At 40.1% G+C, this 57,671-nt stretch carries 58 protein-coding genes and 1 pseudogene (1 of these 59 running past the window's edge); 54 read left to right on the top strand and 5 right to left on the bottom strand.

Going from position 1 to position 57,671, the window contains the following annotated elements; translation table 11 throughout:
• The 12 genes and pseudogenes from CXF64_RS07390 to fliD all read left to right on the top strand — a co-directional run.
• Nucleotides 1-564, top strand: partial view of a flagellar basal body rod protein FlgF gene (locus tag CXF64_RS07390; protein ID WP_024589964.1) — the 3' portion only. 180 nt of this gene lie to the left of the window's left edge; the window shows 564 of its 744 coding nt (coding positions 181-744); its start codon lies off the left edge, out of view; it ends in the stop codon at nt 562-564.
• Nucleotides 565-585: 21 nt separating this feature from the next.
• The gene (gene flgG / locus CXF64_RS07385; protein ID WP_002959420.1) at nt 586-1,374 is read left to right on the top strand and encodes a flagellar basal-body rod protein FlgG; all 789 of its coding nucleotides are present in this window, start codon (nt 586-588) and stop codon (nt 1,372-1,374) included.
• A 16-nt stretch (nt 1,375-1,390) separates the two neighbouring features.
• On the top strand, nt 1,391-2,074 hold the full coding sequence (gene flgH / locus CXF64_RS07380; RefSeq protein ID WP_010553251.1) for a flagellar basal body L-ring protein FlgH: 684 nt from the start codon (nt 1,391-1,393) through the stop codon (nt 2,072-2,074).
• 11 nt (nt 2,075-2,085) lie between these two features.
• Entirely contained in the window at nt 2,086-3,180 is a 1,095-nt protein-coding gene (locus CXF64_RS07375; protein ID WP_024592771.1) for a flagellar basal body P-ring protein FlgI, read from the top strand.
• A 166-nt stretch (nt 3,181-3,346) separates the two neighbouring features.
• On the top strand, nt 3,347-4,363 hold the full coding sequence (flgJ, locus tag CXF64_RS07370; protein WP_101216700.1) for a flagellar assembly peptidoglycan hydrolase FlgJ: 1,017 nt from the start codon (nt 3,347-3,349) through the stop codon (nt 4,361-4,363).
• A gap of 1 nt (nt 4,364) precedes the next feature.
• Nucleotides 4,365-6,365, top strand: coding sequence for a flagellar hook-associated protein FlgK (flgK, locus tag CXF64_RS07365; protein WP_101216699.1), 2,001 nt, complete (start codon nt 4,365-4,367; stop codon nt 6,363-6,365).
• Between the two features lie 2 nt (nt 6,366-6,367).
• Nucleotides 6,368-7,621, top strand: coding sequence for a flagellar hook-associated protein FlgL (gene flgL, locus CXF64_RS07360; protein WP_101216698.1), 1,254 nt, complete (start codon nt 6,368-6,370; stop codon nt 7,619-7,621).
• A gap of 250 nt (nt 7,622-7,871) precedes the next feature.
• Entirely contained in the window at nt 7,872-9,254 is a 1,383-nt protein-coding gene (locus tag CXF64_RS07355) for a flagellin (protein ID WP_101216697.1), read from the top strand.
• A gap of 308 nt (nt 9,255-9,562) precedes the next feature.
• Nucleotides 9,563-9,970 (top strand): annotated as a pseudogene (locus CXF64_RS21105) (flagellin N-terminal helical domain-containing protein); the annotation flags it as partial.
• A 303-nt stretch (nt 9,971-10,273) separates the two neighbouring features.
• Nucleotides 10,274-10,942, top strand: a complete 669-nt coding sequence (locus CXF64_RS21100; RefSeq protein WP_442960161.1) for a flagellin — start codon at nt 10,274-10,276, stop codon at nt 10,940-10,942.
• A 154-nt stretch (nt 10,943-11,096) separates the two neighbouring features.
• Entirely contained in the window at nt 11,097-11,522 is a 426-nt protein-coding gene (locus CXF64_RS07345) for a flagellar protein FlaG (RefSeq protein ID WP_101216695.1), read from the top strand.
• A 60-nt stretch (nt 11,523-11,582) separates the two neighbouring features.
• On the top strand, nt 11,583-12,983 hold the full coding sequence (gene fliD, locus CXF64_RS07340; RefSeq protein ID WP_101216694.1) for a flagellar filament capping protein FliD: 1,401 nt from the start codon (nt 11,583-11,585) through the stop codon (nt 12,981-12,983).
• A 146-nt stretch (nt 12,984-13,129) separates the two neighbouring features.
• On the opposite strand, the gene CXF64_RS07335 is transcribed toward fliD, so the two are convergent.
• Both CXF64_RS07335 and fliS read right to left on the bottom strand, forming a co-directional pair.
• Nucleotides 13,130-13,441, bottom strand: a complete 312-nt coding sequence (locus CXF64_RS07335) for a hypothetical protein (protein ID WP_101216693.1) — start codon at nt 13,439-13,441, stop codon at nt 13,130-13,132.
• Nucleotides 13,442-13,449: 8 nt separating this feature from the next.
• The gene (gene fliS / locus CXF64_RS07330) at nt 13,450-13,851 is read right to left on the bottom strand and encodes a flagellar export chaperone FliS (protein ID WP_024608173.1); all 402 of its coding nucleotides are present in this window, start codon (nt 13,849-13,851) and stop codon (nt 13,450-13,452) included.
• Nucleotides 13,852-14,272: 421 nt separating this feature from the next.
• On the opposite strand from fliS, the gene CXF64_RS07325 reads away from it, so the two are divergent.
• Nucleotides 14,273-15,709 carry a sigma-54 dependent transcriptional regulator gene (locus tag CXF64_RS07325; protein WP_101216692.1) on the top strand — a complete coding sequence of 479 codons (1,437 nt, stop codon included), beginning with the start codon at nt 14,273-14,275 and terminating at the stop codon, nt 15,707-15,709.
• Nucleotides 15,710-16,047: 338 nt separating this feature from the next.
• Here the strand turns inward: CXF64_RS07325 and CXF64_RS07320 are convergent, their stop codons facing one another.
• The gene (locus CXF64_RS07320) at nt 16,048-16,641 is read right to left on the bottom strand and encodes a DNA-3-methyladenine glycosylase I (RefSeq protein WP_101216691.1); all 594 of its coding nucleotides are present in this window, start codon (nt 16,639-16,641) and stop codon (nt 16,048-16,050) included.
• 132 nt (nt 16,642-16,773) lie between these two features.
• Here CXF64_RS07320 and CXF64_RS07315 point away from each other — a divergent pair, with 132 nt between their 5' ends.
• The 31 genes from CXF64_RS07315 (at nt 16,774) to CXF64_RS07165 (ending at nt 47,005) form a co-directional block, all read left to right on the top strand.
• The gene (locus CXF64_RS07315) at nt 16,774-17,886 is read left to right on the top strand and encodes a sensor histidine kinase (protein WP_007581877.1); all 1,113 of its coding nucleotides are present in this window, start codon (nt 16,774-16,776) and stop codon (nt 17,884-17,886) included.
• A complete protein-coding gene (locus tag CXF64_RS07310; RefSeq protein ID WP_101216690.1) occupies nt 17,883-19,349 on the top strand; it encodes a sigma-54-dependent transcriptional regulator in 1,467 nt (488 codons plus the stop codon). The genes CXF64_RS07315 and CXF64_RS07310 overlap by 4 nt, the downstream gene beginning before the upstream one ends.
• Before the next feature lie 156 nt (nt 19,350-19,505).
• Complete coding sequence (gene fliE, locus CXF64_RS07305) at nt 19,506-19,838, top strand: flagellar hook-basal body complex protein FliE (protein ID WP_008168784.1); 333 nt, start codon at nt 19,506-19,508, stop codon at nt 19,836-19,838.
• 20 nt (nt 19,839-19,858) lie between these two features.
• Nucleotides 19,859-21,574, top strand: a complete 1,716-nt coding sequence (gene fliF, locus CXF64_RS07300) for a flagellar basal-body MS-ring/collar protein FliF (RefSeq protein WP_007581880.1) — start codon at nt 19,859-19,861, stop codon at nt 21,572-21,574.
• On the top strand, nt 21,567-22,607 hold the full coding sequence (gene fliG / locus CXF64_RS07295) for a flagellar motor switch protein FliG (protein WP_007581881.1): 1,041 nt from the start codon (nt 21,567-21,569) through the stop codon (nt 22,605-22,607). Before fliF ends, fliG begins: the two co-directional genes overlap by 8 nt.
• Nucleotides 22,608-22,610: 3 nt before the next feature.
• A complete protein-coding gene (gene fliH / locus CXF64_RS07290) occupies nt 22,611-23,417 on the top strand; it encodes a flagellar assembly protein FliH (protein WP_024589950.1) in 807 nt (268 codons plus the stop codon).
• Between the two features lie 18 nt (nt 23,418-23,435).
• Nucleotides 23,436-24,770, top strand: coding sequence for a flagellar protein export ATPase FliI (gene fliI, locus CXF64_RS07285; RefSeq protein ID WP_024589949.1), 1,335 nt, complete (start codon nt 23,436-23,438; stop codon nt 24,768-24,770).
• Complete coding sequence (gene fliJ / locus CXF64_RS07280) at nt 24,770-25,216, top strand: flagellar export protein FliJ (protein WP_024589948.1); 447 nt, start codon at nt 24,770-24,772, stop codon at nt 25,214-25,216. Before fliI ends, fliJ begins: the two co-directional genes overlap by 1 nt.
• 89 nt (nt 25,217-25,305) lie before the next feature.
• Nucleotides 25,306-27,360: a flagellar hook-length control protein FliK gene (locus CXF64_RS07275; RefSeq protein WP_101216689.1), complete on the top strand. Its 2,055-nt coding sequence runs from the start codon at nt 25,306-25,308 to the stop codon at nt 27,358-27,360.
• A 57-nt stretch (nt 27,361-27,417) separates the two neighbouring features.
• On the top strand, nt 27,418-27,948 hold the full coding sequence (gene fliL / locus CXF64_RS07270) for a flagellar basal body-associated protein FliL (protein ID WP_007585800.1): 531 nt from the start codon (nt 27,418-27,420) through the stop codon (nt 27,946-27,948).
• 9 nt (nt 27,949-27,957) lie between these two features.
• Nucleotides 27,958-29,049, top strand: coding sequence for a flagellar motor switch protein FliM (fliM, locus tag CXF64_RS07265; RefSeq protein WP_007585802.1), 1,092 nt, complete (start codon nt 27,958-27,960; stop codon nt 29,047-29,049).
• 20 nt (nt 29,050-29,069) lie between these two features.
• Nucleotides 29,070-29,468 (top strand): flagellar motor switch protein FliN, encoded by a 399-nt coding sequence (fliN, locus tag CXF64_RS07260; RefSeq protein WP_007585803.1) that lies wholly within the window; start codon nt 29,070-29,072, stop codon nt 29,466-29,468.
• The gene (fliO, locus tag CXF64_RS07255; protein WP_007377952.1) at nt 29,465-29,848 is read left to right on the top strand and encodes a flagellar biosynthetic protein FliO; all 384 of its coding nucleotides are present in this window, start codon (nt 29,465-29,467) and stop codon (nt 29,846-29,848) included. The genes fliN and fliO overlap by 4 nt, the downstream gene beginning before the upstream one ends.
• 4 nt (nt 29,849-29,852) lie before the next feature.
• Nucleotides 29,853-30,593, top strand: coding sequence for a flagellar type III secretion system pore protein FliP (gene fliP, locus CXF64_RS07250; protein WP_007585804.1), 741 nt, complete (start codon nt 29,853-29,855; stop codon nt 30,591-30,593).
• A 40-nt stretch (nt 30,594-30,633) separates the two neighbouring features.
• A complete protein-coding gene (fliQ, locus tag CXF64_RS07245; protein ID WP_002959325.1) occupies nt 30,634-30,903 on the top strand; it encodes a flagellar biosynthesis protein FliQ in 270 nt (89 codons plus the stop codon).
• A 2-nt stretch (nt 30,904-30,905) separates the two neighbouring features.
• The gene (gene fliR, locus CXF64_RS07240; protein WP_101216688.1) at nt 30,906-31,685 is read left to right on the top strand and encodes a flagellar biosynthetic protein FliR; all 780 of its coding nucleotides are present in this window, start codon (nt 30,906-30,908) and stop codon (nt 31,683-31,685) included.
• Between the two features lie 9 nt (nt 31,686-31,694).
• Nucleotides 31,695-32,825: a flagellar biosynthesis protein FlhB gene (flhB, locus tag CXF64_RS07235; RefSeq protein ID WP_024608165.1), complete on the top strand. Its 1,131-nt coding sequence runs from the start codon at nt 31,695-31,697 to the stop codon at nt 32,823-32,825.
• 72 nt (nt 32,826-32,897) lie between these two features.
• Nucleotides 32,898-35,009, top strand: a complete 2,112-nt coding sequence (flhA, locus tag CXF64_RS07230; protein ID WP_101216687.1) for a flagellar biosynthesis protein FlhA — start codon at nt 32,898-32,900, stop codon at nt 35,007-35,009.
• 21 nt (nt 35,010-35,030) lie between these two features.
• Nucleotides 35,031-36,512, top strand: coding sequence for a flagellar biosynthesis protein FlhF (gene flhF, locus CXF64_RS07225; RefSeq protein ID WP_007585808.1), 1,482 nt, complete (start codon nt 35,031-35,033; stop codon nt 36,510-36,512).
• On the top strand, nt 36,505-37,365 hold the full coding sequence (locus CXF64_RS07220) for a MinD/ParA family ATP-binding protein (RefSeq protein WP_007585809.1): 861 nt from the start codon (nt 36,505-36,507) through the stop codon (nt 37,363-37,365). Before flhF ends, CXF64_RS07220 begins: the two co-directional genes overlap by 8 nt.
• Nucleotides 37,366-37,391: 26 nt before the next feature.
• The gene (locus tag CXF64_RS07215) at nt 37,392-38,102 is read left to right on the top strand and encodes an RNA polymerase sigma factor FliA (protein WP_007585810.1); all 711 of its coding nucleotides are present in this window, start codon (nt 37,392-37,394) and stop codon (nt 38,100-38,102) included.
• Nucleotides 38,103-38,142: 40 nt separating this feature from the next.
• The gene (gene cheY / locus CXF64_RS07210; protein ID WP_008132609.1) at nt 38,143-38,526 is read left to right on the top strand and encodes a chemotaxis response regulator CheY; all 384 of its coding nucleotides are present in this window, start codon (nt 38,143-38,145) and stop codon (nt 38,524-38,526) included.
• A gap of 17 nt (nt 38,527-38,543) precedes the next feature.
• On the top strand, nt 38,544-39,317 hold the full coding sequence (locus CXF64_RS07205; RefSeq protein WP_007585814.1) for a protein phosphatase CheZ: 774 nt from the start codon (nt 38,544-38,546) through the stop codon (nt 39,315-39,317).
• A gap of 15 nt (nt 39,318-39,332) precedes the next feature.
• Complete coding sequence (locus CXF64_RS07200) at nt 39,333-41,540, top strand: chemotaxis protein CheA (protein WP_101163316.1); 2,208 nt, start codon at nt 39,333-39,335, stop codon at nt 41,538-41,540.
• Nucleotides 41,541-41,598: 58 nt separating this feature from the next.
• A complete protein-coding gene (locus tag CXF64_RS07195; RefSeq protein WP_101216686.1) occupies nt 41,599-42,765 on the top strand; it encodes a protein-glutamate methylesterase/protein-glutamine glutaminase in 1,167 nt (388 codons plus the stop codon).
• A complete protein-coding gene (locus tag CXF64_RS07190; RefSeq protein WP_007585825.1) occupies nt 42,758-43,522 on the top strand; it encodes a flagellar motor protein in 765 nt (254 codons plus the stop codon). The genes CXF64_RS07195 and CXF64_RS07190 overlap by 8 nt, the downstream gene beginning before the upstream one ends.
• Before the next feature lies 1 nt (nt 43,523).
• The gene (locus tag CXF64_RS07185) at nt 43,524-44,483 is read left to right on the top strand and encodes a flagellar motor protein MotB (protein WP_007585826.1); all 960 of its coding nucleotides are present in this window, start codon (nt 43,524-43,526) and stop codon (nt 44,481-44,483) included.
• Between the two features lie 12 nt (nt 44,484-44,495).
• Nucleotides 44,496-45,266 carry a ParA family protein gene (locus tag CXF64_RS07180; RefSeq protein ID WP_007585827.1) on the top strand — a complete coding sequence of 257 codons (771 nt, stop codon included), beginning with the start codon at nt 44,496-44,498 and terminating at the stop codon, nt 45,264-45,266.
• Between the two features lie 3 nt (nt 45,267-45,269).
• The gene (locus CXF64_RS07175) at nt 45,270-46,064 is read left to right on the top strand and encodes a chemotaxis protein CheW (RefSeq protein WP_101216685.1); all 795 of its coding nucleotides are present in this window, start codon (nt 45,270-45,272) and stop codon (nt 46,062-46,064) included.
• A 24-nt stretch (nt 46,065-46,088) separates the two neighbouring features.
• Nucleotides 46,089-46,586 carry a chemotaxis protein CheW gene (locus CXF64_RS07170; RefSeq protein ID WP_002959294.1) on the top strand — a complete coding sequence of 166 codons (498 nt, stop codon included), beginning with the start codon at nt 46,089-46,091 and terminating at the stop codon, nt 46,584-46,586.
• Nucleotides 46,587-46,603: 17 nt separating this feature from the next.
• Entirely contained in the window at nt 46,604-47,005 is a 402-nt protein-coding gene (locus CXF64_RS07165) for a DUF2802 domain-containing protein (RefSeq protein WP_007585829.1), read from the top strand.
• A gap of 31 nt (nt 47,006-47,036) precedes the next feature.
• On the opposite strand, the gene CXF64_RS07160 is transcribed toward CXF64_RS07165, so the two are convergent.
• Entirely contained in the window at nt 47,037-47,345 is a 309-nt protein-coding gene (locus CXF64_RS07160) for an EscU/YscU/HrcU family type III secretion system export apparatus switch protein (RefSeq protein WP_024589934.1), read from the bottom strand.
• Between the two features lie 2 nt (nt 47,346-47,347).
• Nucleotides 47,348-49,801 carry a flagellar hook-length control protein FliK gene (gene fliK, locus CXF64_RS07155; protein WP_101216684.1) on the bottom strand — a complete coding sequence of 818 codons (2,454 nt, stop codon included), beginning with the start codon at nt 49,799-49,801 and terminating at the stop codon, nt 47,348-47,350.
• A 113-nt stretch (nt 49,802-49,914) separates the two neighbouring features.
• On the opposite strand from fliK, the gene ccmA reads away from it, so the two are divergent.
• The 10 genes from ccmA to CXF64_RS07105 are packed head-to-tail and all read left to right on the top strand — an operon-like array spanning nt 49,915 to nt 57,635.
• Nucleotides 49,915-50,535 (top strand): cytochrome c biogenesis heme-transporting ATPase CcmA, encoded by a 621-nt coding sequence (gene ccmA / locus CXF64_RS07150; protein ID WP_096058052.1) that lies wholly within the window; start codon nt 49,915-49,917, stop codon nt 50,533-50,535.
• Nucleotides 50,535-51,221, top strand: a complete 687-nt coding sequence (gene ccmB, locus CXF64_RS07145; RefSeq protein WP_002959286.1) for a heme exporter protein CcmB — start codon at nt 50,535-50,537, stop codon at nt 51,219-51,221. The genes ccmA and ccmB overlap by 1 nt, the downstream gene beginning before the upstream one ends.
• Nucleotides 51,221-51,958 (top strand): heme ABC transporter permease, encoded by a 738-nt coding sequence (locus CXF64_RS07140; RefSeq protein ID WP_007585844.1) that lies wholly within the window; start codon nt 51,221-51,223, stop codon nt 51,956-51,958. Before ccmB ends, CXF64_RS07140 begins: the two co-directional genes overlap by 1 nt.
• Nucleotides 51,959-51,960: 2 nt before the next feature.
• Entirely contained in the window at nt 51,961-52,164 is a 204-nt protein-coding gene (gene ccmD / locus CXF64_RS07135; protein WP_007585846.1) for a heme exporter protein CcmD, read from the top strand.
• On the top strand, nt 52,161-52,640 hold the full coding sequence (gene ccmE, locus CXF64_RS07130; RefSeq protein WP_007585848.1) for a cytochrome c maturation protein CcmE: 480 nt from the start codon (nt 52,161-52,163) through the stop codon (nt 52,638-52,640). The genes ccmD and ccmE overlap by 4 nt, the downstream gene beginning before the upstream one ends.
• A gap of 2 nt (nt 52,641-52,642) precedes the next feature.
• Entirely contained in the window at nt 52,643-54,613 is a 1,971-nt protein-coding gene (locus CXF64_RS07125; RefSeq protein WP_024589932.1) for a heme lyase CcmF/NrfE family subunit, read from the top strand.
• Nucleotides 54,610-55,179 carry a redoxin family protein gene (locus CXF64_RS07120; RefSeq protein WP_007585852.1) on the top strand — a complete coding sequence of 190 codons (570 nt, stop codon included), beginning with the start codon at nt 54,610-54,612 and terminating at the stop codon, nt 55,177-55,179. Before CXF64_RS07125 ends, CXF64_RS07120 begins: the two co-directional genes overlap by 4 nt.
• Nucleotides 55,179-55,640: a cytochrome c-type biogenesis protein gene (locus CXF64_RS07115; protein WP_007585854.1), complete on the top strand. Its 462-nt coding sequence runs from the start codon at nt 55,179-55,181 to the stop codon at nt 55,638-55,640. The genes CXF64_RS07120 and CXF64_RS07115 overlap by 1 nt, the downstream gene beginning before the upstream one ends.
• Complete coding sequence (gene ccmI / locus CXF64_RS07110) at nt 55,641-56,894, top strand: c-type cytochrome biogenesis protein CcmI (RefSeq protein ID WP_101216683.1); 1,254 nt, start codon at nt 55,641-55,643, stop codon at nt 56,892-56,894.
• A gap of 9 nt (nt 56,895-56,903) precedes the next feature.
• Entirely contained in the window at nt 56,904-57,635 is a 732-nt protein-coding gene (locus tag CXF64_RS07105; RefSeq protein ID WP_007585858.1) for an MlaA family lipoprotein, read from the top strand.
• Nucleotides 57,636-57,671 lie beyond the last annotated feature (36 nt).

Here is a 57,671-nt window from a genome sequence, read left to right as displayed (position 1 = left end):
CGTCCGGGTTCTAACATGGTATCGGGTGGCATTGTTCAAACCGGGCGAGACTTAGACATCGCAATGAGCGATAACGCATGGCTTGCAGTGCAAGATGCCTCCGGTAATGAAGCTTATACAAAAGTGGGTACGTTAAACATTACTGCTCAAGGCATGCTCGTAACCAGCCACGGTCGTCAAGTTATTGGCGAAGGGGGACCTGTTATTTTACCCGTTCCAGTCGAAAAAATAGGGTTTAGCCAAGATGGCGCTATTCAAGTTCGACCGCAAGGCGCTCCCGCTAACTTTTTAGAAGAAATAGACACGCTTAGAGTGGTAGAAGCAAATAGCTCACAGCTCGAAAAAGGTAACGATGGTTTATTTAGACCAAAAGCAAATGTAACAGTAGATACCTCTGCCAATGTAAAAGTTTTAAGTGGTTCGCTTGAAATGTCGAATGTGAACCCTGTTCACGAAATGGTCGACATGATAAGCCACCAGCGCCAATTTGAATTACAAGTGAAATTAATGAAAACAGCTGAAGAAATTGACGAGCGTCAAGATCAGTTATTACGCATAGTTTAACTTTAAAATGAGGACACGATTATGAATCCAGCATTGTGGATCAGTAAAACTGGGCTAGACGCTCAACAAACCGATATATCGGTTATCTCAAATAACTTAGCGAATGCGAGTACTGTAGGTTACAAAAAAAGCCGCGCTATATTTGAAGATTTACTTTATCAAAATATTAATCAACCAGGTGGTCGTTCATCGCAAGATACCGAAATGCCATCGGGCCTAATGCTAGGTGCGGGTGCTAAAGTTGTAGCTAACCAAAAAGAGTTTACGCAAGGCAACATGTTGACCACCGAAAACTCACTAGATTGGATGATTTCTGGTGAAGGTTTTTTTGAAGTACTGCAACCAGATGGCAATATTGCTTACTCGCGCAACGGTCAGTTTACTACTGATGGCGATGGCCGAATTGTAACATCGGGCGCTGGTTATGTTATTCAGCCAGAAATGAATGTACCTGATGATGCGCAATCAATTACGGTTTCGCAAGACGGCGAAGTATCTGTACGTGTTGCAGGCCAAGCTGATAACGTGGTCATTGGTCAGCTTACTATTAGTGACTTTATTAATCCATCGGGCCTTGAGCCAATTGGTCAAAACCTTTATACCGAAACCGCTGTAAGTGGTGCGCCGGTACAAGGTAATCCTGGTGTTGAAGGGTTAGGTAGCATTATTCAAGGCTCACTCGAAACATCAAACGTAAATGTAACTGAAGAGCTGGTAAATCTAATAGAAACTCAGCGTATTTACGAAATGAACTCAAAAGTAATTTCGGCCGTTGACGAAATGATGAGTTATATCAATCAACAGCTTTAATAGAGTAGGGGGAATTATGCGTAATATTATTTTATTTACAGCGGGCACGTTATTTTTAAGTGGCTGTATGTCTACGCAAAATAGTGAAGTAGTGCAGGACGACCCTTACTACGCACCTATGTACCCCGAGCCTATTTTAGAGCCGCTGGTAGCCACAGGTTCATTGTTTAATACTCATACATCAAACGACTTATATTCTGATAAAAAAGCGCTACGTACTGGCGATATAATTACGGTTAAATTGCAAGAGTCTACTCAAGCAACAAAAGCCGCTAAAACAGAAACAGACAAAGAAACCGACGCAAGCTTAGACCCAGTGATTGGCTTAGGTGGTCTACCTGTAAATATAGGTGGCGATAGTATTCAGTTTGGTATTGGTAGCGATTCGTCGTTTACGGGCGATTCAAAATCAAACCAGTCAAACAGCTTAGTGGGCGATATTTCGGTTAATGTAATGCGCGTTTTACCTAATGGTAATTTAGTTATACGCGGCGAAAAATGGCTAACGCTTAATACCGGCGAAGAGTTTATTCGTTTAGAAGGGCTAGTACGCCCTCAAGACGTAAGCGCCGATAATACGGTTGAATCAAATCGTATTGCTAATGCACGTATTCAATACTCAGGTAAAGGGCAAACGCAAGAAGCGCAAAGTCCTGGTTGGCTTACACGTTTCTTTAGCAGTTCGCTGTTTCCATTTTAGAGGGTAACAACATGAATAGCCTTAAAGCTTTATGTTTAGTTGTGTTATTAGGTTGGCAGTTTACTGCCAGTGCCGAGCGCATAAAAGATGTGTCTATGGTTGAAGGCGTACGCTCTAACCAATTAGTTGGTTATGGCTTAGTGGTTGGTTTACCAGGCACTGGCGAGCAAAACTCATACACACAACAAAGTTTTAGAGGCATGTTGAACAGCTTTGGTATTACGCTACCTTCAACTCAAAGTCCTAAAATTAAAAATGTTGCCGCTGTTGCTGTGCATGCAGAATTACCTGCATTTAGAAAGCCCGGACAAACAATAGATATTACGGTTTCTTCTATTGGTAGTGCAGGCAGTTTACGTGGCGGTACTTTACTACAAACCTTTCTAAAGGGTGTAGACGGTAACGTATACGCTATTGCACAAGGTAGCTTAATTGTCGGTGGCTTAGGCGCACAAGGCCTTGATGGTAGTAAGGTTGTAATTAACACCCCTACAGTTGGTCGTATACCAAATGGCGCAACAGTTGAACGCACTGTAGAAAGCCCATTTATGCAAGGCGATTACATTACCTTCAACCTAAACCGCCCAGACTTTACAACGGCAAAACGCCTAGAAAAAACAATTAATGACCTAGTTGGCCCAAATAGCGCACAAGCAATTGATTCTGTTTCTATCCGTGTTATTGCACCACGCGATGCATCCCAGCGTGTATCGTACTTATCGACACTCGAAAACTTAGAATTTAAGCCAGCTGATATGGCCGCTAAAATTATAGTTAACTCGCGTACCGGTACAATTGTCATTGGCAAAAACGTTAAACTTCAGCCTGCGGCTATAACTCATGGTGGCTTAACAGTAACAATTGCAGAGCAACAAAATGTGTCGCAACCAAACCCGCTAGCAAACGGTGACACCGTTGTTACTCAGCAAAGTATTATTGATGTAAACCAAGACGACTCGCGCGCCTTTGTATTTAATCCAGGTGTAAGCCTTGACGATTTAGTTCGCGCAATTAACGAAGTAGGCGCAGCGCCTGGTGACTTAATGGCTATTTTAGAAGCACTAAAAGAAGCCGGCGCAATTAACGGACAGTTAGTTGTTATATAAATAACCCAAGCCAATAAATAACTTAGTACTTAAGCCCTATATTTTTGAAATTAGGGCTTTTGATTTACAGCAACTTAAGTTTATTATTTTTATCTTCCTCGTTTTATCGGTAGTGGCTCAGTTTTTGCATTTTTAACTGCATTATTCATTTTGTGTCAAAAAGCCGATGGAAACTAATCACCTCGATAAACAAAACTTTTTTGATTTAGGCAACTTAGATTCACTTCGTAAAGAAGCCTTAACGAGTGGTGATGCATCAACTGATGCTTCCAAAGCTGCGCTCAAAAAAGCGGCCGCACAATTTGAAGCTATTTTTACGCAAATGTTGCTCAAAGGAATGCGCAAAGCTAACGAAGCATTTGAAGATAAAGACAGTCCATTTAATTCAAGTGGCGTAAAGTTTTTTGAAGAAATGCACGATCAGCAACTTTCTACAGAGCTTTCATCAAATGGCTCGTTAGGCCTTGCCGATTTAATTGTTCAGCAGTTATCGCCTGAGTCTAAAAACTTTATGCCAGGCTCGGTGCTTAGAACAACCAAAGATATTTTTAGCGATACGCAAGTCGGCTCAGCTCTTCCTCATGAGCAAAAAAACAAGCAACCCGATCTTATCGTCAATAGCACTAAAGCCGATATTGCTGAGCCTAAAGTCGATACTGCAGAGTCTAAAACCGATAGCCCAACATTTAAAAATGCAGAAGAGTTTGTAAGTTCAGTGTGGGAACACGCTAAAACTGCAGCGCAAAAAATTGGTTTAAACCCAGCGGTAATGGTTGCTCAAGCGGCACTTGAAACCGGTTGGGGTAAACACATTATTAATAAAAGTGACGGTGGCAGCTCAAATAACTTATTTAATATTAAGTCAGATAAAAGCTGGGAAGGCGATAAAGCAAGCAAAGTAACGCTTGAGTTTGAGCAAGGTACACCCGTTAAAAAACAAGCCAGCTTTAGAGCCTACGATTCAATTAAAGATAGCGTGAACGACTTCGTTGATTTTTTAACGCAAAACCCACGCTACCAAGAAGCATTACAAAATACAGCAAAACCAAACGACTTTTTAGATTCATTACAAAAAGCAGGTTATGCAACCGATCCAAATTATGCCAGCAAAATAAAAAAAGTGCTCAATAGCAGCCAGCTAAAAGACATTGCGGCAAACGTGATCCGCCAAGGAGTAGAGTAACATGTCGTTTAATTTATTAAACATTGCCAGTTCTGGGGTTAGAGCAAGCTCGGAGCTATTGCAAACGACAAGTAAAAATATTGCCAATGTAAATACCGTAGGCTACGTACGTGAGCGTACTGAATTTACCACTATGGTTGATAACCAAGTAGGGCGAGGCGAAACATACCGATTACTAAACGAGTTTGCTCAGTCACAGCTAAATCGTGACACCTCTAATAAATCGTTTTTCGATCAGTTTATTACTGAGGCTAATCGAGTTGATACTATTTTTTCTGAAGAGTCGAACAACCTTTCGACCGGAATTAACTCTTTATTTAATAACGTGCAAGAAGCGCTAAATCAACCGTCATCTACCGTTGCCCGCTCATTAGTAATAACAGATGCGCAAAGCTTAATTGATCAAATGGATAGGCTTTCAGGCATCGTGCTTGATCAAAAAAGTGTAGTGAACGAGCAGCTCGAAATATTTTCAGATGAAGCAAACTCACTAATTCAAAGTATTAGCACGCTAAATCAAAATATTGCAGCAGTTAATGGCACTAATAACGCCGCAGATGCCAGCTCTACCTATAACGAACGCGATAAAGCAATACGCGACTTATCAGAGCTAATAGACATTGAAACGCTTGATGGTCCAAATGGCGAAAAACTCGTTTTTATGGGCACAGGCGAAGCAGTTGTTATGCAAAATGGCGCATTTAACTTATTTTCGATGACGGGCGACCCCGATCCTAATTTTAAAGAATTCACGCTTGACGTTAATGGTGGCAAAGCAGTGCCGCTTGAAGTTGATGTAAGTAAGCTTAAAGGCAAAATTGGCGGCTTACTTGCTTTTAGAGATGACATATTAGTCCCTGCGCAAAACCAAATTGGCCAAATGGGCTTAGCGATAGCCGATGCATTTAACGAACAAAACAAATTGGGTATGGATGCAACAGGTCAGCTAGGGGGTAATATTTTTAATATTCCTACCGTTGGCGCTTATGCGTATCAAGCTAACACAGGTACTGCCGGTATGACTGCCACGGTAGAGCCTGGTAAAGGTAGTGAACTTCCTGCCAGTGACTTTATTATTACCTATACAGGCAATGCTAATGAAGTAAGTATTCAGCCTATAGATAACAAAGGGGATCCGCTGGGGCAGCCTTCACTTGCTGATATATCGTCAGGTGTTATTGATTCATCGACTACTACCGGAGAATCATTTGGCCTTCAAGTAAATGTATCTGGGGCAGGTGTTGAGGGGGATCAATTTCAAATAAAGCTTAATTCAGATGCTGCTTCAAGTATTACACTTGCAACAGGCCGCGCAGAAGATTTAGCACTAGCATCGCCAATCCGTACTGCTAACGATTTAAATAATATAGGCACCGCTACTATTTCAGCGGGAGAAGTAACAAGTGTTACCTCCGGTGGATTTACTTCAACACCAAGCTTAACGAATGGCGAAATAACGCTTGTTAAAACAGGTAATGCTAACGAATATCAAGTTACTGATAATAGCGGAACGAGTACTTTTACTATTACGCCTCCTGCAAAAGGAATGTTATCGCAAGCGGGTGCACCATTCGATACCTACGGATTCGATTTTGATATAGAAGGTACACCAGCAACAGGCGATACCTTTACACTTGAGTTTAACGAAGGCGGCTTTGATGATAACCGTAATGGTTTAAAATTAGCTGATTTACAAAATGGTGAGTTAGTCCGTTTAAATGTAGAAACAACAGCAACTGCCGACAATCATAAAACGTTCAACCAAGCTTATTCAGGGTTAGTGAGTGATATAGGTGTGATAACTGGCCAAGCAATCACAAGTGGGGCTGCATTTGACGCTCTAGCACAGCAATCTGAGGCATGGTATGAATCACTATCTGGAGTAAACCTAGATGAAGAGGCCGCAAATTTACTGCGTTTTCAGCAATCATACTCAGCATCAGCACAAGTTTTAGCAGCAGCCCAAGAAATTTTTGACACCTTATTAAATGCGGCGAGGTAATTATGCGTTTATCAAATAATTTAATGTACCAAAACAACATAAATAAAATACTCGACAACCAACAAGGTGTTGCAAATGCTCAAGAGCGTGTAACAACAGGTGAAAAGTATTTAACCACCTCAGAAGCGCCAGCTGCTATTTCGCAAGCTATGTTGTATTCAAATAAAATACAAACTAATGAGCAATACACTAAAAATATCGATCAGCTTACCGGCAGGCTAGAAACTGAAGAAAGCGTATTACAAAGCATAAATAGTAATATTCAACAAGCGCAAGAGCTCACTATTCAGGCTGGTAATGGTGTTTATACTAAAGACGATTTAAAGACGTTTGCATCAGAACTTAGTGGCATTCAACAAACGCTAGCTAACTTAATGAACACCCGATCAGAAGACGGAAAATTCATATTTTCAGGATACCAAGACAGCACGCAGCCTTATCAGTTTGATTCTGCAGCGGGTGAGTACACCTATAATGGCGACCAAGGGCAACACCAAATAACTATAGCTGAAGGCGTATCAATTAAAGCGAGTGATAATGGCTTTGACACGTTTGAAAAAACTAACGCGCGATTAAATGTAGAATCTAACACGGCAAGTGTTTCAGGCTCTATTACTGCGGCAAGTGTATATGTTGACGGCCAAGCTGAGTTTGATAAGTTTCATCAAGCAAATTACAACGCAGACCCAACAGCTTCAGCAACAGCAAATACATATAGTGTATTAGTAAGCCCAGGTGCTACAGCAACAGACCCACAAACCTACGAAATATACCGAGATGGCGCAGCACTAATCCCCGCAATAACAGGTGAAGTTAGCGATGATACAATTGAATACGCAGGTATGACGATTGAATTAGAAGGCACAGCACCTGGTCAACTCGATTTCAGCCTTGAAAAACCAGGCAAAGAAAACGTACTTAATACATTGCAAGCACTTATTACTGGCCTTAACGATGGCACACTTGAAGGTGATGACTTTCAGCAAGTGCTTGCTGATGGCCTAGTGCAATTACAGAACTCGAGTGAGCAAGTGGTATTTACCCAATCAAGTTTAGGCGGACGTATGAACGCGCTTGAAAGAGTAAGCGATTCAAACTTAGCACTCGATATTCAAAATAAAAGTAATCGCTCTAACTTAGTTGAAGTTGATATGGCAGAAGCTATTAGCGAACTAACCAAACAAGAAACGGCACTGCAAGCATCGCAAGCCACTTTTGGCCGTTTAACTAACCTCTCGTTATTCGATTACTTATAAGCAGATTATAAGCAGAAATACTTTGCCGCTTTACCCACTTTAAAGCGGCAAAAAATTGTCACTCCTTTCTAAACAACTTCACTCTTTATTTACAATTCAATAAATTATATATTTTCATTTAAAAACAACAGCTTAAAAATAAATTAAAGTTGGCACAGTAAATGCTTTTCTTATTATAAGAAATTATCGAACAGTGGTTCCTGTTAAATCGTGTTGAACCACACTCTGTTTAAACCTAGGAGATGGTAAAATGGCATTAACAGTAAATACTAATGTGTCGTCACTGAACGCACAACGCAACTTAACAAAATCTGGCGAAGGCTTAGCTACTTCAATGGAGCGCTTATCATCGGGCATGCGTATTAATAGCGCAAAAGATGATGCCGCGGGCCTACAAATTTCAAACAGATTGACGTCACAAATTAATGGCCTAGCCGTTGCTCAGCGAAATGCTAATGATGGTATTTCAATGGCGCAAACAGCTGAAGGCGCGATGAGTGAATCGACTAATATTCTTCAGCGCATGCGTGAACTAGCATTGCAGTCTGCTAATGGCTCTAATTCAGATGAAGACAGAGAGTCACTCCAGAAAGAAGTCTCTGCATTGCAAACAGAGTTAACCCGTATAGCTGAAACAACCTCGTTTGGTGGTCAGCAATTATTAAATGGTGACTTTGGTACTAAAGCTTTCCAAGTTGGTGCCAATGCTAATGAAACAATTAATGTATCGTTAGGAAATATTGCTGCAGATAATATAGGTGAAAATGCAATTAAAGGTGGTGGCACTGTATTCAATAATACGGTAGCCGCAGGTACGGCTTTTAGCGACTCTACAGCAGGCTCTAATGCAGTTGTTTTATCTGGTCCAAAAGGTAATACAACTGAAGATTTAAGTCTCATAAATGCACAGGAAACAGCAGACGCAATCAATGCAGCGGCAACTGGTATAAAAGCTCAAACATCAGTGACAGCAACAATTACAGCGCTGTCATCAGCTGATACGGGCACACTGGCTGTTGGTGAGAAAACTTTTGATTTATCATCATATAACGGAAGCGCGTCTGATTTAGCATCTGACCTTGGTAAAGCTGGGATAAACGCAACGTATGACGCTGATGCTGGTAGCATATTAATTGAAGAAACTGACGTAGCAGGCGTATTACTGGTTGGTGATGGTGCAAGTACTGCTGCATTAAACGGTACAGTTGGTAGTGCAACCGGTGCTGTAGTGGATTCTCAGGTTAATCTGACGTCATCAGATAAGTTTACTGTTGGTGCGTCGGCTGAGATAGCAACCGTAGGTAACTCTACATTAGATCAGGTTGCAGAGATAGACATTAAAACAGCTTTAGGTGCACAAAACTCAATTACTGTGATAGATGCTGCATTAGCAAATATTGATGAAAATCGTGCTGATTTGGGTGCTGCTCAAAATCGTTTTGGCCATACAATTAGTAATTTAGCAAATATTGCGGAGAATGTTTCTGCATCACGTAGTCGTATTCAAGATACAGATTTTGCAACTGAAACAGCACAGATGACAAAAAACCAAATATTACAACAAGCGGGTACGTCTATACTTTCGCAAGCGAATCAAATTCCACAAGCAGCAATTAGTTTATTAGGTGGCTAATTATTGGTTTAATGTATAACTGGCTACATAAACGCACTTTAAATTAAGTGCGTTTTTTGTTTTTAGGTGGTTAAAATCACTAAAAGCATAATATTTAAATTGTATTTTAAACTCATTTAAAATAACTAATCTTTTAAAACAGTCGGTTAGGTTTTTTTAAACAGATAAACTAATTTATTTCTAAAATACTTCTAAAGATAATTTACCTCCTGCCGTTAACTTAATCAGTACGGAGCTGAGCATACAATTGTGACAGCTCTTGGTTAAATTAAAATAGCAACATTACGAAAGTAATCAGGAGTTTTATTATGATTTCAGTAAACACAAATGTATCTTCACTAAATGCTCAACGTAACCTATCTCAATCAGGTTCTGACTTAGCTACTTCTATGGAACGTCTATCATCGGGTATGCGTATTAATAGCGCAAAAGATGATGCGGCCGGTCTTCAAATATCAAACCGTTTAACATCACAAGTAAATGGCTTAGCGGTAGCGCAACGTAATGCTAACGATGGTATCTCAATGGCACAGACTGCTGAAGGTGCGATGCAAGAATCGACCAGTATTTTACAACGTATGCGTGAATTAGCACTGCAATCATCGAATGGCTCTAACTCTACTGAAGACAGAGAATCACTTCAAAAAGAAGTATCTGCATTGCAAACAGAGTTAACCCGTATAGCTGAAACAACCTCGTTTGGTGGTCAGCAATTATTAAATGGTGACTTTGGTACTAAAGCTTTCCAAGTTGGTGCCAATGCTAATGAAACAATTAACGTATCATTGAACAACATAGCTGCAGATAATCTAGGTCAGAATGCTATTAAAGGTGGTGGCACTGTATTCAATAATACGGTAGCCGCAGGTACGGCTTTTAGCGACTCTACAGCAGGCTCTGCTGCGGTTGTTTTATCTGGTCCAAAAGGTAATACAACTGAAGATTTAAGTCTCATAAATGCCCAGGAAACAGCAGACGCAATCAATGCAGCGGCAACTGGTATAAAAGCTCAAACATCAGTGACAGCAACAATTACAGCGTTGTCATCAGCTGATACGGGAACACTGACTGTTGGTGAGAAAACTTTTGATTTATCATCATATAACGGAAGCGCGTCTGATTTAGCATCTGACCTTGGTAAAGCTGGGATAAACGCAACGTATGACGCTGATGCTGGCAGCATATTAATTGAAGAAACTGACGTAGCAGGTGTATTACTGGTTGGTGATGGTGCAAGTACTGCTACATTAAACGGTACACTTGGTGATGCAGCTGGTGCTGTAGTAGACTCTCAGGTTAATCTGACGTCATCAGATAAGTTTACTGTTGGTGCTACCGGTGGTGAGATAGCAACCGTAGGTAACTCTACATTAGATGAAGTAGCAAAAATTGATTTAAAAACAGCAGTAGGTTCTCAAGATGCACTTGCAGTTATTGATGCTGCGTTAGCAGATATCGACTCGCAAAGAGCTGACTTAGGTGCTGTTCAAAACCGTTTTGACCACACAATTAGTAACTTGGCTAATATTTCTGAAAATGTATCTGCTTCACGTAGCCGTATTCAAGATACAGACTTTGCAACTGAAACTGCACAAATGACGAAAAACCAAATCTTGCAACAAGCAGGTACGTCAATCTTGTCGCAAGCGAACCAGTTACCACAAACAGCACTTAGCTTATTAGGTTAATAAGTTAGAGTAATAGCTTAATGGTTAGCTAACTAATACATAAAGTCAGTATTAGTATTTTAAAAAAGGAGGTGGCTTTAGCTACCTCCTTTTGTGGTTTAAGAATATAAACTAAGCTATTGTTGGTTTAATTAAGTACAAATAGGAATCTGTTATGAATACAATTACTTCAAACGCAGAAATTACAACATTACCGACTCCCATTGCTGGTGATGATAAGCAAGTAGGGCAAGCCGCTAGTTCTTTAACTGAGCGAGCGGTTGATGATGTAAAGCAAACGGAAGCGCTCAATCAACAAAAGCTACAGCAAAATCAATACAAAAATAATAATCAAGATGAAAAAGCTCAGCCGTTAGAGCGCGAACAGCTAGAACAAATGGCGCAACAATTGCAGGACTTTATGGGCGAAATGAACCGAAGCTTGCAATTTAAAGTTGATGAAGATTCAGGCCGCGATGTGATTAAAGTCCTAGATAAAAACAGTGGCGAAGTTATTAAGCAATACCCTTCTGAGGAAGTATTAAGCCTAGTTTCTAAACTGTCTGAATCTGCTGGAATTTTGATCGACCAAACAGTTTAGTGAGTGGTTTCAATTACTAACACTAAGTTAGTTTATTTTTGAGTATTTAAGAGGTGAAGTATGTCTATTACATTTAATGGGTTAGGTTCTGGATTAGCAGTGTCAGATATTGTTGATGCGCTAGTTAATGCTGAACAAGCACCTGCTGAAGCTCGCTTAAATACTACAGAAAGTAAATTAACTACGGATATTTCTGCTGTTGGAGCGCTAAAGTCAGCGCTTGAAAAAGTACAAACCTCAATGGAAGCATTGGGTGATAGCGACAAATACCAACAACGCAGTACATCAGGTAATGATGATTTTATATCTATAAGTGCGGACCAAGATGCTCAACCAGGTGGTTATGATGTAAAAGTTAACAACTTAGCCACGGAGCATAAAATACTGTCGCAAGCTTTCGATGCTGATACAGCGGTAGGTCAGGGAACAATGACCCTAACCTCTGGTGATGATAGCTTTGATATTGAAGTATCAGATACTGCGACACTTAGTGAGATTCGTGATGCGATAAACGACAGCAACGATAATGACAGCATTAATGCGACTATCATTACTGATGATAGTGGCCAGCATTTGGTTATGTCCGCTAAAAATAGCGGTGCAGAAAATGAAATTAAAATAGAAATTGCTGATATTGATGGTAATAACACAGATGTAAATGGTCTTTCTCGTTTGGCATTTGACTCTGCTGGTGTGCAAAATACGAGTGAAATAATTGCAGCAACTGATGCATCAATTACCATTGATGGCTCGCTAACTGTAAGTAGTTCATCTAATGAATTTGCCGGAGTGATTGACGGTATTACAATAACTGCTAAAAAACCGCACGATACAGATGACGACATAAGCGACATATCAGTTACCGAAAATAATAATAATATAAAAGCTGGTTTAAATAGCTTCATTACTAGTTACAATGAGTTATTAGAGCTTAGTAATAATTTAGGTGCATCTGGTGAAAGTGGAGCCGGAGTAATGGCTGGTGACTCACTACTTCGTGGTGTTATGTCAAAGCTCCGTAGTGAAATAACTGAATCAGTTGATTTAGGCGATGGTAATTCGTTATCGCTTTCGCAATTAGGTGTTGAAACAGACCGCTACGGTGTTTTAACCCTAAATACAGAAACACTAGATGAGCAAATAGACGCTAATGTAAATTTAGTGCAACAGTTTTTTGTAGGTGATGACGATGATGGCTTTGCACAGTCGTTTGATGAGCTAATGAGCTTTTATACAGATTCCGATGGTATTATTCAAAACCGAATAGACAGTAAAACAAATCAGCTAGACGATTTAGATGATGATCGCTTGGACCTTGCCAGTAAAATGGAGTCGCTATCGTCTCGACTATATGCTCAATATAATGCGATGGATTTATTAGTAGCGAGCCTTAATAACACCAGTAGTTATGTTCAAGCTCAATTAGAGAACATGCCAGGCGTAGTTAGGCAATCAAATTAATAACTGGGTTAAAAGTATTACGAGTCAATAAAAAAACCGCTAAGTTTAAATTTAGCGGTTTTTTATTGTGTACTGCTCTTTAATTCAAATAGTAAGCTATAGCCATGTATTTAGTTAAAATGAAGGCCATTTATTAAACCTTTTTACTAGATGGCTTTATAAGCTTTTATCGCCTTTCCTGACTTTTTATGTTTAATAATAGCTTTTGATGATTCGTTTTTTGCACTATTCGCTTTAACTAAAATGGTATTTATACGAAGCTGAATTAATTCTAATTGCTCTGCGCTTGGACCTTCGCTACTTTCGCACCATTGCTTTATTTCAGTATTTAAAGTGTCTAAAAAAGGCTGAGCTTCGTCTGCATTATCATCATTTACTAACACTTCAATTTTACTAAGCAACGTTTGTATGAGCTCAGAGTAGTTCGTTAGTGGCTCTGAGTATGTTGGCGAGTCCATAATTTAAATTAAACCGCAGGGTTTCGTTGATCTAGCGGAATGTTATCCCAGCCTTCTTTAATTTCTTTAACAATACTTGATACTTCAATAATTGCTTCAATATCGTTGTTTATGTTCGCTTGCGTTAAACGGCGTTGGCAGTAATCGTAAAGTGCCAATAAATTGTTAGAAATACTAGGGTCTTGTTCTACTTCTAAATTAAGTGCGTCTTGTAGGGCACCAAATAATAAAACACAGGCTGAAATGTTTTCACCTTTTTTTTGTATTTCTTTGCGCTCAATAAACCCTTTTGTTGCTGCTAAGCGACCGATAATATTACTGAATATAAGGTTTATTTGTTCGTAAGGAGCCATTTCGGCAATACTACTGGCACGAACTTGACCGTATTTTTTTACTGAGACATGAGCCATGGGAAAATCCTAAAATTTAAAACGATAAAATTATGTGAAAGCTAATATAAAAATTTAATAAAGCTTTTATATTTTTATAAGAACAAAGCAATATTAATGCCAAGCATTTTTACTTATCTATATATCGGCATTTGTAACTTCAACTTAAATTTATAATTGAGTTTATTTACTAACAATAGCATTTTTATTGCCGAGTAAATTAATTTTTAGGGCTAAGTTGTATTTAGGTAATCGCTGAGTAATAACTAAGTTAAAACTACAACTCATACTTAATGATTAACTATTAAGTATGATTGACTTAACTAGCCCGCCTGTTTTTTGGCGTTTATGTCAAAAAACTGCCGCTACCACTTGCATCCATGCTGAACTGGCTTACAATTTAACTAATTATACAAATTAGTGAAAGTACGGCTCGCTAAATATGATCTTGATTTTAGATAATAATAACAACCGCGCAATAGGATTAAATGCTTCACTTGGCTTTATTGGTGAAGCTGCTCAACTATTAAGCGAAGACTGCTTTGAACAAGAATGCAAAAAATATCAGCAGCAAGAATGCATGATTATTTTAGGAGCGTTGCAATCACTTGACCACGAAAGCTTAATTAAACGCTATCCAACATTACCGTTTTTATTAATTGGCGAAACGCTAAAACCACTATTAAGTATAGCTAATGTGGTGGGGCTTATTTGCGAGCCATTTAATCACGAAGTGACAACTCAGTTACTTCACGATTGCCAGCAGTATCAGCGTATGCTGCCTAATGAGCATAAGCATACTAAACCGCATAAAATTTTTGATGGGCTAGTTGGTGAAACAGATGCCGTAAAAGATGTTCGCTTTTTAATTGAACAAGTGGCAAAAACCGACGCTAATGTTTTAATTTTAGGCGAATCAGGCACAGGTAAAGAAGTGGTTGCCCGTAATGTACACCTGCTTTCAAAGCGTATTAATGGACCGTTTGTACCAGTTAACTGTGGTGCTATACCGGCAGAACTGCTCGAAAGTGAACTATTTGGCCACGAAAAAGGCGCGTTTACTGGTGCTATATCGGCTCGTAAAGGGCGGTTTGAACTAGCTCAAGGCGGGACGCTATTTTTAGATGAAATAGGCGATATGCCACTGCAAATGCAAGTTAAGTTGCTGCGAGTATTGCAAGAACGCAGCTACGAACGTGTTGGTGGTACAAAGGCTATCCAAGCTGATGTACGCGTTATTGCAGCCACGCATCGTAATTTGGAAACAATGATTGAAGAGGGTAGTTTTAGGGAAGATTTATATTACCGCTTAAATGTATTTCCTATCGAAAACCCATCACTGAGTGAACGTGCTGATGATATTCCGCTGCTTTTAAAGGAGTTAATGCGCCGAGTTAACGACCAAACAGGTTCTACCGCTAAGTTTACAGAACGCGCAGTTGAGAGCTTAAAAGAACATGCTTGGCCTGGTAATATTCGTGAGCTTGCTAATTTGGTGGAGCGTATGGTTATTATGTTTCCTGAAAAAGTGGTCGATATTCCCGATTTACCTAATAAATATCGTTACATTGAAGTTGAAGCCTACGAGCCAGAATATCCTGAAGAGTTAATGGAAAAAGACGCCTTTAACGACATATTTAGCACCGGTTTTAGCGATTACGAAAGTGAGCCTGACGCTGAGTTTAGCCAAACGGGTAGTGGGTTATTGCCAGATGATGGTATTGAACTTAAAGATTATTTAGCCGAGCTCGAAATAAGCTTAATAACCCAAGCGTTAGAGCGCTATGATTACGTTGTAGCTCGCGCAGCCGAAATATTAGGTGTTCGCAGAACAACACTCGTTGAGAAAATGAAAAAGTATAATCTTTCAAGAGATTAAGGTTTAAAAGCAGCTGTCAGTGTTTAGTTATAAATTGGCCAAACACAGTAGATAAATAACCCCTCGTTTTGTAGGTGCGGTTTTATACCGCACTTTACTTAAAAAATATTAGCAAGAGCGCGAAGTAAATTCGCACCTACACGGTTTTTACTTTTGTTGTAGACGCTAGACTTGCTCGCGTGAAAAACGAGACTTTTAATCACTTAAATAAAAAGTTATTTCACAAAGAGAAAAACGAAGGTAAATGAGAAACCATAGTCAACTTACGCGTTACTTCTCTAAAGCGCAGCGTCTCTTAACCTATTTGTGAACAAATCACTTTTATGGTTATAAATCACTTACCCACTAAAAGCCTTAATAATTTCTTCTTTTCTAAAACAATCATTACTGTGATCGTTAACCATACCGCAGGCCTGCATATGAGCGTAAACCGTTGTAGGGCCTAAAAACTTAAAACCCCGTTTTTTTAAATCTTTCGCAAATGCGGTTGATGCTTCTGTAATTGCCGGGTAGTCCTCAGCGTTATTTAAATTACTTATAATCGGTTTATTATCGACAAACTGCCATTGGTAGTTACTAAAACTTTCAAATTCTTCTTGTATTTCTATAAAGCGTTTAGCGTTGTTAACAGTTGCCTCAATTTTTAAGCGATTGCGCACAATCCCCTCATTAAGCATTAATCTCTCAATATCATCTTGTGTGAATTGTGCCACTTTATTTACATCAAAATTAGCAAATGCTTTTTTATAACCGCTGCGTTTTTTTAAAATTGTATACCAGCTTAAACCCGCTTGCGCTGATTCAAGCGTAATAAATTCAAACAGCTTTGTATCATCATAAAGGGGGACGCCCCATTCTTCATCATGGTAAATAACGTAGTCGGGTTTAGTGGTGTCGAGCCACGGGCAACGGCACTTTATTTGCTCACTCATTATTATTCCTTTTTGTGTGCGTCATTTTTATGTCGCTCAAATTATTGATGTAACTTAATGATAAATATGTAAATAAATTTTGGTATGAATCGTGCATTTAGACATGTATCTACATCAATTCGAGATTTGATTATGGCCCTTGCTAGCGTGCTAAAACCACAGTTTTTTTCTGCAAATCAGTATAACCCATGTTTACTTCAAGAGGAGTACATTGGTGAATTAAGCGATCTGCGCAAGCAAGCAAGTTGGCTTTCGCATTTGGTTGATACCATGCCAGCAGGCGTGGTTGTACTTGATGGCAAAGGGTTGATTGCAAAAGCGAATCAAATAGCGATTGATATGCTTGGCGAGCCACTTGAAGGCGAACGCTGGTTTAATGTTATTCAGCGCTCTTTTAGGCCACATCAAGATGATGGCCACGAAGTGTCTTTAAAAGACGGGCGCCTAATAAAGCTTGATATTACTGCTTTAGCACCAGAGCCTGGGCAACTTATTTTAATGACGGATTTGACCGAAACTCGCCGCTTACAAAAACGTGTTGCACATATGCAGCGATTAAGCGCGCTGGGTAAAATGGTTGCGTCACTCGCGCATCAAGTCCGTACGCCGCTCTCAGCCGCTATGCTTTACGCCGCTAATTTAGGATCAAAACGCTTACCCGAAGCATCTCGCGATAACTTTCAAACAAAGTTAATGTCGCGTTTAAAAGATTTAGAAACTCAAGTAAACGACATGCTGTTATTTGCTAAAAGTGGCGATCAGCAAGTTGTTGAGCAAGTTTCAATGCAGCAGCTTTTAACAGAAGTTAAAGCAGGTGCTGATGCGATGGTTGCACTTAATGAAAGTGAGCTGGATGTAAGCTTACCAGAGCCAGATATACAAATAGTCGGTAATAAAACGGCATTGGCCAGTGCTATTCAAAATCTTGTGCACAATAGTATTCAAGTTATTGGCGGCGGTGCAAAAGTAAAAATTAGCGCACAAAGAGATTTAAAAGATTTAGATATGGTTCGTATTAGTGTGAGCGACAATGGCCCAGGTGTTGATTTAAGCCAAAGCGATAAAATTTTTGAACCATTTTTTACTACAAAAAGTCAGGGCACAGGTTTAGGGCTTGCGGTAGTAAGTTCGGTAGCTAGTGCGCACCAAGGTCGTGTTGATGTGACTAATAATACGCAGGGTGGTGCCTGCTTTAGTTTGTTACTGCCTATTAAGGCAACATCTAAACTAGAGGGTTCATTATGAGTAACACTATTTTAGTTGTCGAAGATGACGCAGGGCTTCGTGAAGCCTTAATAGATACCCTTGAAATGTCGGGTATTGAATGTGTTGCAGCGAGCAGTGCTGAGCAAGCAATGTTACTGCTTAAAAAAGATCAATTTTCGCTTGTTGTAAGCGACGTGCAAATGGGCGCAATGAGTGGCCTGGATTTACTACGCAGTATTAAATTAAACCACCCTGATTTACCTGTATTGATGATGACGGCGTACGCCACAATTGACGATGCGGTAGAGGCGATGCGCCTAGGTGCAATTGACTACATGGCTAAACCATTTGCACCTGAAGTGCTGTTAAATATGGTGAGTCGTTATTTGCCTGAAAAAGCAAAAGAAACCGACGGACCTATTGTTGCTGACCCAACTAGTATTCAATTATTGGAGCTTGCGAGTAAAGTAGCACGCTCTGATGCAAGTGTAATGGTACTTGGCCCAAGTGGTTCAGGTAAGGAAGTACTTGCTCGTTATATTCATGATAAGTCAAGCCGTTGTAATGAGCCATTTGTGGCGATTAACTGCGCGGCTATTCCTGAAAATATGCTTGAAGCCACGTTATTTGGTTATGAAAAAGGAGCTTTTACGGGCGCGATTCAAGCATGTCCGGGTAAGTTTGAGCAAGCACAAGGCGGCACTATTTTACTTGATGAAATTACTGAGATGGACTTAGGGCTACAAGCAAAGCTGTTACGCGTACTGCAAGAACGTGAAGTAGAGCGTTTAGGGGGGCGTAAAACAATTCAGCTCGATGTACGTATTTTGGCAACCAGTAATCGTGATTTAAAAGAAGCCGTGTCTGAAAATCAGTTTAGAGAAGATTTATATTACAGGCTTAATGTTTTTCCACTAATGTGGCGACCATTGTGCCAACGCCCTGGCGATATTATTGTATTGGCTAAGCATTTAATTGAGCGCCATATAAGTAAAAGCAAAGAGCCTATGGCATATTTAGATAAAGGTGCCGAGCAAAAGTTATTGGCTCACGCGTGGCCTGGTAATGTGCGCGAGCTTGATAACGTTATACAGCGTGCACTTATACTGCGCACGGGTAACACAATAAATGAGCATGCTATTTTTATTGAAAACTTAGCAGCTAATAACTTTGTTATGGAGCCATCATTGGCGCCGGCGCAAACAGTATCGTCAACAGAATTAGCTCACGCAGATAAAGGCGTTGATAAAAGCACGCTAAGCTCTGCATATTATGATGAAAAATCACATGCCGAGGTTGAACCTAAGCAGGGCTTGCTAGCGGCAGACACCGGTAGCTATAAAGATGAGCTTAAAGACAAAGAGCATCGTATTATTTTAGAAACCCTTGCACGCTGCCAAGGCAAGCGTAAAGACGTTGCCGAAACATTGGGCATAAGCCCACGAACTTTACGTTATAAACTAGCGCAAATGCGCGATTTAGGTATTTCACTTCCAGCATAACCTCCTATAAACCCTAAGTTTGCGCTGCGAACTTAGGGTTGTCAAAACTCTGACTAACACAAATTAAAGTTAACCTATTGTATTTTAATGATTAATTATTTGGCATGCTTTGTGCTTTATTACTTGTAAGAGTTCACTGCGTGTCAGAGATAAATTATGAAAATTCAAAACAGTGCTGTATTTCAAGAAATGCAATCAATGGCTTTAGAAGCCGGCCGTAATAATCAAATAAATAAATTGCCGACTCAAGTTCAGCCTACTTCTACTTCCCAGTTTGGCGACATGCTAAGTGATGCATTAAATACAGTGCACGGTCTACAGCAAGATGCAGGTCAAAAAGTAAAAGCGGTTGAGATGGGGGATCGAAGTGTATCGCTTGCTGAGGCGATGATTGCTTCTCAAAAATCGTCAGTTGCTTTTGAGGCTACAGTACAGGTTCGTAATAAACTTGTTGAAGCTTATAAAGAAATCATGAACATGCCTGTTTAATTAGGTAGTGGAGAATTATTGTGGCGCAATCTAACCAATCTACAGACCTAGCACTTGCTGGTGGCGGTATTGACCAAAGTGGTGGTGATGATCAACAAGAACAAAAGTCAGGCTACTTAAGTGCTTTAAATGGTGTTGATGTATTGCGCCAAGTAACATTGGTTATAGCATTGGCTATTTGTTTAGCTATCGCGATTTTTATTATTATTTGGGCTCGTCAGCCAGATATGCGCCCGTTAGGCAAAATGCAAACTGAAGAGCTTATTCAAACGCTCGACTTTTTAGATGCGCAACAAATTGAATATCAACTAGATGGCAACGTTGTGTCGGTTGATGAAAGCGAATACCAAAATATTAAATTGTTAATGACCCGCGAAGGGTTAGAGCAAGGGCCAGCGTCGGGCTCTGACATAATTATGCAAGATATGGGCTTTGGTGTAAGCCAACGCTTAGAGCGCGAACGCCTAAAACATGGTCGAGAACAGCAGTTAGCACGCACCATTGAAGAACTTAACAACATTACTCGCGCCAAAGTATTGTTAGCCATTCCTAAAGAAAACGTATTTGCCCGCAGAGAAAAAAAACCATCAGCTACAGTTGTATTAACGCTTAAGCGTGGACGCTCACTCGACCGTGAAGAAGTAGATTCTGTTGTTGATATGATTGCTTCGGCAGTACAGGGTTTAGAGCCTATGCGAGTTACTGTTACCGATCAAAATGGTCGATTACTAAATTCAGGTTCGCAAAGCTCATTAGCAGCACGCTCTCGTAAAGAATACGATTTAGAACGTAAGCGCGAACAAGAGTATCTTGAAAAAATAGACAGTATTTTAATACCGGTTGTTGGGCTTGCAAACTATACAGCCCAAGTTGATTTGAGCATGGACTTTAGCTCGATTGAGGAAACTCAAAAGCGTTATAACCCAGACCTACCAGCGGTTAGAAGCGAAACCACATTTGAAGAAAATAACATTGGCGGCCTAGCTGTTGGTATTCCAGGTGCGCTTACAAATCAGCCACCGTTAAATTCGAACATTCCTGAGGTTGCGGGGCAAGGTGGTGCAGGCACAGCTACGTCACCAACACGCAGCCACAAAGAAGCCACACGTAATTATGAACTCGACACTACAATTTCTCATAAGCGCCAGCAAAGTGGTGTAATACGTAGGATAAGCGTATCAGTTGCTGTTGACTACATTGCTAAAGTGGGAGAAAACGGTGAAACAACCATGACTCCACGCTCGGTAGAGGCATTGTCAAATATTCGTCGCTTACTACAAGGTGGTGTAGGTTTTGATATGCAACGTGGTGATGCACTTGAAGTAGTGACAGTGCCGTTTGTACGTGAAGAAACAAATTTAGCAATAGAAGTGCCACTGTGGGAACAAGACTGGTTTATGAAAATAGCCCGCCTTGTATTAGGCGCCTTAGTTATCATTGTATTGATAATGGCAGTAGTAAAACCAATGCTTAAACGCTTAATTTACCCAGACGATACACTAGAAGAATACGACGAAGATGCATTAAGTTCAGGCGTAGATATTGGCGACAACACGCTTGATATGCTAAATAAAGACTTTGATTCTGCTTCGGTTGGTTTCTCAAGTGATGGTACACTGCAGTTACCGGATTTACATGGCGACGAAGATTTACTTAAAGCAATTCGTGCCCTTGTAGCTAACGAACCAGAACTATCATCACAAGTAGTCAAAGCGTGGTTAACAGAAGATGACTGATCAAGAACAAAAACAACTCCCGCCAGCCTTTGATGTTGATAAGCTAGATGGGGTAGATAAAGCCGCTATATTACTTTTGAGTTTATCAGAAGAAGATGCCGCGCAAATCCTTAAACACTTAGAACCTAAACAGGTGCAAAAAGTGGGTATGGCGATGGCTGGGTTACAGGACTTATCACAAGCTAAGATTAGCGCTGTACACAACTTGTTTATAGAACAAATTCAAAGCTTTAGTACCATTGGTTTTCAGTCAGAAGACTTTATTAAAAAAGCGCTTACAGCAGCACTTGGTGAAGACAAAGCCGCTAGCCTTATTGACCAAATTGTTATGGGCTCAGGCGCTAAAGGCTTGGATTCATTAAAATGGATGGACTCTAAGCAGGTAGCAAACATTATTCGTAATGAGCATCCACAAATTCAAACCATTGTATTATCGTACTTAGAGCCAGAGCAGTCTGCTGAGATTATTGCTCAGTTCCCTGAAAAAGTGCGCTTAGATTTAACCATGCGTATTGCAAACCTTGAAGAAGTTCAGCCGGCAGCACTGCAAGAGCTAAACGAAATCATGGAAAAACAATTTGCCGGCCAAGCAGGTGCACAAGCCGCTAAAATGGGTGGCTTAAAAGCCGCTGCAGATATTATGAACTACCTAGATACCAATGTAGAAGGGCAGTTAATGGACTCTATTCGTGAACATGACGAAGAGATGTCGCAGCAGATTCAAGATCTTATGTTTGTGTTTGAAAACTTAATGGATGTTGAAGACCGTGGTATTCAAGCAATCCTACGAGAAGTACAACAAGACGTATTAATGAAAGCAATTAAGGGCACCGACGATGCGCTTAAAGACAAAATACTGGGCAATATGTCTAAGCGTGCAGCCGAAATGCTTGCTGATGATTTAGAAGCTATGGCCCCGGTACGTATAAGCGAAGTAGAAGCGGCGCAAAAAGAGATTTTATCAACAGCGCGTCGTTTATCTGACTCAGGTGAAATTCAGCTGGGCGGCGGCGGTGGCGAGGAGTTCCTGTAAACCATGAGCAAACTAAAAGGACGCACACTTCGGGCTGATGAAGCAGATGAATTATTAAAAAACTGGGCTATTCCGGATGTAGCACCAGATGAGAGCAGCTTTGGCAATCGCTCTACGGCTTACGGCACACCGCTTAGTGAGCTGTACAAAAAAGAATTAGCCGAAGAAATGCCTATTGATGAGCCACAAGAACCAGAACTCCCTGCGCTTACCATGGTTGAGCTTGAACGCATTAGACAAGACGCGTACGAAGAAGGCCTTAAACAAGGTCATGAGCAAGGCTACATAGACGGCTTTGAAAAAGGCGTTGGCGAAGGTAAAGAAGCTGGCTACAAAGAAGGCTTAGAGCAAGGTAAAACACAAGGCCTTGAAGATGTAAAACCATTAATTGAAGAGCAGTTAACAAGTTTAAAAGCCATTTTAGAGGGGCTAACTGCACCGCTAGATAAAGTGGACGAACAAGCTGAGAAGCAATTAGTACAACTTGCTAGCATGTTGGCGGAAGCTGTTATTTATCAAGAAGTAAAAACATCGCCTGATGTGATTTTACATACGTTAAAGCAAAGTATTGATTCACTTAATGCGGAGCAAGAAAAAGTACGAATCCATTTAAACCCCGAAGACTTAGAACTCATAAAAGAGAGCTACGGCGAACAAACCATTATTGATAATAACTGGCAATTAATGGCAGAGCCCACTCTTGAGCGCGGTGGCTGTGAAGTTAAAACAGCGCAATCGTCACTCGACATGACCCTTAAAACACGTGTCAAAGAAACGTTGGATAGTTTTTTGCATAATAGTGGTATCTAACTATTTTATTGGCGTGTTATGTCAACTCAACGTGCACCTTTAAGCGAACGCTTATCTCAATATCAACAACATATTAAAACCCCGGCGCCTGCTGTGGCAGGTATTTTAACGCGTGTTGTTGGCCTTACCCTTGAGGCTAGAGGTTTACGTGCACCCGTTGGTAGCCAATGTAAAATAGAAACTATGAACGGCTTTGTAGACGCCGAAATAGTCGGTTTTAACGATCAAACTTTGTACTTAATGCCTAACGACCACATCTCTGGTGTATTACCTGGTGCGCGTGTTATTCCTCAAGTAAATAATTTAGGTTTACCTGTAGGGATGAGTTTATTAGGCCGCGTGGTGGATGGTTTAGGGCGACCGCTAGATGGCTTAGGTAAAATTAATGCTGAGCATCATTTAAAGTTTGCGCAAAATACTATAAACCCGCTTTCAAGAAGACCAATCACTAAGCCTATGGATGTAGGTGTGCGTGCTATTAACTCGGTTATCACAGTAGGGCAAGGCCAGCGTATGGGCTTGTTTGCAGGCTCTGGTGTGGGTAAATCAGTACTTCTCGGTATGATGACCCGAGGTAGCGAAGCCGATGTAATTGTTGTTGGTTTGGTGGGGGAGCGTGGGCGCGAAGTAAAAGAATTTATTGAAGAAATACTCGGTGTAGAAGGGCGCAAACGTTCAGTTGTTGTCGCAGCGCCTGCTGATTCATCACCACTTATGCGTTTAAAAGGCTGTGAGAGCGCCGTAACTATTGCAGAGTATTTTAGAGATCAGGGTTTAAACGTATTATTGTTACTCGATTCGGTAACGCGTTATGCAATGGCACAACGTGAAATTGCACTTGCTGTTGGCGAGCCGCCCGCTACAAAGGGTTATCCGCCTTCGGTGTTTGCTAAATTACCTGCGCTGGTGGAGCGTGCTGGTAATGGCGGTGAAGGGCAAGGTTCAATTACTGGCTTTTTTACGGTGTTGAGTGAAGGCGATGATATGCAAGACCCTATTGCTGATGCAGCGCGAGCTATATTAGATGGCCACATTGTACTATCGCGTGATTTAGCTGACAGTGGGCACTATCCTGCTATAGATATTGAAAAGTCGATTTCGCGTGTTATGCCTCAAGTTGTTTCTGAGCCGCATATGCAACAAGCCCGAGTGCTTAAACAAGTGTATTCAATGTATCAACAAAACAAAGACATGATTACTTTAGGCGCTTATCAAAAAGGGACCGATCAAATGCTTGACCAAGCTATAAATATGATGCCAAGAGTGAATGCATTTTTACAACAAGGTATGCGAGATGTCATTAGTTACGATGATGGTCTGCAAGGTCTTGCTCAGTTACTAGGACAAGCATAATGGCTAAAAACAAGCTCGATTTATTGCTCAAAATTGAAAATGATAAAGAAGAAAATTTGCGCATGAGTTACTTACAAGCTAATCAAAACTTGCAATCGAATCAACAAAAGCTACAAGGTTTAAACAATTTTAGACTTGAATACTCTCAGCAGTTACACCTAAAAGGTAAGTCGGGTTTATCTAGTGCAGGGTTTGGTCAGTACCATGCTTTTATAGCTAAAATTGAAGAGGCAATTCGCCAACAAGCAAGTACCGTAAATACAGCTAAGCAAGTTGTTACTCAACGTAAAACTCTATGGCTTAAGCAGCAAATTAAAGCTAAAGCAGTTGCCAAACTAATCGAAAATCAAAAACTTAAAGCAAATGCGTTAATGGCTAAAAATGAGCAAAAAATGTTAGATGAATTTTCAGCTAATCAGTTTTTTCAACGTCGTAAAGCTTTGTAATTCAGGCACGTTAATTGCTTTGTTACTTAGTGGGATTCAACTTTTGGCGGTATGCGGTGGCATATTGCCGTAATGGTATTAGGTGATTTATGGCGATGAATAACATTTCGTTTTTAGTTTCTTCTGAAAAAGATTCACTGTTAGCTTTTAAAGACAATAGCTTAGCTAATGGCGGAGAAAATTTAGGCGATGAATTTTTAAGTCAGCTAAACGAAGCGCATAACTCTATGGAGCCTTTGCTTAAAGGCAATAAAAATCCCGATGCCGAAAACTCGATTGCCATACCTAAGCATAAACAGCCAGAAGAAAATGAAAATCTGAGCGTAAAGCTAGATGAAGTAATAACTGACGAAGTTACTTTTGTGTCTGTTGAGATGCTTGATCAAATTAATTCAGCACAAGCAATGAGCACTTCGGTCAATAAGCCGTTCGATGCAACTAACAGTTTAGAATCAGAAAATGCAGAGCTAGAAGCTACACTAGTAGAGAATACAGAATTACAAAGCACACCAATAATTGCATCCACCAATACAAGTGATGAAGTATCGGCTAAAGAAGCGAATACAGCGAGTGTAGTGCAAAATCCAATTGCCACTAATGTAGACTCTAAAACGGCTAAATTAACTGATTCAAAAAGCGATAACTTTAGCTCACCACCTTTGAATTCGTTACCATTAAATGAAGGTAAACATCGTAAAAGTGGTGTTGCTGAAGCTATTGAAGGGCCATTAAATTCTATAAATAAGAAGCCCGATGACAGCATTGGCCCTATATTAGAAAAACCTGAATTTGCATCAACAATGATTTCTAAAGAGCAACTGGGACAAAATAAGTCTGCTGATAAAAATAATATAGTTTTGCCAACACCCACCGACAAAGCGGGCGTTACTCAGTCTTCTTTAGCCGCAACTGAAGCTGATAATAATGCAGCAATAGATACGTTAATGACTAAAGATGAGAGCTTAATTAAAGCTAATGATGTTATTGCTAGTTTAACGCCTGAGCAGCGCTCACAACTTAACGCGCAAGTTAAGGTATTAGAAAATACTGATTCAACAAGTAACGCAACTAGTAGCACTTCAAATCTTAAGCAAATGCTTGCGCAATTTATTACTGATAACGAAAAAACGCAGAGCACGGTAACAAAACACTCTTTTAGCGCAGAAATCAATTCACTTAATACAACTGAAAAACAAAGCTTATTAACGCAATTAAACGCTTATATTAAAACAGAGCAGCCTAAAGGCGAGCAATTAGCAGTGCTTAAGCAAACAGTTAATGAATTAAAAGCTTCAATTGAAATAGGACTTGCCGATACCGCTAAGACAGACTCAAAAACGTTTGTAGCGTCAGAGACTCCTAATACAGTATATAATCCACAAAAGTTAAGCTTAAAGACATCGACAAACGAAGGGGCTGATTTAAATAAAGCCGTAACAACCTCAACTAAGGGTGATGATTTATTAAAATCACTTGAAGAATTACAAAAAGATGGCCTTAAAAAAATAACTGCTGAACAAACTCCTGCACGCGTAGCACAAGTATTTACGCAAATTACAGCAGCTCTAAATACTCAGCAAGTGAGCACATTAAGCCAATACGACTCATTAAGTTACGAGCAGAGCTTACTTGATACCCAAATAATACAAACTCAACAATTACAAAGTACATCGCAAGTTAAGCAAGTAAGTATTGATCCTGGTGTAATGCAGGCAATTAATATTGTTAAAAGTGATGCAGCTAAATTACTGCAAGAGCGCGTTAGCTCAATGCTGAGCATTAATAATAAAGAAGCAGAAATTCGCCTAGATCCTCCCGAAATGGGCAGTATGCAAATACGTATTCGCAGCGATGCAGAACAAGCACATATAAACTTTGTAGTACAAAACCAGCAAGCCAAAGAAGCACTTGAACAATCAATGCCGCGCTTACGTGAAATGTTAGCGCAACAAGGATTAGAGCTTGGTGAAAGTACTATTTCTTATGGGCAATCAGGTGGTGAAACTGCCGAGCAAAGTGAGAGTGGACCTCAAGGTAATTTGGCTAATAATAAGTCAGTTAATGATGAAAACGACGAGCAAGCAAATAACACTGCACAAAGTTCTCGACAACAAACTTCATCATCAATAGATTACTATGCCTAAGTGCTGCTATTATAATAACTAAAACAAGCAAGTACCTTTGCGATTAAAGGAATCATGATGGCTGAAGAAACAAGTTTAGAAATTGAAGAAACCGGTAAAAGCAAAAAGAAACTAATAATAATCATAGTAGCTGTACTACTTATTGTAGGCGGTGCTGCAGGTTACTTTTTTATGTCGGGTTCGGATGCGCCAGTTGAAACCTTAGATGAAGAGACTGCGATGTCAGCAGATGCACCTTCTGCTGCAGTTGGTGATTCAGCTGAAATAGGCAGTGCTTTATATGTGTCAATGCCACGCCCATTTGTATTTAACGTTCCCGGTTCAAGTCGCGACAGAATTGTGCAAATTAAAGTACAGTTACTAGTACGTGGCGAAGTAAATGAAGAAACAGCCAAAAAACACATTCCACTAATAGAAGGGACGCTACTAAGCGTGTTTTCTACTACAACTGCTGATGAGTTAAGTACGAGCTCAGGTAAAGAAACACTTCGTTTTTCTGCACTTGAAAAGGTACAAAAAGCCTTAATGGATGTTGAAGGCAGCAAAGTAATTGAGCGGGTATTGTTTACCGGCTTTGTGATGCAATAAGGGGTTAGCGTGAGCGATTTATTATCCCAAGACGAAATTGATGCGCTATTGCATGGTGTTGATGACGTTGAAGAGGAAGATATACACGAAGGTGAAGATGGCGGGGGAAGTACGCTTCAGTACGATTTTTCTTCGCAAGATCGGATCGTGCGTGGTCGTATGCCGACGCTGGAAATTGTTAATGAACGCTTTGCTCGTCATATGCGAATTAGCCTATTTAACATGATGCGCCGCACCGCAGAGGTGTCTATTAACGGCGTGCAAATGATTAAGTTTGGCGAGTATATTCATACTCTATTTGTTCCAACAAGCTTAAATATGGTGCGTTTTAGACCTTTAAAAGGCACTGGTCTGATTACCATGGAAGCACGACTTGTGTTTATTTTGGTAGATAACTTTTTTGGTGGTGACGGGCGTTATCATGCAAAAATAGAAGGCCGAGAATTTACCCCAACAGAGCGCCGAATTGTACAAATGCTTCTTAAAATAATCTTTGAAGATTATAAAGAAGCTTGGGCACCGGTTATGGATGTATCGTTTGAATATCTCGATTCTGAAGTAAATCCAGCTATGGCTAATATTGTAAGCCCAACTGAGGTTGTGGTTATTAGTTCTTTCCATATAGAGCTCGATGGCGGCGGTGGCGATTTTCATATTGCACTTCCGTATTCAATGCTTGAGCCAATTCGAGAGCTGTTAGATGCGGGTGTTCAGTCTGATACTGAAGATACTGATTTACGTTGGAGCAAAGCGCTTCGCGATGAAATAATGGATGTAGAGGTTGAAATATCAACTCAGTTACTTGAAGTTGATTTAACCTTAAAACAAATTATGGAACTCAAAGCCGGTGATATTATTCCGGTTGAAATGCCTGAGCATATAACCGTATTTGTTGAAGAACTACCTACATTTAGAGCCAAAATGGGTCGCTCTCGCGATAATGTTGCGCTTCAAATTAGTGAAAAAATTAAACGACCTGATTCAGTTAAATCTGAGCTGCATGTATTTACCAAAGGCGGCAAGAAAATTGACTCAGATGCAGAATTAGCAGAACTAGAAGATGATTTACACCTCTCTGACGGTGTAGACTTAGACTGGTAATTGATTAAAAGGTTAAAAGTATGAGCGATGATCAAGACACAATGGATGAATGGGCAGCAGCATTAGCAGAAGCCGAAGCTCCAGATGATAGTAGCGAAGCACATGTTGCGGAGCTTGATGAGTTAAGTGATTCAAAACACGAAATGAGTGGCGATGAAAAACGAAAACTCGACACTATTTTAGATATCCCCGTTACTATTTCAATGGAAGTAGGACGCTCTAAAATTAATATTCGTAACTTATTGCAACTTAACCAAGGCTCTGTTGTTGAGCTTGACCGTGTTGCGGGCGAGCCGCTAGACGTGCTAGTTAACGGTACTTTGATAGCCCATGGTGAAGTAGTTGTAGTAAACGACAAGTTTGGTATTCGCTTAACTGACGTGATAAGCCAAGTAGAGCGGATCAAAAAACTACGATGAGCTTATTAGTTGCTTTAACGAGTTCCGTTTTTTCAAAAGCAGATGTGGCAACACCCACTGGAGATATACTCTCTATGGTGCTGTCGCTTGTAATGGTGCTAGTACTAATTATTGTGCTGGCATTTTTTGTTAAAAAGCTTAATCCAAATTTAGCAAACAGCGATGAATTTAAAGTAGTCAGAAGTCTACCTTTGGGTTCTCGCGAGCGTTTAATGGTTGTTGAGATAGATAATGCTCAGCATTTACTTGGTGTAACCCCCCACAGTATTAATTACTTACACAAGTTAGAAACCCCATTAAGTGAAAAAGAACTACCTGAATTAGCTAAACGATTTGGTAAACTTTTAAACCCGCAATCAAACCAAAATAAAAAGAATTAAACCTATGACAAAGTGGCTGCTTATTATTTTTGCCATGGTGTTTGTACCAAGTGTAAGCGCAGAAGGAATTGATGCGCTTACTATTACAACAAACGCTGATGGCACACAGGATTACTCAGTAACGTTACAAGTTTTAGCAATTATGACGGCGCTGAGTTTTATACCGGCTGCCATAATTATGATGACTTCCTTTACACGAATAATTGTTGTACTCGCCATTTTGCGCCAAGCAATTGGTTTGCAGCAAACACCGTCAAATCAAGTGTTATTAGGTATGTCGCTTTTTCTAAGTATTTTTATAATGTCGCCTATTTATCAGCAGGTAAACGAGCGAGCTATAGAGCCTTACTTAAATGAGCAGGTTACTTCAGTACAAGCTTTAGAGCTGGCTAAAGAGCCAATGAAAGCATTTATGCTTTCACAAGTGCGTTTAAAAGATTTAGAAACGTTTGCTAAAATTGCCGGTTACGATCAGCTTGATTCGCCACAAGATACACCGTTAATAGTGCTTATACCCGCCTTTGTAACCAGCGAATTGCAAACCGCATTTATAATAGGGTTTATGTTTTTTATCCCATTTTTAATTGTTGATTTAGTGGTCGCCTCGGTATTAATGGCGATGGGTATGATGATGCTTTCACCCATGATTGTGTCCTTACCGTTTAAAATTATGTTATTTGTACTTGTAGACGGCTGGAGCTTAGTGATGGGTACCTTAGCCAAAAGCTTTGGTTTAGGGACTTAGTATGCAAAGCATTAACATGACCCAACAATAGGAGTACAACATGGAACCGGAAATTTTTGTTGATATCCTAAGTGACGCTCTTTTTTTAGTTATTAAGCTGGTGTCTGCAATTGTAGTCCCAGGCTTAATTATTGGTTTAGTTGTTGCCGTGTTTCAGGCTGCAACGTCTATCAATGAACAAACATTGAGCTTTTTACCTCGTTTATTAATTACCATTAGTGCGCTTATTGTGGGTGGGCATTGGCTTACTCAAGAACTAATGGACTTTTTTACTCGCCTAGTATTACTTATTCCTGAAATTGCAGGTTAAACGTGGAATACCCCTTTGCTGTCGTTATTCAATGGTTGAGCGATTTTTTGTTGCCGCTGGTACGCATTAGCTCAATGATTATGATTATGGCTGGTTTGGGGGCTAAAAATGTTCCTACACGTATAAAAATGGGTTTATCGGTTGTTGTAACTTTTGTTGTAGTTCCTGTTTTGCCCCCAGCTACATTCACTAATTTATTTTCGTTTGAGATGATTTTAGTCGTTATTCAACAAATGCTGATTGGTGTTGCTATTGGTTTTACATCTATACTTTTATTAAATACTTTTGTGTTAGCAGGGCAAATACTCGCGATGCAAACCGGTTTAGGTTTTGCTTCGGTTATTGACCCTTCTAATGGTGCGAGTGTGCCTGCTGTGGGCCAGTTTTTTCTTATTCTGGCCACCCTATTATTTTTTGCTTTTAACGGACATTTAATGATGATTCAAATGGTGGTGCATAGTTTTCAAGTGCTACCCATTGATGGCACATGGTGGTCTGTAGATCATTACTGGGACATAGTGACTTGGGGCGGCTGGATGTTTACTACAGCACTTGTACTCTCACTTGCACCGCTTACCGCGATGCTCGTTATTAATATGTCGTTTGGTATTATGACGCGTGCAGCACCGCAATTAAATATTTTCTCTATTGGTTTTCCGTTTACCTTGGTAGCGGGACTTATTATTATTTGGGCGACACTAGGTAACTTTGTTACTCAGTTTGAGTTTCAATGGTTAAAAATGGTTGAGCTAATGTGTACTTTAGTTGGTTGCTCACCTTAGGAGAAAGTCATGTCTGAAGACTCAGGACAAGAAAAAACAGAAGAACCCACATCAAAAAAGCTTGAAGAATCTAAAAAGAAAGGCCAAATAGCGCGCTCAAAAGAGCTAGGTACCATGTTTGTACTTATTTTTTCGGCTATATCACTTTTGATGTATGGGCCAGAAATTGGTAAAGGTTTATACAATGTAATGGGCCGAACCCTTAGCTTAAATCGTAACGAAGCCTTTGATACTACTAAAATGTTTGCCGTATGGGGAGAGGTTGCAGACGCTTTAATGTTTCCTATGGCTATGTTTGTATTAATTATAGTTTTGGCTGCATTTATTGGTAATACGTTACTAGGTGGTTTTAATTTTAGCTGGGAAGCCGCTGCACCTAAAGCAAGTAAAATGTCGCCAATGAAAGGCTTTAAACGTATGTTTGGCCCGCAAGCGGCTATTGAGCTTATAAAGTCACTTTTAAAATTTGGTTTGGTTGCAAGTTTTGCTATATTTTTAATTAATACCTATTTTGATGAAATACTGCATTTAAGTTTAGAAAGTGCACCAGGTAATATTATCCATGCCTTAGAGATTTTAGGCTGGATGTTTTTAGGTCTTTCGTGCACTTTAATTATTATTGCGGCTATTGATGCACCATTTCAAAGTTATAACCATAACAAACAACTTAAAATGACAATGCAAGAGATTAAAGATGAGTATAAAAACTCTGAAGGTGACCCACAAATAAAAGCGCGTATTAGGCAAACTCAAAGGCAAATGTCGCAAAACCGTATGATGCAAGATGTCCCTGACGCTGATGTTATTGTTACAAACCCAACTCACTACTCAGTAGCATTAAAATACGATACAGAGCGCGCAGGAGCGCCAATAGTGCTTGCTAAGGGTATCGATGAAATGGCGATGCAAATTAGAAAAGTAGCAATAGGGAATGAAGTACCTATTTTAGAATCCCCTATGTTGACCCGAGCGCTTTATCATACGGCTGAAGTAGGAGAGCAAATACCCGATCAGCTATTTACTGCAGTAGCGCAAGTTTTAGCGTATGTATTTCAGCTTAAGCGCTTTAATAAAGGGCGCGGTAAACGTCCAACTAAGCTCAATAACAAGCTCCCAATCCCCGATGCCTACAAGTATTAAACCGTTAACTTAGTAACTTGGAATAGTTATTGCTAATTCTACGTAGTGTCAATTTTTTGAAATTGTAGAATTATGAGTTTTAAAGCGGTATTACAACAACTTAACAGAGACAAAAAAGACTATGCCAAAGGGGTAGGTACTCCTTTGCTTGTGCTTGCTGCCTTGGGAATGGTGATCTTACCGTTACCGCCATTTTTACTCGATATCCTTTTCTCGTTTAATATTGCCCTCGCATTAGTGGTTTTACTCGTGACTGTTTACACGATGAAGCCGGTTGAGTTTGGTATATTCCCCTCTGTATTACTAATCGCTACGATTATGCGCTTAGCGCTTAATGTTGCCAGCACTCGAGTTGTATTACTTGAGGGTCATAACGGTGGGGATTCTGCTGGGAAGGTAATTGAAGCGTTTGGCTCCGTAGTTATTGGTGGTAACTACGCTGTTGGTTTGGTCGTATTTTTAATTCTGATCATTATTAACTTTGTGGTAATTACTAAAGGTGCTGGGCGTATTTCTGAGGTATCTGCACGTTTCACCCTTGACGCAATGCCGGGTAAACAAATGGCAATTGACGCCGATTTAAACGCTGGTTTTATCAGTGCTGAGCAAGCGCGTGACCGCCGCGAGGAAGTAACTCGCGAAGCTGATTTTTACGGCTCAATGGATGGTGCGAGTAAATTTGTAAAAGGCGATGCCATTGCAGGTATTGTTATATTAATCATCAATATTGTTGGTGGTTTATTTGTCGGTATGATTCAACATAATTTGAGTTTTGGCAACGCAATGGAAGTATATACATTACTTACCATTGGTGATGGCTTAGTTGCTCAACTTCCTTCTTTACTGCTTTCAATTGGTACCGCGATTGTTGTAACACGTCAAAATGAGTCGCTCAATATGGGTGACCAATTTAAGAAACAACTAGGTAACGAAAAATCACTCTTTATTGCTTCAGGTATTTTGATCATCATGGGTTTAGTGCCTGGTATGCCGCATTTTGCTTTTTTAAGTTTAGGTGCGTTATTGGGTTATTTAGCTTACTACACACAGCAAACTAAGCTAAAAGCCGCTGCAGCAGAAGTCGAAGAGGCCGCCAGTGGCGGAAGCGCTGCAACAGGTATTGCCAATAAACAAGAGCAAAAAGAACTTGGTTGGGATGATGTTCAACAGGTTGACGTAATTGGCCTAGAAGTAGGTTATAGATTAATTCCGTTAGTGGACCAATCACAAGGTGGTGAGCTACTTAATCGTATTAAAGGTGTACGTAAAAAGCTTTCTCAAGAGCTTGGTTTTTTAGTACCACCTGTTCATATTCGCGATAATTTAGAGCTTGACCCTAATGCTTACAGAATAACGCTAATGGGTGTTTCAACCGGTGAAAGCGAACTTAAACATGGCGACGAGCTAGCAATTAACCCAGGGCAAGTATTTGGCCCAATTAAAGGGGTTGAAACCAAAGATCCTGCGTTTGGCCTTGATGCAGTATGGATCAAGCCTGATCAAAAAGATGAAGCGCAATCACTAGGTTATACCGTTGTAGATTCAGCCACGGTAGTTGCCACTCATATTAGCCAGTTATTAACTAACAGTGCGGCGTTGTTACTAGGGCATGAAGAAGTTCAAAACCTGCTTGATATGCTTGCTAAAAGCCATCCTCGCTTAGTAGAAGGACTAGTACCTGATGTGTTGCCATTAACTGCAATTGTAAAAGTACTGCAAAATTTATTGAATGAAGGTGTAGCTATTCGCGATATGCGCTCAATTGTTCAAACCCTTGTTGAGTATGGTCCGCGTAGCCAAGACCCTGATGTATTAACGGCTGCAGTGCGTATTTCTCTGCGTAGGTTAATTGTTCAAGATGCGGTTGGTATGTCATCAGAAATCCCTGTCATAACCTTGGCACCTGAGTTGGAACAGATGTTGCATCAGTCATTACAAAATGCAGGCGATGAAGGTGCCGGTATTGAGCCTGGACTTGCAGAGCGACTTCAAGTGTCATTGACACAAGCGCATCAAAATCAAGAAATGGCCGGTGAACCTTCTATATTGCTAACGTCAGGAATGTTACGCACTGTGTTATCTCGTTTTGTTAAGTACACCATTCCAGGATTGAGAGTGATGTCTTATCAAGAGGTACCAGACGAAAGACAGATCAAGATTGTTAGCTCTGTAGGCCAACAATAAGATTTTAACAGGGGTTGAATCATGAAAATTAAACGTTTTTTTGCTAAAGATATGCGCACAGCACTTAAAGAAGTTAAAGATGAATTAGGTGTTGATGCGGTTATTATGTCAAATAAGAAGCTGGCTAACGGTGTAGAAATTGTAGCGGCAGTTGATTATGACAAAGCAGCCCCTAAAGTAGCAGCGCAACCACAACGTACTGCAGAGCCGCGTGCTCAAGCACCACAGCAAAGTATGCATAATTTTGTAAAACCAGAGCCTCAGCGTGCCAAACCAGAGCCGCAAGCAAAAGTGGCTGACAGCCTACAGGCTTTATTAGAGCGCCAATCACCGCGTCCTCGCTCCCCTGAACTTGCATCAATGTTTTCACAATCAGGTATTGATACTACCGATAACTATCAAGAACCAGTTATGGAACAGCGTACTAAAAATATGTTTGCTCCTGAAAATGCAGCGCCAGTTCGTCCACAAACTCAAGCGGATAGCTTAGGTTTTGATGATTTAGACAGCGACTTTGATGATTTAGATAGTCCAGTAACTGCTCGCCAACAAACACCCAATAATGAAAGCGAAGAAATGACAACAATGCGTGAAGAAATGAACGCAATTCGTCAATTGCTTGAGCATCAAGTATCGGGCTTAATGCAGCAAGATATGGCGCGTCGCGATCCAACACGCGCTTGCATGGTTGACCGCTTAGTCGGTATGGGTATTGATAAAGAAGTCGCGCAACAAATGGCATGTTTTGTACCTGATGATGTATCTCGTAAGCAAGGTTGGAAAGCATTGTTAACGATGGTCGAAGATCAAATGCAAACAACCAATAATGAAATACTTCGCCAAGGTGGTGTATATGCGTTAGTGGGTCCAACAGGTGTTGGTAAAACAACAACAGTTGCTAAGCTTGCAGCTTTAGGCGCACAAAAATATGGCGCTGATAAAGTGGCCTTAATAACCACTGATACATACAGAATTGGTGCATATGAACAGCTTGCTACTTACGGCCGTATTATTGGTTGTGGTGTAAAGCAAGTTAAAGATGCTAATGAATTAGCTGAAGTTTTATATCATTTACGAAATAAACGTCTAGTATTAATTGATACAGCAGGTATGAGTCAGCGAGATTTACGTTTAACTGAGCAGTTAAACACGTTAATGCGTAACCAACGTGTGGATATTCGCAGCTACTTAGTACTAAGCGCGACGGCACAAATTAATGTATTACAAGAAACAGTACGTCACTTTAAAAAAGTACAGTTAAGTGGTTGTATTTTCACTAAGTTAGATGAATCATTAAGTTTGGGTGAGATTATTAGTATTGCGATTCAAAATCGCCTTCCAATAGGGTATCTTACTAACGGTCAACGAGTGCCAGAAGATATTCGTGTTGCAAATGCTGAAAAACTAGTGAAAAAGGCTGAGCAGTTATATTTAAAAAGAACAAAAGCACAACATTCAAGGCACCAAGCAGTGGCGCCAAGTACAGTAGGGATGTATGATTAACACAGTATTAGATCAAGCAAGCGGCCTGCGCAAAATGAGTCAAAACAATAACAACGGCGTAAAAGTTATCGCTGTAACCGGTGGTAAAGGTGGGGTGGGGAAAACAAATGTTTCTCTAAATACCGCTATTGCACTAGGGCAACAAGGTAATAGAGTATTAGTGCTGGATGCTGACTTAGGTTTAGCAAACTGTGATGTGATGCTTGGTTTACGTGTAGAGCGCAATTTATCACACGTTTTGTCAGGTGAATGTGAGCTTGACGAGATTTTAGTTGAAGGCCCTGCTGGTATTAAAATTGTACCCGCTACATCGGGCTCGCAAAGTATGGTTGAATTATCGCCATCTGAGCATGCCGGGCTAATTCGTGCATTTAGCGAATTGAATACCGAATTTGATATTTTAATTGTAGATACAGCCGCTGGTATTTCAGACATGGTGCTAAGCTTCTCACGAGCAGCACAAGATGTAATGGTTGTAGTGTGCGATGAACCAACATCAATAACCGATGCTTACGCACTTATTAAAGTATTAAGCCGCGAGCACGGTGTTTATAAGTTCAAAATTGTTGCCAATATGGTCCGCAGTATGCGTGAAGGCACTGAATTGTTTGCAAAACTATCTAAAGTTACCGATCGCTTTTTAGATGTTTCAATGGAGCTAGTAGCAACGGTTCCTTATGACGAAAATATGCGCAAAGCAACACGTCGCCAAAAGGTGATTGTTGAGCTCTTTCCAAGTTCGCCAGCCGCTCTCGCGTTTAAAGCGCTGGCGACAAAAGCAGTTAAATGGCCAATACCAAATCAACCATCTGGGCATTTAGAGTTTTTCATTGAGAAACTAGTAAACGGCTAATTATGACAACATTGGTGAATAGAGCTATGGGATATCAATCAACACAAAACTTAAATGTGATTGTTGAGAAACATGCATCACTTGTTAAAAAAGTGGCATGTCATCTAATTGCTCGATTACCACCTAGCGTTCAGCTTGATGATTTAATTCAATCAGGAATGATAGGTTTAATAGAAGCTTCAAAAAACTTTGATGCAACAAAAGGCGCAAGCTTTGAAACCTTCGCCGGTATTCGTATTCGCGGGGCTATGCTTGATGAAATGCGCCGTGGTGATTGGGCTCCTCGTTCAGTACACCGTAAAAGCCGACAAGTTGCAGAAGCAATTACTGGGCTCGAAAGCAGTCTGAATCGCGAACCAACAGATACAGAAGTTGCTGAAAAACTTGAAATTTCACTCAATGAGTACCATCATATTTTAAATGATGTTAATACCAGTAAAGTATTAGGCATAGAAGACCTTGGTGTAGATGAGGATGTTATTACTCCCGTAGGCCAAGATTTAGCGCTAGACAAACCTTTTAATAATGTTAAAAATGATCGGTTTAATGAGTCTTTGCTAAATGCAATAAAGTCATTACCAGAGCGTGATGCAATGGTACTTTCTTTATACTATAACGATGAAATGAATTTAAAAGAAATAGGACATATACTCGATGTAAGCGAATCGCGTGTAAGTCAGATACATGGTCAGGCGATGATTAAGCTTAAAGCTAAAATCAATGACTGGATAAACTAGTAGTAAGTAAACTAAGGTTAATACCTCACTGGGGGATGTTTTGGATAAAAACATGAAAATTCTTGTAGTTGATGATTTTTCAACGATGAGACGAATTATAAAAAACCTATTACGTGACTTAGGTTTCACTAATGTTCAAGAAGCTGATGACGGGTCTACAGCTTTGCCTATGTTACAAAATCAAGTATTTGATTTTGTGGTTACAGATTGGAATATGCCGGGAATGCAAGGTATTGACCTTTTAAGAGCAATTCGTGCAGATGATAAGTTAAAACATATCCCTGTACTGATGGTAACGGCAGAAGCTAAAAAAGAACAAATAATAGCTGCAGCGCAAGCTGGCGTTAATGGTTATATTGTTAAGCCATTTACGGCTGGAACATTAAAAACTAAATTAGAAAAAGTATTTGAACGCTTAGGCTAATGATGGGGGAGAGGCTTATGTCAGCACCAGCTGCGCCTCAAATAACGTTAGAACAAGCTCGTCAACTCGTCATTTATTTAGAAAACGATGAGCAAGATAAAGCTAATCAGTTGATTTTAGAGACAGCTTCGCAAGAGCAGTCTAAATTATTTGCTGAAGTTGGGAAGTTGACTCGTCAACTGCACGAAGCACTTAAAAGTTTTGAGCTTGATACTCGCTTAACTAACATAACGACAGATGCGATTCCAGATGCTAAAAAGCGGCTTAATTATGTCATAGAAATGACAGAAAATGCGGCTAATAAAACAATGGATGCTGTTGAGGCTAGTTTACCTATAGCTCAGCAACTTGCAGATGAAATATCTCATATCAAACCGACATGGGATCGTTTAATGAGCCGAGAGATTGAGCTTGGTGAGTTTAAACAACTTTGCCATAGTATCGATAAGTTTATGAATAACTCTCATCATAAAACGGATGAGCTTCAAAGCTTAATGACAAATGTACTAATGGCTCAAGACTATCAAGACTTAACAGGTCAAGTTATTCGCCGTGTTATAGAACTTGTTAGAGAAGTAGAAGAAAGCTTACTTCATCTTTTAACAGCGTTTGCTGAACAAGATGACAGTGACAACACAGCGAATAAAGTAGAACAACAAAAAATAAAAGAACCAGTTGCCACACAAACTTTAGCAGGTCCTGAAGGCCCTATTATTGATAAAGAATCGCGTAATGATGTTGTATCTGATCAAGATGAAGTCGATGATCTTTTATCAAGTTTGGGCTTCTAAGAGGAGAGTAACTGCATGTTTGAAGTCGATGAAGATATTTTACAAGACTTTCTTGTAGAGGCAGGAGAAATCCTAGAGCTTTTATCTGAACAGTTAGTTGAACTGGAAAATAATCCAGAAGATACCGAGTTACTAAATGCCATATTTAGAGGCTTTCACACTGTAAAAGGTGGTGCAGGCTTTTTAGCTATGACAGAACTTGTTGATGCTTGCCACGGCGCTGAAAACGTATTTGATTTACTACGTCAAGGCGTGCGAACGGTCAATTCAGAGTTAATGGATGTTATTTTACAAGCGCTCGACACCATTAATGAAATGTTCGCGACTATCCAAAATAGGGATAAGCCAGAACCAGCAGATCCTGAGTTACTTCAAACCCTCCACATTTTGGGCCTACCTCCAACAGAAGCCGAGCTTAACGGAGTCGCTTCAGAAACTGACGTTGAACAACCTCTTGATGAAGTAGTTGATACGCCAATAGCTGATGAGGAAGATCCATTTGCATTTGATGAAATGTTTAGCGGAACTCCTTCGGTTAGTGATGCTGAAATAAACGAAATCACTGAAGATGAATTTGAAAACTTACTTGATGAACTACACGGTAAAGGACAAGGTCCTGCAGTTGAAAAGCCAGTAGCAAGTAGTAGTGATTTTAATGGTGATATTACTGATGATGAATTTGACAGCTTATTAGACGAGTTACATGGAGTTGGCAGTTTTGGTGAGGTTGCGAGTAAAGCACCTGAGCAAAGTAGTGCAGTTAAAGCACCTGTAGAACCAGCTAAACCAGCGTCAAATACTGCTAATTCATCAGATGATGAAATTAGTGATGATGAATTTGAAGCGCTTCTTGATGAACTTCATGGTAAAGGCACTGCACCTAAATCAATAGAAAGCACTCCAGCTGTGAAACAGCCCAATATCCCAGCTAAACCAGCTGCAAAAGCGAGTGTGCCTGTAAAAAAACCAGAACCTGTAAAAGCACCCGCTTCTAAACCGGTAGAAAAACCGGTTGCTAAAGCAGCGCCAGCAACGCCTAAAAAATCAGCGCCACCAGCAGCAGAGACGACAGTTCGCGTAGATACAAAACGACTTGACCAAATTATGAATATGGTTGGTGAGTTAGTACTTGTGCGAAATCGTTTGGTTAGTTTAGCGACCAATTCAGACAGTGAAGCAATGGGTAAAGCAATCTCTAACTTAGATGTAGTGACTGCTGATATTCAAGGCGCGGTTATGCAAACGCGAATGCAACCAATTAAAAAGGTATTTGGTCGTTTCCCTCGCGTAGTACGCGATTTAGCACGCAGCTTAAACAAAGACATTGACTTACAACTTGTAGGTGAAGAAACCGATTTAGATAAAAACTTAGTGGAAGCACTAGCCGATCCGCTTGTGCATTTAGTTCGAAACTCAGTTGACCACGGTATTGAAATGCCAGCTGTTCGTGAGGCTGCCGGTAAGCCTAGAACAGGTAATGTTACTTTATCAGCGTCTCAGGAAGGCGACCATATTTTGTTGACCATTAAAGATGATGGCGCTGGTATGGATGCTGAGAAACTGAAAAAAATAGCAATTAGTAAAGGCGTACTCGACCACGATCAAGCGAGTCGACTTTCTGACACTGAAGCATACAACCTCATTTTTGCACCTGGCTTTTCAACAAAAGAAGAGATATCTGATATTTCAGGTCGTGGTGTTGGAATGGATGTGGTGAAAACTAAAATCACCCAATTGAACGGCTCTGTAAGTATTCAATCTGAGTTAGGCGTAGGTACCATTTTAGAGATAAAAGTACCACTTACCTTAGCCATATTACCGACCTTAATGGTAATTGTTGGCGCACAAACATTTGCGTTACCACTTGCTGGTGTTAGTGAAATATTCAACTTAGATTTAACGAAAACAAATGTGGTTGATGGGCAATTAACAATTATTGTGCGTAAAAAGGCAATACCGTTATTCTACCTCGAGCACTGGTTAGTTAAAGGCTCAGATCGTTCACAGCGAAAAGCAAAAGGCCATGTAGTTATTGTGCAAATTGGTACGCAGCAAATTGGTTTTGTTGTTGACTCATTAATTGGCCAAGAAGAAGTTGTAATTAAACCACTTGATGCGTTACTACAAGGTACCCCAGGTATGGCAGGCGCTACAATTACTTCAGATGGTGGCATTGCACTGATTTTAGACGTTCCAAACATGTTAAAACATTACGCAGGCTAATAATAAAGTAGGTATATATTTAATATATACCTACGCATAAATTTAATAAGAGAGCTAAATGGCCGTTAAAGTTTTAGTTGTTGATGATTCAAGCTTTTTTCGCCGCAGGGTAAGCGAAATTCTTGAGCAAGATAGCGACATACAAGTTATAGGCTTTGCTGTGAATGGCAGAGAAGCTGTTGAAAAAGCAGCTCAGCTACGTCCAGATATGATCACTATGGATGTAGAAATGCCTGTGCTTGATGGTATTAGCGCAGTTAAAGAGATAATGGCGAGTAATCCAACGCCTATCTTAATGTTTTCATCACTAACACGTGATGGCGCAACAGCAACGTTTGATGCGCTAGATGCTGGAGCAATGGATTTTTTACCGAAAAAATTTGAAGACATCGCTCGCAATAATGAAGACGCTATAAAGCTTTTGCAAAATAAAGTGAAAGATATAGGGCGAAGACGTTTACCGCGAACGTTTAAATCTGCAACACCACCTAAGCCAGTAATATCAACTAAACCGATAACAAGCTCACTTTCGCAAAGAACAAACACACTAACGCCTTCGATAAAACAACCCGATAGAAGCTTTCAAAGAGCAGCACCTACAATACCGTCAGGTTCAAATGTTGCCTCAATGCGAGCAAGTGGAAAGCAATACCAGCTTGTGGCTATTGGCACTTCTACAGGTGGCCCTGTTGCACTACAAACTATATTAACTCAATTGCCTGCTAATTTTCCTCATCCTATTTTGCTTATTCAGCATATGCCTGCGGCTTTTACACCTGCATTTGCGGCACGTTTAAATGGCCTGTGCCAAATAAAAGTGAAAGAAGCGCAACAAGGTGACCGCTTACAACCAGGAACGGCTTATCTAGCGCCTGGCGGACAGCAGATGATGGTAGAAGGGCGTGGGGCAAATAGAACACTGCGCGTGTTTGAAGATCATAGCGAGAGAATAAGTTATAAACCGAGTGTAGATGTAACGTTTGCCAGTGCAGCAAAAACGTATCAAGGCGATGTGCTTGCTATCGTTTTAACAGGCATGGGCGCTGATGGACGTGACGGTGCAAGAATGTTAAAGCAAACGGGGGCAACTATTTGGGCACAGGATGAGAAAAGCTGTGTTGTTTATGGAATGCCTCAAGCCATTGCTAATGCGGGGCTTTCGAGTGAAAGCTTAGCATTGAGCGATGTTGCAGCACGTATAAAGAGAGAGGTAGGTTGTGGATAAACTCTCAATATTTGGACTATTTGTAGCACTGGGTGCAATAGGTCTAGGTTACTCTTTAGAAGGCGGCGTTGTTTCTGCTTTATTTAATGGTCCTGCCCTTATTATTGTATTAGGCGGCACGCTTGGTGCTGTTATGTTGCAAACATCAGCAAGTACCTTTAAAAAAATGCTAAATATGAGCTCTTGGGTTTTTGTTGCGCCACAATATGATATTGAAGATGCAATAGAACAAGTTAAGCGATGGTCTCATAAGGCACGTCAAGAAGGTTACTTAGCGCTTGAAAATGAAGCGCTAGCTCACCCAGATGCATATGCAGCAAAAGGTTTAAGCTTGCTTGTAGATGGCTGCTCAGAGCAAAAACTACGTGACACGCTTGAAATTGATTTACTGCTAGAACGCGATCGCTTGCTTGAAGCCGCACGTGTTTATGAAGCGATGGGGGGCTACAGTCCTACCATTGGTATTTTAGGTGCTGTGCTTGGTTTAATACAGGCAATGTCGTTTATTACCGATCCACAAATGCTTGGTGCAGGCGTTGCAACGGCATTTATCGCGACTATTTATGGTGTTGGTTTAGCTAATTTATTGTTTTTACCTATGGCAAATAAGTTAAAACAGCGTGTAGAGCAAAAAATGCTTTACCATGAAATGCTTGCCGAAGGCGTGATTGCAATAAGCGTTGGCGAAAGCCCAGTAAATATAGAATTAAAGCTTGAAGCCTACCGTGTAGAGCGTCCTAATTTAGTGGACGAATAACATGCTACGCCGACGACTGCGTCACTCTGCTCCTAAAAGTCAACATACAGAGCGTTGGCTTGTATCGTATGCCGATTACATGACCATTATGTTTGCTTTTTTTGTGGTGCTATATGCGATAGCGATCAACAAAGAAGAACAATTTCAAATATTGTCAGACTCCCTTGAACACGTTTTTGATAAATCTGCCCGCCAGCACTCCCAGCAAGGTGAGGGCGTCAATGGTAATGGAATATTGACTGATAGAGTGACGCCTGAACAAGAAGTTCTTTATGGTGAAAGTATTTTAAAAGAAGAACAAGGACCAGAGTTACTCGACGGTCAAAGTGATACAAGTAACATACAACAAAAATATTTAGGAAAACCACTCGATAGCTTACTTGCTAAGCTGCAGTCAGCGCTTATTGATGAAATTCGTGATGGAGAAGCCAGTTTAGAGCTTAATCAAGATTGGCTGATTATAGAGCTAAGCTCAGGTATGTTATTTTCAAGTGGTAGCTCAGTTGCACACTCTAGGGCAAAGCAAGTCGTCAAAATTGTTAAAGATATTATTGCTCCAGTAGATAACTATATTAGGGTGCGTGGCTATACTGATGATGAAAGTATTCGCAATGAAATATTTCGCTCAAATTGGGAACTCTCGGTTGCTAGAGCAACATCTATTTTAGTAGAGCTGGAAGCATTAGGTATTAATTCTGCCAGAATGGCGATAGAAGGTTATGGTCAATATTCACCTTTTGTAAGTAACGATACAGAACAAGGGCGAGCAGAAAATCGTAAAGTTGTTATTGCACTTTCTAAGTATGGTTTACCACCAATACAAGACATTAAAGGTGATGAACAAGCCGTCAAGCCAGTAGCGGAAGAGCCTGAAATTGAGCTTCCTTCAGATGACGATACAATAAAAATAATTCGTTTGCCTCATGGTGGTATTCGCATAACAACGCGCAATGAACAGTAATTAGGATGTAATGTGAAGATTTGGACTGTCGCAAATCAAAAAGGTGGTGTTGGTAAAACAACAACAGCAGTGAGCCTTGCTGGTATTTTAGCTTTGCAGGGTAAGCGTGTGTTGCTTATTGATACAGATCCTCATGCATCACTCACTTATTACTTTGGCATTGACTCAGAAGATTTGGAAGTCAGTGTATATGATATTTTTGCGCGTGGCACGAGCATGCAAAGTGAAGAGATACTTCAAGCTTTATGCCCATCAACACTTGAAAACCTAGATATTTTACCCGCAACAATGGCGATAGCCACGCTTGATAGAAGCATGGGTAATAAAACAGGTATGGGATTAATACTAAAAAAAGCGCTTGCAAAAATCAGTGAACATTACGATTATGCCATTTTAGATTGCCCCCCAGTTTTAGGGGTGTTAATGGTTAATGCGCTTGCAGCAAGTGAGCGAATTTTAGTGCCAGTGCAAACGGAATTTTTAGCACTGAAAGGGCTTGATAGAATGATGCGCACTATGGAATTAATGCAAACCTCTCAAGCGAAAGATTATCAATATACTATAATCCCTACTATGTATGATAAACGTACTAAAGCATCGTTAGAAGCATATAAAACACTGCAAAGTACATATGGTGATAAAGTCTGGCCAGGTGTGATACCGGTAGATACTAAATTTAGAGATGCAAGCTTTGCGCAAAAAGTGCCTGTAGAGTATTGTCCTCGTTCGCGTGGTGTATACGCATATAAAGCACTGCTAGAATATTTAATTGAACAAGGTTAATGAATGAGTAAGCAATTATTTGCTAATGAAAAAGTAATGAAACAATACCTAGGGGCTTTGTTATGTGAAGACGAGCCTGTAGATAACCTTGAGCCAGTCGCAAAATTACTTGAGCAAATGCCACACGACTCGCAGCAAGAACATATTCATTTAAAACCAAAAGAACAGATAAAAGCGGCAGAAAAAATATTTGATCAAGACTTACTTAATTCTGAAATTAAGCCAATAGTTGAACCGATATTTGAAGCCGCAAAAGTTAATAAAGCCATTGACGATGAAGTAATAGAGCCGATAAGTACGATTACAGAAGAACCAGAACCACAGATTGTAACCACTAGCCAATCTGACTATTTTGATGGTGAATTTCAGGCATTATTTTTTGAAGTTGCTGGTTTAACATTGGCTGTGCCATTAAAAGCATTAGGCGGTATACATCAATTAGGTGAAGTAAATCATTTATTTGGTAAGCCAAAGTGGTTTAAAGGCGTTATGCTCAACAGAGAAGAAAAGCTTAATGTTGTTGATACTGCTCGTTGGGTAATGCCAGAAAAGTATGATGATAAATTAGAGGCGTCTTTAGATTATCAGTATTTAATTACCTTAGGTGATAGCCAGTGGGGCTTATTAGCTGAAAAGTTGATAAATAACATTACATTGAGTAAAGAAGATGTAAAATGGCGTACAAATAAAAGTAAGCGCCCATGGCTTGCTGGTGTTATAAAAGAAAAAATGTGTGCTTTAATAGATGTAGATAATTTAAATATATTATTAGAGAAAGGCTTAGATAGCCGTCAGTAGTAATGACCATTACGGGGTAATAGCATGAATCAAGATAAATTACTGTCAGCAAATAAAAACGCAGATAATAATGATGAAATTTTACAGTGGGTTACGTTTAAGCTAGAGGAAGAAACCTACGGCGTAAATGTAATGCAAGTACAAGAAATACTTCGTTATACAGAGATAGCCCCTGTACCAGGTGCACCTTCTTACGTTATTGGTATTATTAACTTACGCGGTAACGTTGTAACTGTTATTGATACTCGTGCACGTTTTGGTTTGTTAGCTGCTGATGCAACCGATAATTCTCGTATATTAATTATTGAAGCTGAAGAACAAGTTATCGGCATTTTAGCCGACAGCGTATCTGAAGTCGTTTATTTACGCAGCTCTGAAATCGATAGTGCACCAAATGTTGGTACTGAAGAAAGTGCTAAGTTTATTCAAGGCGTTTGTAATCGTGATAATGAGCTACTGATTTTAGTCGATTTAAACAAGTTACTCAGCGATGATGAATGGGATGAGTTAAGCGATATATAAGCTTTACCAAATAAATTATGCTGTTACTTAGTATAGCTATATCAGCGTTAGCGGTAGGTCTTATATCGCTTGCGCTAATAATTGCATTAAAAAACAAACAAGTGAATGAAATTAATGCTGTATTACAGCAGCTTAAAGATAGCTCAGAGCAAACTCATATTTTGCGAAGTGAAATTTCAGAGCTTAGAACAGGGCTTTTAAGTATTGGTAAGCGAGTGCTTGAGGTTGAGCAACAAAATCAAGATTTGATACAGCAACAAGCTGCGCAGAAATACGATGACCCTGATGCTAAAATTTACTCTCGTGCAGTAAAAATGGTTGAGTTAGGTGCGGACCTCGATGAGGTGATACGCGAATGCGAATTACCGCGAGCAGAAGCCGAATTACTGTTTTCACTACATAAACAAAAAGGCGCTTAGCGCCTTTTTAGTTATAAGCGTGTAAATAATCTCACGCTTTAATATTTAACTTACCTTGAAAGTCTTGCCAGCCTGGCGGAAATTGACCTCTTAATACATACGAAAACGCAATAAGCTCTGCAATTACATAATAAAGCTCTTTAGGGATTTCTTCCCCTAAGCTTAAATGCGACAACGTTTTAGCAAGCGCAGCATCTTCGTGGATCATAATTCCTTTTAATTTTGCCGCTGCAATTATTTCGTCAGCTAACTCACCAAACCCTTTTACACTTACAGTGGGTGTGTTGCCAGCTTCGTATAAAAGCCCAATGGCTGACTTATTAATAGGTGTATCACTCATTACTAAACCTTAATATTAATAATTGCATGAGATTTATAAAATGCCTGATTATTTGCATCGCCTCGCTTTAAGTTGAGCTCTCCAACTTGTAAACCGTGCTTAGCTAGTTTGGATCTTAAATTATCTAAGTGAGGGTGAGCAATTGCGCTTACTTCTTGGCTCGAGGCTAATAGCTGGCAATCGAGTGCTTTATCCATTAACTCAGCGGTAATCTGTAACTGCCCAATCTGTGCATAATCAAAGTTTAACCTGACAAACCATACATTTTTATCTTCTAATTTATCTGCGCTTGGCTTTTTATATTGCCCCAGTGTTATTTCTGTTTGGGCGGCCTCAGGCGGCAATTTCATTGGTAATAAAAATTGTGCAAGCGGGTTTGTGTCTGGTTGTTGACTTGGTGTTGAAACACTTACTTGGGTAAGTGTGTTTTTAACTTGTACGATTTCGCTAGCCAATGCTTGAACTTGAGCTTGCTGCAGTTGCTCAAGTATTTTTGCTCCCGCGTTTCCTGTTTTAAAAGTAGGTATGAGTACTTGTAAAAGTGCATCTAAGCCAGTTTGGTTATTAAAGCTTATCGGTGTTACTGATTGGCTAATTATAGGGGCTGCTAAAATACTCACTGCAACTTGTTCAAGTCCTTTAGTGAAGCTACTTTGTAGTGTATCACCCGTTAATTGAGATGGTTGTAAGGTGGCTAATACTTCACGCTGTATGGTCGCAGGGTTAACATTATTACTTGAGACCATGCGATTAAATGCTTGGTTAATTAAGCGAGTTAAATCGGGCGTGTCTTTTGTTGCTCTATTTGTAATGTCAGTAATTTGACTACTTAAAAGCTGTTTGTTACCAGCTAATCTATCCGTAGGGATTGTGGTATCAGGAAGCTTTAATAATGTGCTTAATAGCTTTGCTTCTATTGGTTGTAGCATTTGACTACGAGAGGCAATATTAGATAACGGCTCTGCTAATGGGAGCATGTTTTTAATCGAGGCTGGGTTTACACTGTTTTGATTGTTGCCGTTTATTACTGGTTGCACTGAAGAAGTTGTTTGCCCTTTAGTAACAATTTCACTTGTAGGCTTAATTAACGTATCAACTTTACTGTTAGTACTAATATTCAGAGCACTCAATTGACTCGCGTTTAAACTACTTGGCTTAGCGCTCGCCACTTCATTTTGAGTAATGTTATTTGTTATTGGCGTGTAGATTGTTGCTGTGTTTGAAGGTGATTGCCAAACACTAACACTTCCTTTTATTTGCTGAGTTAATTGTACAAGTGGCGGAAGTCTTGAAAAGTGCTCTGGTAAAGTATTGCTCGTATTACTATTTAACGCCGTACTTACATTTTGGGTAATGTTAACTCTATTTAACGGTGATACTGTTAATTGCATAACTAAGCCCGGTCTTTGTATCGCAGATGATCCAGACGGCGGCATTAACTCAGATTTATTTGCTGCTGCAAAGGGCTTACTTTCAAAATATTTAACTGCATCATTAATTCGCGTTTTTAAATCACTAAAGCTATTTTGTAGCCACGACTTTATTGGGCTATCAGGTGTAAGCAGTGGGCTTGCTTTAATAGTGGACGCAGAAAAATGTATTTCAGAGACACTGCTTTTTTGAGCTAAAAGTAACTCGTTAAACGGTTTAGAAAATGAGTTATTAAGCGTTACTTTTATATTATTAGTATCGGTTTTAATAAGTAATTTATCAGCCTGATTTATTAAATTTACCTTAATGGGGGTGTTGGGTAGTTCACTAACTTGTTGATTAGTAATAGGCGTTGTAAACGAACCTGACTTTTGAGGATGAGTCAAAATAGCTAGTTTAGGTGTTGCTTGAAGTTGCGCACTAGGTAATAAGGCCACGAGTAATTTAGTAAGTTTAGTTTGGCTAAGTGGTTGCGTATGAATTGTATCTGCAAAGCGATTAATAACATTAAGCTGTGCGCCTTTGTTAGTCGTGCTAACAACTACTTTTAAAGGCTGCTCGGTTAAAAGTAACTGCGCTACGTCTTTATTTATGGCAATACTGGCGTTAAGTTTATCAACTACTAATTTTGGGGTAGGGGACATAACCACTTGTAAATCCATTGGTTTGCTTTGTACCTCAGTGCCCGTGCTTACATAATTTAATAAACGCTGTAATTGTACTGGTTGATTTAAAGTAAGGGTTGTAGTGTTTGGCGTGATGTTCAGCTGTTTGCCATCGGGACTAAGTTGTATGTTAGCACTGGCTATTTTTTGTAAATTTTGAGGTGCGCTTGTAGTGCCAAGTCTTAATGTCTGCCAATGTTTATCAATAAATACATCAAGCGTAATCGAGTCTTTCGAAAATTGAATGTTTTTAGCCGCAAGTACCTCATTAGGTAATTGCGATAACTCATTGGTTTGAGGATTTGTCGATTGATTGATAACCAATGAATTAGATAATGTTATTTGCGTTGGCGTATTCATTATTTTAAATCAAGTTTTCTCTATTTTAAGTGAATCGATTTTAAAGCAATATTCGTATTACCCTATCATTATGGTAGACTAACGCCTAATTTTTGGCAGAGAGAATCGTCATCTTGTTACACATTAAGTCCGTCACCTGCATCAAGCAAGATCGTTGTTTGTTTGCGGATCTTAATTTTAGCCTTAATAGCGGTCAAATCATGCAATTAGCGGGTCCTAATGGGGCTGGTAAAACATCGCTATTGCGTATTATCGCAGGCTTTTCTGTGCCTGATGAAGGAGCTGTTTTATTTCAAGAACAGCCTATATCTAAGTATTACGAAGAGTATGCCAGAGAACTACTCTTTATAGGCCACAAGACAGGTGTAAATACTCAGCTTAGTGCAGTTGAAAATGTTCGTCATTGGTTACAAATTAATGGCTACATAAACCAGCCTGACTTGTATCCCATTTTAGCGCAACTTGGCCTTGTTGGACTTGAAGATGTACCGGTTAGAATGTTATCTGCTGGACAACAAAGACGTGTAGCTTTGGTTAGGCTTTGGTTAAGTGATGCTAAATTATGGGTACTTGATGAGCCATTTACCGCGCTTGATAAAAGCGGTGTTGCCTTTTTACAGCAGCGATTTACCGAGCACTTACTAAACGGTGGAGCTATTTTGTTAACGACCCACCAAGATTTAACGACCCATTTTAGTAACTTGCAAACGGTTACACTGGAGTATCGTCACTAATGACTCGTCAACATTCTTATTGGTTGCTATTTAGTGCGGTATTTACCAAAGATGTAAAACTTGCGTTTCGCCAGCGCGCTGAAATTGTAAATCCTATTTTGTTCTTCTTAATTGTAATTTCATTATTTCCGTTAGCAATCGGGCCTGAGCCTGGTTTACTAGCGAGAATGGCACCGGGAATTATTTGGGTTGCCGCATTACTCTCTACCATGTTGGGCTTGGATAAGCTGTTTAGAGATGATTTTAATGATGGCTCATTGGAGCAGTTAATTGCATCGTCTTACCCGTTATCGTTAACCGTACTTGCTAAAGTGGCTGCTCACTGGGTGGTAACAGGTTTGCCGCTTGTATTAATGACGCCGCTATTTGCATTGTTGTTAAACCTAGAAAGTACGGCGTTAACAGCGACTGTTTTGACATTATTATTAGGCACTCCACTATTGAGCTTTATTGGCGCAATAGGCGCAGGGCTTACTGTGGGATTACAAAAAGGGGGTATTTTGATGAGTTTACTCGTATTGCCTTTGTATATTCCTGTTTTGATTTTTGCAACGTCGGCTATCGATACCAGCACCATGTCGCTGGATTATAGTGGGCAGCTTGCCATCCTTGGTGCAATGTTACTTATTGCTATTATTAGCGCACCAATTGCCATATCGTCAGCTTTAAAAGTGAGTGTAAGTTAATGTGGAAGTGGTTACATCCCTATGCTAAAGCAGAGCGTGCATACCAGTTATGCAATACGTTACTGCCTTATTTTGCCGTAGTTACTGTAGTTAGTATGATTGTTGGATGGGTATGGGGGCTTGGTTTTGCACCTGCCGATTACCAACAAAAAGACAGCTACCGTATCATTTTTATTCATGTTCCTTCTGCCATTTTGTCTATGGGGGCTTACTCATCAATGGCTATTGCAGCTGTTGTTGCGCTTGTATGGCAACTACGAAATGCCGAACTTGCCGTTATTGCTATAGCGCCTGTTGGTGCTTGTATTACTGCTATAGCGCTTATTACTGGCGCTGCATGGGGTAAACCTATGTGGGGGGCTTGGTGGGTATGGGATGCGCGTTTAACGTCTGAACTTATTTTATTATTTTTATATCTTGGCGTGCTTTCGCTTTACCATGCATTTGAAGATAAGAAGTCAGCAGGGCGTGCGGCTTCTATTTTAGCTATTGTGGGCGTAATCAATTTACCTATTATTCATTACTCAGTTGAGTGGTGGAATACGCTACACCAAGGCGCAAGCATTACAAAACTAGACACTAAAGCAATAGACCCAAGTATGTTTTGGCCACTTATGGTTAATATTTTAGCCTTTGCTGCTTTTGTAGGAACAGTGACTTTAATTCGTCTTAAAAATGAAATTTTACAACGCGAAAAGCACCGACCGTGGGTGCGTTTGTTGTTAAATAAGGGGTAATTATGCAGTTTGACTCTTTTTCTGATTTTATTGCAATGGGAGGCTATGGGTTTTATATCTGGCTTTCTTTTGGTACATGCGCTCTTATTTTACTCGGTATTTTAGTGAACTCTTTAAGAGATACCAAACGTATTATGGCTTCAGTTGAGCAACAAATAATACGTGAAGCGCGAATTAAAAAAGCTAAACAGGAACAAGCCTCATGAATCCAAGACGTAAAAAGCGCCTATTGGTAATTATTGCCGTACTGTTTGGTATTGGTGGATCAATTGGTTTAGTGCTTTATGCACTTCAAGAAAATATTAATCTTTTTTATACGCCAAGCGAACTTATTGATGGCAAAGGGCCTAATAAAGAAAAACCATTCATTGGCCAAAAGCTACGTATTGGTGGCATGGTTGTACCAGGCACGGTTGAGCGTAATGAACAGAGCTTACAAGTAAGCTTTAAGCTAATTGATACAGGTCCATTAGTGACCGTGCGTTATCAAGGCATATTGCCAGACTTGTTTCGTGAGGGGCAAGGCATTGTAGCGCAGGGCGTATTAATCGAACCTAATGTTATTGAAGCATTTGAAGTGCTTGCAAAGCATGACGAAGAATATATGCCAGCAGAAGTTGCTGAGGCAGTTAAAGGTATTAAGCACGAAAAACCAAAATACAACTTAGATAGTGGTAATTAGCTATGATCCCAGAAATTGGTTATTTTTCTTTAACGCTTGCCATGGTGCTAAGCGTTTTACTGTGTATTTTTCCTCTTTGGGGCGCGCATACCGGTAATCTTCGATTAATGCGTGCAGCTCCCTCTTTAGCAATTGGGCAATTCGCTTTTGTTTTAATCTCTTTTGCAGCACTTATTTACGCCAGTGTAACGGATGATTTTACCGTATCGTATGTGGCATATCATTCAAGTAGTACGCTACCTTGGTATTACAAAATCACCTCTACATGGGGCGGCCATGAAGGCGCTATTTTACTGTGGTTAGTAATGCAAGCTGGTTGGACTGCCGTTGTTGCTGCGCGTTCTAAATCACTCCCTTGGGTGCTACGTGCCCGAGTATTGGGCGTACTTGGTTTTTTAGGTGTAGGTTTTATGATGTACACCTTACTACTTTCAAGCCCGTTTGAGCGCCTACTTCCTTATTTCCCGGTAGAAGGGCGTGATTTAAATCCGTTGCTTCAAGATCCGGGCATGATTATTCACCCGCCATTACTCTACATGGGTTATGTAGGGCTATCAGTTGCTTTCTCTTTTGCTATTGCTGCGCTATTAACTGGCAAGCTTGATAACACGTGGGCTAAATGGTCACGTCCTTGGACAATGACTGCGTGGGGCTTTTTAACACTAGGTATTACAATTGGTAGCTGGTGGGCATACTCAGAACTTGGCTGGGGTGGCTGGTGGTTTTGGGATCCAGTAGAAAACGCATCATTAATGCCATGGCTTGTTGCGACCGCATTACTGCACTCGTTAAGCGTAACTGAAAAACGCGGTGTGTTTAAATCGTGGACCGTATTACTTGCTATAGCAGCATTTTCATTGAGCTTATTAGGCACATTTATTGTGCGCTCGGGTATTATTGTATCGGTACATGCTTTTGCAACAGACCCTGATAGAGGCTTATTTATACTCGCCTTTTTAGGCATAGTTGTAGGTGGTGGCTTAGCGTTATATGCACTGCGTGTATCGCAAGTACATAGTGAAGGTCGATACAAGTTTGTATCACGCGAAGTGGCGTTATGGCTCAATAATATATTTTTAGTAGTTGCTACATTAATCGTATTGCTGGGTACTTTATTACCTATGGTTCATAAAGAAATGGGCTTGGGCAGTATTTCTATTGGCGAACCGTTTTTTAATAAGATGTTTGCAATAATTTTAGTGCCGTTTGCTATTTTGATGGGGATAGGGCCATTTTTACGCTGGAAGCAAAATAAATGGGCTTTCTTACAAAACAAAATATTAATGGGCGTATTAGCCAGTGTAGTGATTACCTGTGCTTGGTTGTTTTCAAGTTACGATTTAGTAAAACCACTTACGCTACTAGCCACTACGCTTGCGGTTTGGATTGCAATATCAACTGGGATCGACATTTATACTAAATCTGCTGTACACGGCACCTTAAAAGAAGGTTTAAAACGCTTAGGTGTAAGTTACTGGGCTATGGTGCTTGGGCATATTGGTATTTCGTTTGTTATTGCAGGTGTAACGCTTACATCAGCATATTCAGTTGAGCGTGACGTATCGATGAAGCAAGGCGATACAGTTCAGCTTAACGAGTATGAATACCGTTTTGATGGTGTTAAAACTATTCGCGGGCCGAACTACAGTGGTCATGCTGGTGTTGTATCGGTGCTTAAAAACAATGAGCTAGTAACACGCTTACACGCCGAAAAACGTAAGTATGATATTGGTATGCAGTTTATGACCGAGGCGGCCATAGATGCAGGCTTTACACGTGATTTATACTTAGCGTTAGGTGAGCAGTTGAGCCAAGGTGCATGGTCACTTCGCATTTATCATAAACCGTTTGTTCGTTGGATGTGGATTGGTGGTGTGCTTATTTCCCTAGCTGGATTTATGATTTTATTTGATAAACGCTACCGCACATCAGCTAAAACAGCGCGTAGAGCTGCATCGGAGAATGTTTTATGAACCGTAAAATTTTAGCTATTGCGCCGCTTTTAGTATTTGCTTTTGTATGTGTATTTTTATACCAAGGCCTTTTTGCTAATCCTCGTGAAATTCAAACGGGTCGGTTAGGTCAAGAAATGCCAGCATTTAATCTACCTGATTTAATGCAAGACAATAAGCCGTGGACCAACGAGTCTTTAAAAGGCGAAGTTTACTTACTAAATGTATGGGGTACTTGGTGCCCAACATGTTTAGTTGAACTTGGTTATTTAACTAAGTTACGTGAGCAAGGCGTTAAAATTATTGGGCTTTATTACGTACAAGGTTACGATGCTGACTTTGATGGCCCGTTTGATATGCAATCACTTCGCACCGAAGTGAGCGATATGCTGCAACGTGCGGGTGACCCATATCAATTTAATATCTTAGATTTACATCGTACTTTGTCGTTGGATTTAGGTGTTTCGGGTGCGCCTGAAACATTTTTAGTCGATAAAAACGGCACTATTTTGTTGCATCACACGGGCGATATAAACCCGCGAGTATGGCGAGCTAAATTTGCGCCAATTATGCAGGAGCTTAAATAATGAAATGGTTACTACTTACGCTTAGCCTTTTTGTAAGCATCAGTGCGTTTGCAGAGCAAGATCGCTATCAATTTGATAACAACAAACAAGCGATATTGTTTGAAGAGCTAACTAAAGAGCTGCGCTGTCCTAAGTGTCAAAATCAAAACATTGCGGACTCTGACGCTGTTGTTGCTAAAGACTTGCGCGATAAAGTACTCGTATTGGTTAAAGAAGGTAAGAGCAAAGATGAAGTGATTGATTACATGATTGACCGCTTTGGCTATTTTGTTCATTACGACCCACCAGTTACACCAGCGACTTTAGTACTTTGGGTATTACCTGTATTAATTGTCATAGTCGGCTTTGGTTTTATTGTTATTCGCCAGCGAAAAGCATCAGTAAAACAAACGTGGAGCAGTGACGACGAAATGCTGTTAGCTAAGCTAATTGAACAAAACAAACGTCAGGAGCAAAGTTAAATGATTTTAATGTGGGCGTGTTTTGCTTTACTCACACTGGTTGCTCTTGGGTTTGTGATGTTGCCTTTTTTAAAAAAAGAGCGCGTTCAAACAATTACTCATAACGCCAACGCTGAGCTAATTAGCATTTATGAGCAGCGTTTAGTTGATTTACAAACCGATTTAGATAATCAGCGTATTGATACCGTAAATCATGCAGAATCAATTATTGAATTAAAACGCCGTTTATTGAATGAGTTATCACCAGAAAAATCACTAAACAGCAAAGGTAATAATCGTATTTTTGCTTTAACTGGTGGCGCATTTGTTCTTACTCTAACAGGTGTTTTTTATAGTTTAACGGGTAGTCAGCAGCAAATTTCGGCTTGGCATGATGCCATGGATAATTTAGCTGATTATGGTGAGCGTGCTGTAATGCAAAAAGGTGAGCCGCTTAGCCAAAATGAACTGCAGGCTTTTGCATTGGCGCTTCGTACTAAGCTTAGCCGCTCAGGCGATGATGAAGTTGCTTGGATGCTACTTGGACGAGTTGCTATGTCGCTTAATGAATTTGACATGGCGCAGCAGTCATTTGATAAAGCACTACGTATGAATCCTGATAATATGCAGGTACTTATTAGTTATAGCCAAGTTTTATTACTAGAAGGCAGCGAAGCTAATATGACCCGTGCGGCAGGTATGCTCTCAAAAGTACTAAAAGTTGAGCCTACCAATTTAGATGCAATTTCGTTATTAGCACTCATCGCTTATGAACGTAAAGATTGGCCTCAAGCCAAAGCTGCATTTGAAGTTTTACTTGCGAGTATGGAAAAAAATGATTCTCGTTATAGCATGATCTCTGAGCGTATCGCTGATATAGAGAAGCAAATGCAAACGGAAGGCTCTGTTATGCCAGTTACTACTACAACGGGTGCTATTGCAGTTACAGTCGACATTGCAAAAGAGCTTATAGATAAACAGCCAAAAGACGGTATCTTGTTTATATTTGCAAAAGCAGCAAGTGGTTCGCCAATGCCATTAGCTGCTGTTAAACTCGCTAAATATTCATTTCCAATTACAGTTGAGTTGAGTGATAGTAGTGCAATGGTTGCAGGGCTTAACTTATCTAGTGCAGAAAATATTATTATTTCGGCGCGTATTTCTATAGATGACTCGGTTATGCCAAGTTCTGGTGAGCTAGAAGGTCATTCAGAGTCGTTAAAGCGTGAAAGTGTAAGTGACTACCAACTTCAAATTGATACATTAATACCTTAAGGACGTTAGATGTTAAAACACAGTTTTACTTTTTTATGTTTATTGATACTAGCCGGGTGTGCTCAAGTACCACAAAGCAAAGTAGATGACAGAGATCCGCTGCAAAGTATTAATCGTCCGTTATACGACTTTAATATGGATGTACTGGATGCTTATTTATTGCGCCCAGTTGCTGTAGGTTATGTTGAAGTAACGCCTGTACCGGTAAGAAACGGTATTGTTAATTTCACAGGTAATATTACAGCACCTGTGGATATGATTAATGCGGGTTTGCAAGGTAAGCCGGGTAATGCAAGTGTGAGCTTAGCGCGTTTTTTAGTTAACTCTACGGTTGGTATTTTTGGTATTTTTGATGTTGCCAGTTCACTTGGTCTTGAAATTGTAGATGAAGACTTTGGACAAACGTTAGGTGTATGGGGCGTGGGTGATGGCGCTTATTTAATGCTACCTGGCATGGGTCCTACAACAGCACGTAACCTGACCGGTGATGTAGTCGACAACTTTGTATTGCCTGAAGTTGCGCTAACGACTCCACAAACTATTCTAGTGTTTGTTTTAAAAGCAGTTGAGGCGCGTGCATCATTAATCCCACAAGAAGGGCTATTAAATGATTCACTTGATCCGTACTTATTTGTAAAAGATATTTACTTCCAGCGTCAAATTTATGAGCTGTACGATGGCAACCCACCTATAAAAGAAGAGCCAGCTGATTTTGATGAAGACTTTTTAGAAAGTTTATAATTGAAAAGCCACTCGTAAAAACGCCAGCTAAATGCT

Origin of the sequence: Pseudoalteromonas sp. GutCa3 (assembly GCF_002836155.1) — a bacterium.
Taxonomy (GTDB): domain Bacteria; phylum Pseudomonadota; class Gammaproteobacteria; order Enterobacterales; family Alteromonadaceae; genus Pseudoalteromonas; species Pseudoalteromonas arctica.
This window is presented reverse-complemented; position numbering and strand designations above follow the sequence as displayed.

What these genes read in the sequence shown, in the direction of transcription:
- flgL (WP_101216698.1), top strand. Translation starts at nt 6,368, where the DNA reads ATGCGTTTATCAAATAATTTAATGTACCAAAACAACATAAATAAAATA.
- CXF64_RS07140 (WP_007585844.1), top strand. Translation starts at nt 51,221, where the DNA reads ATGTGGAAGTGGTTACATCCCTATGCTAAAGCAGAGCGTGCATACCAG.
- fliS (WP_024608173.1), bottom strand. Translation starts at nt 13,851, where the DNA reads ATGGCTCATGTCTCAGTAAAAAAATACGGTCAAGTTCGTGCCAGTAGT.
- fliD (WP_101216694.1), top strand. Translation starts at nt 11,583, where the DNA reads ATGTCTATTACATTTAATGGGTTAGGTTCTGGATTAGCAGTGTCAGAT.
- fliI (WP_024589949.1), top strand. Translation starts at nt 23,436, where the DNA reads ATGTCAACTCAACGTGCACCTTTAAGCGAACGCTTATCTCAATATCAA.
- CXF64_RS07325 (WP_101216692.1), top strand. Translation starts at nt 14,273, where the DNA reads ATGATCTTGATTTTAGATAATAATAACAACCGCGCAATAGGATTAAAT.
- flgK (WP_101216699.1), top strand. Translation starts at nt 4,365, where the DNA reads ATGTCGTTTAATTTATTAAACATTGCCAGTTCTGGGGTTAGAGCAAGC.
- flgG (WP_002959420.1), top strand. Translation starts at nt 586, where the DNA reads ATGAATCCAGCATTGTGGATCAGTAAAACTGGGCTAGACGCTCAACAA.
- CXF64_RS07195 (WP_101216686.1), top strand. Translation starts at nt 41,599, where the DNA reads ATGGCCGTTAAAGTTTTAGTTGTTGATGATTCAAGCTTTTTTCGCCGC.
- CXF64_RS07220 (WP_007585809.1), top strand. Translation starts at nt 36,505, where the DNA reads ATGATTAACACAGTATTAGATCAAGCAAGCGGCCTGCGCAAAATGAGT.
- fliE (WP_008168784.1), top strand. Translation starts at nt 19,506, where the DNA reads ATGAAAATTCAAAACAGTGCTGTATTTCAAGAAATGCAATCAATGGCT.
- CXF64_RS07375 (WP_024592771.1), top strand. Translation starts at nt 2,086, where the DNA reads ATGAATAGCCTTAAAGCTTTATGTTTAGTTGTGTTATTAGGTTGGCAG.
- ccmB (WP_002959286.1), top strand. Translation starts at nt 50,535, where the DNA reads ATGACTCGTCAACATTCTTATTGGTTGCTATTTAGTGCGGTATTTACC.
- flgJ (WP_101216700.1), top strand. Translation starts at nt 3,347, where the DNA reads ATGGAAACTAATCACCTCGATAAACAAAACTTTTTTGATTTAGGCAAC.
- CXF64_RS07185 (WP_007585826.1), top strand. Translation starts at nt 43,524, where the DNA reads ATGCTACGCCGACGACTGCGTCACTCTGCTCCTAAAAGTCAACATACA.
- fliN (WP_007585803.1), top strand. Translation starts at nt 29,070, where the DNA reads ATGAGCGATGATCAAGACACAATGGATGAATGGGCAGCAGCATTAGCA.
- flgH (WP_010553251.1), top strand. Translation starts at nt 1,391, where the DNA reads ATGCGTAATATTATTTTATTTACAGCGGGCACGTTATTTTTAAGTGGC.
- CXF64_RS07160 (WP_024589934.1), bottom strand. Translation starts at nt 47,345, where the DNA reads ATGAGTGATACACCTATTAATAAGTCAGCCATTGGGCTTTTATACGAA.
- flhB (WP_024608165.1), top strand. Translation starts at nt 31,695, where the DNA reads ATGTCTGAAGACTCAGGACAAGAAAAAACAGAAGAACCCACATCAAAA.
- CXF64_RS07205 (WP_007585814.1), top strand. Translation starts at nt 38,544, where the DNA reads ATGTCAGCACCAGCTGCGCCTCAAATAACGTTAGAACAAGCTCGTCAA.
- fliO (WP_007377952.1), top strand. Translation starts at nt 29,465, where the DNA reads ATGAGCTTATTAGTTGCTTTAACGAGTTCCGTTTTTTCAAAAGCAGAT.
- fliP (WP_007585804.1), top strand. Translation starts at nt 29,853, where the DNA reads ATGACAAAGTGGCTGCTTATTATTTTTGCCATGGTGTTTGTACCAAGT.
- CXF64_RS07335 (WP_101216693.1), bottom strand. Translation starts at nt 13,441, where the DNA reads ATGGACTCGCCAACATACTCAGAGCCACTAACGAACTACTCTGAGCTC.
- CXF64_RS07320 (WP_101216691.1), bottom strand. Translation starts at nt 16,641, where the DNA reads ATGAGTGAGCAAATAAAGTGCCGTTGCCCGTGGCTCGACACCACTAAA.
- CXF64_RS07125 (WP_024589932.1), top strand. Translation starts at nt 52,643, where the DNA reads ATGATCCCAGAAATTGGTTATTTTTCTTTAACGCTTGCCATGGTGCTA.
- CXF64_RS07200 (WP_101163316.1), top strand. Translation starts at nt 39,333, where the DNA reads ATGTTTGAAGTCGATGAAGATATTTTACAAGACTTTCTTGTAGAGGCA.
- fliQ (WP_002959325.1), top strand. Translation starts at nt 30,634, where the DNA reads ATGGAACCGGAAATTTTTGTTGATATCCTAAGTGACGCTCTTTTTTTA.
- fliG (WP_007581881.1), top strand. Translation starts at nt 21,567, where the DNA reads ATGACTGATCAAGAACAAAAACAACTCCCGCCAGCCTTTGATGTTGAT.
- CXF64_RS07355 (WP_101216697.1), top strand. Translation starts at nt 7,872, where the DNA reads ATGGCATTAACAGTAAATACTAATGTGTCGTCACTGAACGCACAACGC.
- flhA (WP_101216687.1), top strand. Translation starts at nt 32,898, where the DNA reads ATGAGTTTTAAAGCGGTATTACAACAACTTAACAGAGACAAAAAAGAC.
- flhF (WP_007585808.1), top strand. Translation starts at nt 35,031, where the DNA reads ATGAAAATTAAACGTTTTTTTGCTAAAGATATGCGCACAGCACTTAAA.
- ccmD (WP_007585846.1), top strand. Translation starts at nt 51,961, where the DNA reads ATGCAGTTTGACTCTTTTTCTGATTTTATTGCAATGGGAGGCTATGGG.
- fliJ (WP_024589948.1), top strand. Translation starts at nt 24,770, where the DNA reads ATGGCTAAAAACAAGCTCGATTTATTGCTCAAAATTGAAAATGATAAA.
- CXF64_RS07170 (WP_002959294.1), top strand. Translation starts at nt 46,089, where the DNA reads ATGAATCAAGATAAATTACTGTCAGCAAATAAAAACGCAGATAATAAT.
- CXF64_RS07345 (WP_101216695.1), top strand. Translation starts at nt 11,097, where the DNA reads ATGAATACAATTACTTCAAACGCAGAAATTACAACATTACCGACTCCC.
- ccmI (WP_101216683.1), top strand. Translation starts at nt 55,641, where the DNA reads ATGATTTTAATGTGGGCGTGTTTTGCTTTACTCACACTGGTTGCTCTT.
- fliL (WP_007585800.1), top strand. Translation starts at nt 27,418, where the DNA reads ATGGCTGAAGAAACAAGTTTAGAAATTGAAGAAACCGGTAAAAGCAAA.
- CXF64_RS07105 (WP_007585858.1), top strand. Translation starts at nt 56,904, where the DNA reads ATGTTAAAACACAGTTTTACTTTTTTATGTTTATTGATACTAGCCGGG.
- fliH (WP_024589950.1), top strand. Translation starts at nt 22,611, where the DNA reads ATGAGCAAACTAAAAGGACGCACACTTCGGGCTGATGAAGCAGATGAA.
- CXF64_RS07310 (WP_101216690.1), top strand. Translation starts at nt 17,883, where the DNA reads ATGAGTAACACTATTTTAGTTGTCGAAGATGACGCAGGGCTTCGTGAA.
- CXF64_RS07175 (WP_101216685.1), top strand. Translation starts at nt 45,270, where the DNA reads ATGAGTAAGCAATTATTTGCTAATGAAAAAGTAATGAAACAATACCTA.
- CXF64_RS07115 (WP_007585854.1), top strand. Translation starts at nt 55,179, where the DNA reads ATGAAATGGTTACTACTTACGCTTAGCCTTTTTGTAAGCATCAGTGCG.
- ccmE (WP_007585848.1), top strand. Translation starts at nt 52,161, where the DNA reads ATGAATCCAAGACGTAAAAAGCGCCTATTGGTAATTATTGCCGTACTG.
- CXF64_RS07165 (WP_007585829.1), top strand. Translation starts at nt 46,604, where the DNA reads ATGCTGTTACTTAGTATAGCTATATCAGCGTTAGCGGTAGGTCTTATA.
- CXF64_RS07120 (WP_007585852.1), top strand. Translation starts at nt 54,610, where the DNA reads ATGAACCGTAAAATTTTAGCTATTGCGCCGCTTTTAGTATTTGCTTTT.
- fliK (WP_101216684.1), bottom strand. Translation starts at nt 49,801, where the DNA reads ATGAATACGCCAACGCAAATAACATTATCTAATTCATTGGTTATCAAT.
- CXF64_RS07275 (WP_101216689.1), top strand. Translation starts at nt 25,306, where the DNA reads ATGGCGATGAATAACATTTCGTTTTTAGTTTCTTCTGAAAAAGATTCA.
- CXF64_RS07315 (WP_007581877.1), top strand. Translation starts at nt 16,774, where the DNA reads ATGGCCCTTGCTAGCGTGCTAAAACCACAGTTTTTTTCTGCAAATCAG.
- CXF64_RS07215 (WP_007585810.1), top strand. Translation starts at nt 37,392, where the DNA reads ATGGGATATCAATCAACACAAAACTTAAATGTGATTGTTGAGAAACAT.